Source organism: Heliomicrobium undosum (genome assembly GCF_009877425.1).
Classification (GTDB): Bacteria; Bacillota; Desulfitobacteriia; order Heliobacteriales; family Heliobacteriaceae; genus Heliomicrobium; species Heliomicrobium undosum.
In genome coordinates, this window is sequence record NZ_WXEY01000004.1 from 230,687 (window position 1) to 276,330 (window position 45,644).

Sequence of the window (45,644 nt, forward strand, 5' to 3'; positions counted from 1 at the left end):
TCGATATGATCAAAGCCAACGGCATGGTCGCCGAGGCGCAGTTCATCATGGGCCTGGAAAACGAATCGCCGAAGACGATCGAAGAGACCTTCCAACTGGCCCGCTACTGGGACGCGGACATGGTCAACTGGAACATGTACACGCCCTGGCCCTTCTCGGAACTCTTTGAGGAACTGGGCGACAAGGTCGAGGTTCGTGACTACTCCAAGTACAACTTCGTCACCCCGATCATGCAACCCGACGAGATGGACCGGGAAGATGTCCTCAAAGGCGTGCTTCGCAGCTATGCCCGCTTCTATATGCGCAAGAGCTTCCTCGACTATCCCTTTATCAAGGACCCTTTCAAGCGCAAGTACATGATGGGCTGCCTGAAGGCCTTTTTGAAGATGACAGCCACCCAACGCTTCTACGACATCGGACGGGTAAAGCGGAAAGGTTTCCACACCGAGGTTGACCTGGGCTTCGATCAGTCCAAGATCGTCAGCAAGGAAGAACTGGCCCGCATCAAGGCGGCCAAGCAGGTACAGGTGGACGAGGACTTCGGCACCATCACCGCTTGCGGTGCGCCGAAGGACCTGGAGATCTCCGCCTGCGGCGCGCCCCGCGATCTGCCTTCCATTGAGACGACGCCCGATGGCAACACGGCCGTGAGGGGCATGAAGATATGATTATCGCCGTATACGGTAAAGGCGGCGTCGGCAAGTCGACCACCACGTCCAACCTGGCCGTGGCCATCGCTAAGACAGGTCGCCGTGTGTTGCAGATCGGTTGCGACCCTAAGAGCGATTCCACCTTCACCATCGCCGGGAGAATGATCCCGACGGTGGTGGAGGTCCTCGATAAGTTCAACTACCACTACGAATCAATCGAACCCGATGATCTGGTCGTCAAGGGTTACGCCGGCGTCTGTGTCGTTGAGACAGGCGGCCCGCCCGCCGGCAGCGGCTGTGGCGGTTATGTTGTCGGCGAGACGGTCAAGCTCCTCGAAAAGCTTGACATCATGAGCAAATATGACGTGATCCTCTTCGACGTCCTAGGGGATGTCGTCTGCGGCGGCTTTGCAGCGCCCCTGCAATACGCCGATCTGGCCTGTATTGTCTCCTCCAACGATTTTGACGCCCTCTTCGCGGCCAACCGCATCTGCGAGAGCATTGTGGAAAAGAACGCCTCCGGTTACGATGTAAAACTTGCTGGCGTTATCGGCAATCGCTGTGACCAGGTGGACCTGCTCGAAACCTTCACCCGGCGGATCGAAGCCCCCTTGATGGGCGTTGTTCCCCGCAACGAAGGGGTGCGCCAGTCTCGTGTCAAGGGGTATACCCTCTTTGAACTGGAAGAGATGGGGGAGCCCGTCAGCGAGATGACGAGCGAGTTTCGCAAGATGGCGGCCTATCTCCTCAGTAAGCCGGAAGGCGTTGTGCCCAACGCCGTCGGCACACGGGAAATGTTTGAACTCTTTCGAGGGGAGGACCTGCCGTGGAAGGGATCGAACGGGAAAACGGCTGCTTCCACACCTTCTGTCCGATAGCCAGTGTCGCCTGGTTGCACCGCAAGATCAAGGACTCCTTTTTTCTGATCGTGGGGACTCACACCTGCGCCCACTTCATCCAGACGGCTCTCGACGTCATGGTCTACGCCCATTCCCGCTTCGGCTTCGCCGTCCTGGAGGAGTCAGACCTTGTGGCGGCCTCGCCGACAGAAGAACTGGCGAAAGTAGTCGAAGACGTCAAGGCGGAATGGCAACCGAAAGTGATCTTTCTGCTAAGCACCTGCAGTTGCGATATCCTCAAGCTCGACCTGGAGAACTCCAGCAAAGACCTGAGCAGCCGATTCGGCTTCCCTGTCGTGCCCGTGCACACCTCGGGCCTGGACCGGACATTCACCCAAGGGGAAGACGCCGTGCTGCATGCGTTGCTTCCCTTTGTTCCCCGGGAGGCGCCAAAGGCGCCAAAGGCGGAAGTCGTGGAAGAGAAGAAGCGCAGTTGGTTTTCCTTCGGCAAGGATGAGGGGAGCAAGGCGAGCGCTCCGGCGTCTCCGCAACGCAATCTGGTCCTTGTCGGCGCGGTCACCGATTCGACGACCCAGCAGTTGCAGTGGGAGTTGAAACAACTCGGCCTGGACAAGGTTGATGTTTTCCCGAGCGGAGACATCAAGAACATGCCGGTGATCAATGAAAACACCGTCATCGCCCCATTGCAACCCTACCTGAGCGACACCTTGGCCACTTTGCGCCGTGAACGGGGCGCTAAGGTGCTGACGACACTCCTGCCCATCGGGCCCGACGGTACGGCGCGCTTTCTGGAGGCCATCTGCGCCGAATTCGGCCTGGACGCCTCCCGGGTTGCGGAAAGGGAGGCCCAGACCTGGAGTGGGTTGGAGAGCCAACTGGCCCTCCTGCGCGGCAAGCGGATCATGTTCCTCGGCGATAACCTGCTGGAGATCCCTTTGGCCCGCTTCCTCGCCGCCTGCGGCGCCGAAGTGGTTGAAGCCGGCACCCCCTATGTCCACGCCAAGGACTTATCAGAGGAGATTGCCAGACTCCGAGAAAAAGCGGTGCCCGTCATCGAAAGTCCCAACTTCGCCGCCCAGGTGGAGCGCATCGACCGTCTCCGGCCTGACCTGATTGTGGCCGGCCTCGGCATCTGCAACCCCCTCGAAGCGGCCGGCTACACGACGGCCTGGTCGATTGAATTCACCTTTGCCCAGATCCACGGCTTCGTCAATGCCATCGATCTGATCAAACTCTTCATCAAGCCGCTCTTGAAGCGGCAGGCTCTGCTCGATCAGGGCTGGGCGGAAGCGGGGTGGATCTCGTGAAACTCGCCTACTGGATGTATGAAGGAACCGCCCTCTCCGGGATCGCTCGGGTCGCCGGCAGCATGCCCAAGGTACATACAGTGATACACGGACCCCAGGGCGACGGCTATATCAACGTCATGTTCTCCATGCTGGAGCGCTTCGACAAGCTCCCGCCCTTTACGCTTTCGCCCATCGGACGGCGGGAGATGGCCCAGGGTTCGAGAGCGCGCCTTGTCGATACGGTGCGGCGCGTCGAAGCGTTACACCGGCCCGATGTGATCGTCATCACCCCGACCTGCTCGTCGACGCTGCTGCAGGAAGACCTGCTGGCCGTCGCGCGCAGCCTTGGCCGCCAGACGAAGGCAAAGTTGATCGTGCCCCGGGTGAACGCCTTCCGCGACCTGGAGCACTTTGCCATGGATGATTTCCTGGCCCAGTTGGTCGCTGAGTTCGCCGTCGAACAGCCGAAGACAGAGCGGTTCAGCGTCAACCTGATTGGTCCCTCTTATCTTGGCTTTCACCAGATCCACGACCTGAACGAGATCCGGACCATGCTGGAGGAAATCGGCATCGGCGTCAACGCCGTCATCCCCTACGGGGCGACAGTGGAGACGTTGCGCAGCCTGACCGGCGCCCACCTGAACATCTGCCTCTACCGCGAATACGGCCGTGAGGCCTGTGAATACCTGCGCAAGCGCTTCGGCATTGATTACATAACCGTCACCCCCATGGGGATCCGCCAGACAGGCCGATTCCTGCGCGCCCTCGGAGAACAGGCTGGCATCGATGTGACGCCCTACATCCGCCGCCATCTGGCGCCTTCCGGCGCCTTGGCCCGCTTCACCAAGTCGGTCGACGCCCTGTCATCCCTCTTTGGCAAAAGGGCCGTTGTCTTTGGCGATTTCAGCCATGCTGTCGGGGCAACCCACCTGTTGCGTGAGATCGGCGTGCAAGTGGTCTGGGCCGGCACCTACATGACCGCATGGAAAGACGAATTCACCGAGGCTGTCGCTGGTTTGACTGATGAAGCCTTTGTCTGCGACGACTTCCAGGCCGTGAGCCGGAAGATCCGCGACACCCAGCCGGACATCGTCTTCGGCACCCAGATGGAACGGCACAGCGCCGCCCGCTATGAACTGCCCTGCATCGTCATCAGCAGTCCTGCCCATATCCTCAACTTCCCCCTCTTCCCGGCGCCGGTCCTCGGCTACCGGGGGATGACCCGCCTGCTCGACACGATCAACCAGACGATCAAACTCGGTCTGGAAGAACACCTGGTCAACATGTTCGGAGAAGACACCGCTTCAGATAGCCAGATGGAAGCGGCGGCCGTCGCTGAGGGATCCGCCGGCGCCACGGCGACGACGCCCGGACGTGTTCCGGCGACCGTCACGGCAACGGCGGGTTCGGCAGCCCCGTCCGGCGCGACAGGAGCTGTCGCAAACGGCGATGAATTGCATTGGGACGCCGAGGCCTTGAAGGCCTTGAAGCAGGTTCCCTTTTTTGTACGAGGAAAAGTGCAGCGCAATACCGAGAACTATGCCCGCGAACGCGGTTACAGCGAGGTCACCCTGGAAGTGATCTACGCCGCCAAGGCCTATTTCGAGAGCAAGGGAAATCAGGGCAACCGGTAATTGCCGACGGGAGGAAATAACCGATGACACAAGCGCAACCATCGAACCATAGCGAACGGCGGCAGCCGGCGCAGATCAAAGTGCCGACCTATCCCTTTACGGCGATCATCGGCCAGGAAGAGATGAAACTGGCCCTCATTCTGAACGTGATCGACCCGCGCATCGGCGGCGTCATGATCATGGGCGACCGGGGGACGGGCAAGTCGACGACGGTCCGCGCCCTGGCTGAACTGCTGCCGGAAGTGCCTTCGGTGGCCGATTGTCCTTTCGGATGCCACCCGGAAAAGACGAGCGAGATGTGCCCCAACTGCCGTGAACGGACGGCAGAAGGGGAAGTTCTTCCCATGACCTACCGCAAGACCCGCGTCGTCGACCTCCCGTTGGGCGCGACGGAAGACCGCGTCTGCGGCACCATCGATATCCAGAAGGCCTTGGCCGAAGGGGTTAAAGCCTTTGAACCAGGTCTCTTGGCCCAGGCTAACCGCGGCTTCCTCTATGTGGACGAGGTCAACCTCCTCGACGACCACCTCGTCGACGTCCTCCTGGACAGCGCCGCCTCCGGCGTCAACGTGGTGGAACGGGAAGGGATCAGCATCCGCCACCCGGCCCGCTTCGTCCTCGTCGGTTCGGGCAACCCGGAAGAAGGGGAACTGCGTCCCCAGTTGCTCGACCGCTTCGGCCTTCACGCCCAGATCCGAACATTGCGCGACGCCCACAAGCGCGTCGCCATCATCCGCAGCCGCAGCGATTTCGATAACGACCCCGAGTCTTTCATCGAAAAATTCGACGCGCCCCAGGCAGAACTGCAAGCCAAGGTTACCCGAGCCAAGGAGATCCTGAGCGATGTAACCGTCGGCGACGATGTGCTCCTGAAGATCGCCCAACTCTGCATCGACCTGGAGATCGACGGCCACCGCGGTGAACTGGTTCTCGCTCGGACAGCCAAAGCCCTCGCCGCTTTTGAAGGCCGGACCGAGGTCTGTGACGACGATGTGGCCCGCATCGCCGTCCTCGGCCTGCGCCATCGCCTGCGCAAGGATCCGCTGGCGACGATGGACAACGGCCGCCGCGTTCAAGAAAAGGTAGCTCAGATTTTTGGAGTTGAGAAGGCGGGAGCATGAAGACAAACAGCCTGCCCTTGGCGGCCATCACCGGACAGGAAGGCATCAAACGGGCGCTGCTCCTCGTTGCCGTCGATCCAGGCTTAAAAGGGGTGGCCATCGCCGGGCCGCGGGGGACCGGTAAGACGGTTCTGGCGCGCGGGCTCCGGCAACTGCTGCCGTACATAGAACAGATCCAGGGTTGTCCCTGCCACTGCCGCCCGGATAAACCGGCCAGTTGGTGTAGCCGCTGCCGGGAGCAATACAGCGACAGGCTAAACGGTCTAAGCGGCAATGAAGATAGCATTCCTGTCCTGCGCCGGGAAGCCCCCTTCATGGAGGTTCCCCTCGGCGCCACGGAAGACCGCCTGCTCGGTGCCATCGATGTGGAGCAGTCCCTCGCCGGCGGCGCGCGGGCCTGGCAGCCGGGTCTCATCGGCGAAGCCAACCGCGGCGTGCTCTATGTGGACCAGTTGAACCTGCTTGACGACGGGCTCGTCAATTCCCTCTTCGACGCCATGTCGGGGATCTGCCGTCTCGAACGGGAAGGCATCTCCGTTCAATACCCCTCCGATTTTGTCCTCGTCGGAACCTATGACCCGGACGAGGGCGCCTTGCGGGGCCACCTGGCCGACCGCATCGCCATCCATGTGAGCAGCGGCCTCATCAACGACCTGGAACAGCGCATCGAGATCATGCGCCGCCAGGAACTGTTCGTCGATGAGCCCGACGCCTTTGAAAAACTGTACGCCGACGAGCAGGACGATCTGCTGCGCAAAATCGATGGCGCTCGCGAACGCCTGCCTGCCGTCACCATCTCGGAGAGCCAGGTGCTCTACCTGATCGGCCAGTCCCTGAAACGGGGCGTTCCCGGTCACCGGGGCGACCTCTTCGCCGTCCGTCTCGCCAAAGCCCATGCGGCTCTGGAGGGCCGTTCGGCCGTAGAGCCCATCGACCTCGCCTTGGCCGTTGAGTTTGTGATCAAGCCGCGCCAGACCGTCGACCTTCCCGATGAGGAAGAGCAACAACCGCCGCCTCCTCCGCCGCCGCCGCCTCCGCCACCGCCGGAGCCGGATAAAGACGACAAAGATGACCCGCCGCCTGACGCGCCCAAAGATGAACAGACGATGACCCTGCCCGAGGAGTTTTTCTTCGACGCTGAGGAAGTCCCCGTCGAAGATGAGTTGCTCTCCTTGCAGAACAAGGCCCAGCGGCAGGCCCGCGGCGGCGCTCACGGCAAGCAAAAGAGCATGGAGCGGGGACGCTACGCCCGCGCGCTCCTGCCCCCGCCGGGCAAGCCCTCGCGGATCGCCGTCGACGCCACCTTGCGGGCGGCAGCGCCTTACCAGCAGGAACGGCGACGTTCTGGCAAGTTCGGCAACCGCGAGGTCATCGTCACCGATTCGGACCTGCGGGCCAAGCAGTTCGTCCGCAAATCTGGCGCCTTGATCATCTTCGTCGTCGACGCCAGCGGCAGCATGGCCTTCAACCGGATGAGCAGCGCCAAAGGCGCCGTTTCGGTGCTGTTGAACGAGGCCTATGTCAACCGCGACAAGGTGGGCATGATCATCTTCCGCGGCCAGAAGGCCGAGGTCATCGTGCCGCCCACCCGCAGCGTCGAACTGGCCAAGAAGCGTTTCGATCAGGTGCCTGTCGGCGGCGGCTCGCCTCTGGCTGACGCCATCGCCCAGGCCCTCGAATTGGGCGTCAAGAGCATCGGCAGCGATGTGGGTCAGGTGATCATCACCCTGATCACTGACGGTCGCGGCAACATCCCTCTCAACCCCGAGGAGGGTCCCAAAAACCGGGATCAGTTGAACGAAGAGATCCTGGCCATCAGCCGCAAGATTCCTGAGCAGGGTTTTTCCATGCTCGTCATCGATACGGCCAACAAGTTCACTTCGACCGGATTTGCCGAAAAGATCGCCGGAGCGGCCTTCGGCCAGTACTACTACCTGCCCAAGATGTCGGCGACAACACTTGCCGAGACGGTCAAGAGCGGCGTGCACGCGCTGCGGAAATAAGGGGGGATAGCCAATGTCGAAAAAGGTCATGCGGTTTGTCCAAGTCTATCTGGAGCGACAGATCAGCAGCGCCTTCAGCCGGGCCATCGAGGCGAGCAATCGCACCCAACCCATCGAGATCAGCGTCACCTCCTTCTGCGTGCACGAGTTGAAAGAGAAGACCAAGATCGAAGAGTTCCGCCAGGCCGTGCTCAACGCCGACCTGCTCTTCGTCGGCCACGTCTTTGTCGACGACATCGCTCGCACCATCGCCGACGTGATCCGCAAGGAAGGCCAGCAAGTCCCGACGGTTGTAGTCGTCAACGCCATGCCGGAACTGATGAAGCTGACCCGCATGGGCGGCTTCAAAATGGGCAGCGAACAGTCGAACGAATACATGAACATCATCAAGCGGTTCAAGAAGAACACGGACACAGAAGAGGCGCAAGGCAAAAAGTCCGGTCCGCCTATGAACACAGACGTAATGATGACCCTCGTTCGCACCGTGCCCAAGCTGTTAAAATACATACCGGGCAAAATGCAGGACCTGCGTTCCTACATGCTCTGCTACCTCTATTGGCTCAATGGCTCGCCGAAGAACCTGGGCAACATGGTGCTCATGCTGGCCAAGCAGTACTTTGCGCCGGAAGCGGACATCTCTTTTGACGCGCCTGTCGAGTACGCGGAAGAGGGGATCTACCATCCTGATTCGGACCGCTGGTTTACCAGCCGCGCCGAGTATGAGGAGTGGTACCGCCGCCACGCGCCGTCGGAACTGCGTGTCGGCTTGATCGTCCTGCGCACGAGCCTGCTCGCTGACAACCATGACCACTATGACGCCGTCATCCGCGCCCTTGAAGCGAAAGGCCTCGGCGTCGTCCCCGGCATTGCCAAAGGCCTCGACTACCGTCATGTAGTCGAGCACATGTTCATGGGCAAAGGCGACGTGCGCAAGGTCGACGGGGTGATTTCCCTCACCTCCTTCAGCCTCGTCGGCGGTCCCGCCTCCAACGACGCCGAAAGCGCTGTCAAGGTCCTCTCCGCCCTCAGCGTGCCCTACCTGTCGGCCATCCCCCTCGAATTCCAGACCATCGACGAGTGGAAGTCCGACCTGTCGGGCCTCAACCCGGTCCAGGTGGCCTTGAACGTGGCCATCCCCGAACTGGACGGCCTCGTGGCCCCCACCGTCTACAGCGGCTATGCCGTCCACGGCGCCTCCAAGGCCATCCCCATTCCGGAACGGATCGAATTGCTGACCGAGCGGATGCGGCGCATGATCCGGCTCCGCACCACAGCGAAGGCCGATAAAAAGCTGGGCATCGTCATCTTCAGCTTTCCGCCGGACAAGGGGAACGTGGGGACGGCGGCCTATCTCGATGTCTTCAAGTCCCTCTACAACCTGCTCCGCCGCCTCGATGAAGAAGGGTACACGGTGGAGCTTCCCGAGAGCCCGGAAGCGCTGATCAAGATGATCGTCGACGACGAGACGTCCATGCTGCCCTCGGCCAACCTGCATGTGGGCGGCCGCGTCACCGTCGAAGAATACGAGAAGATCAACCCCTACTGGAAACAGATCGCCGAGACCTGGGGACCGGCGCCGGGTGAACTGAATACGGACGGCCAAGACCTGCTCGTCTTCGGTCGCCGCCTCGGCAACGTCTTCATCGGCGTGCAACCCTCCTTCGGCTATGAGAGCGACCCCATCAAACTGCTCTTCACCCGCAACGCCTGTCCCCACCACGGCTTCGCCACCTTCTACCGCTGGCTCGACAAGGTCTACCAGGCCGACGCGCTGCTCCACTTCGGCACCCACGGCGCCCTGGAGTTCATGCCCGGCCACCAGGTGGGGATGACCGAGTACTGCTGGCCTGACCGCCTGCTGGGTCCGGTGCCCAACTTCTATCTCTACAGCGTCAACAACCCCTCTGAGGCGACCATCGCCAAGCGGCGGAGCGCCGCCACCCTCGTCTCCTACCTGACGCCGCCGGCTGAGAATGCCGGCCTCTACAAGGACCTGCGGGACCTGAAAGACCTGATCAGCATGTGGGGTGAAAACCGCCACAACGCCCGCGGCGAGTCCATCCTGGAGACGATCATCGAAAAAGTCCTGGCCCTGCACCTCGACAAGGATGTGCCGCTGACGAAGGAACCGGGCCAGGAGTTCATCGGCAAGCTCTACGTCTACCTGACCGACCTGGAAAACCGCCTCATCCCGACGGGCTTACATATCCTCGGCGAAGCGCCCCATGCCCAGACGCTGGGCGACTACCTGTCGGCCATCAGCTACTTCGACCGTCCGGAAAAGGGGATCCGCTCCCTGGCCGGTCTCGCCTCTGAGGCCATGGGCATCCCCTTCAGCGATCTGGAACGGCGCGCCGAACTCGGCGAACAGGCAGCGATTGAGAAGCTGGAAGTGGTGCGCCAAGCGGTGCAACATGGCGTCCAGAAGATGATCGCCGAGTTCCTCCAGAAAGATGAGCGCGGTCGCTTCAGCTTCCTGCGCGGCAAGGCGGAGACGCTCGCCGCCAAAGCGATGCAGGAATTCCTCCTCGACCGGACGCAGACCGGGTTGGAGGTCGACATCCCTGTGGCGGCCCGCACCTTCGTCTACCTGCAGGATGTGCTCAAGGACATCGTCCTGGCCGAAGAGGTCAACGGCCTGATCAAGGCCCTCGACGGCGAGTACATCAAGCCGGGACCGGGCGGAGACCCTGTGCGCAACCCGAAGACGCTGCCGACGGGGCACAACATCCATGCCCTCGATCCCCAGGCGATCCCCACCTCCGTCGCCGTCCGCGCCGGCCAGCGGGTCGCCGAGATGATGCTGCAAAAACTGTACGACGCCAATGGTGTCTACCCCGAGTCGATCGCCGTCGTCCTCTGGGGCACCGACAACATCAAGACCTACGGCGAAGGCATCGCCCAAGCCATGGCCTTGATGGGCATCAAACCGGTGCCGGACGATCTGGGCCGCATGACCCGCCTGCGCCTCATCCCCCTCGAAGAACTGGGCCGGCCCCGCATCGACGTGGTCGTCACCGTCTCGGGCATCTTCCGCGACCTCTTCCAGAACCAGATGGAACTCCTCGACGAGGCCGTCAAGACGGCTGCAGCCGCCGACGAGCCCCTTGAGATGAACTATATCCGCAAACACGCCCTAGCCCAGGCCAAGGAAATGAACATCCCCATCGAACAGGCCGCGACGCGCGTCTTCTCCAACGCGCCGGGCAGCTACGGCGGTAACGTCAACCAGATGGTCGAGAACAGCGCCTGGGAGGAAGCCGGCGAACTGGCCGACACCTTCATCAAGCGCAAGGGCTTTGCCTACGGCAAACAGGTGCGCGGCGAGGTGGCCGACGAGATTTACCGCTCCGCCCTCTCTAATGTGGACACGAGCTTCCAGAACGTGGACTCCTCCGAGGTGGGCATCGTCGACATCGACCACTACTACGAGTACCTGGGCGGTGTCTCAGCGGCCGTCAAGAGCATCCGCGGCGAGAAGCCCAATGTGCTCGTCGCCGATACAACGACACCGAAGGTGCAGATCCGCTACCTGGAAGAGATGGTTCGCTTCGAGACGCGGACGAAGACCCTCAACCCCAAGTGGTATGAAGGCATGCTCAAGCACGGCTACGAAGGCGTTCGCGAGATTCAGTCCCGCGTCGACAACACCTTCGGCTGGAGCGCCACGACCGACGCCGTCGACAACTGGGTCTATGACGAGATCACTGACGTCTACATCACTGATGAGACGATGCGCAACCGCCTGAAGGAACTGAACGCCCACGCCCTGCGCGGAATCGTCCGCCGGCTCCTCGAGGCCAACCGCCGCGGCTTCTGGGAGGCAGACGATGAGAAGCTTGATAAATTGATGGAGATCTACCAAGACATCGAGGATGAGATCGAAGGGGTCAGCGTTCCGGCTTAAAGCTCTCCTTCGTAATCGCGACAAAAAACGTTTGTTACAGGATAGGGGAGAATTTGGCGTGACACAAAAGACAAGGAACCACGGTAAAGTTGTCGTGGTCGGCGCCGGCGCCGGCGGCCTGAGCGCCGCTGTCCGCCTGGCCGCCCAAGGCTGGGATGTGACGGTGCTGGAAAAAGAACCGGCGCTCGGTGGACGTTTGAGCGCTGTTGAGGCGGACGGGTACACCATCGACATCGGGCCGACCATCCTGATGATGAACGATGTCTTTGAACAGTTCTTCCAGGACCACGGGCGGGATATCCGCGATTACCTGGAACTCGTCCGCGTCGATCCGTGCTACCACCTGCATTTTACCGACGGGACCCGCCTGACCCCCTCCATCGATATGAAAGAACTCCTCGACGAGATCCGTTCCCTGAACCCTGATGATGTCGATGGCTACCTGCGCTTTCTCGCCCAGATCCACCGGCGCTACATGTACGCCCGCGAGCATTTCATCGAAAAGGCATTCGTCAAGCCCTCCGACTTCTTCAATCCGGAAACCCTGTCGGCCATGCTGCAGTTGAAGACCCTCAACAACATGTATGACGACATCGCCCGGTTCATCAAGGACGAGCGCCTGCGCATCGCCCTGACCTTCCAAGCCATCTACCTGGGCATCTCGCCCTTTGACGCCCCCTCGATCTACACGCTGATCGCCTATGTGGAGCATGGCCTAAGCGGTGTCTGGTACCCGAAGGGCGGCATGAACGCCATTGCCAAGGCGATGGCCCGTCTCCTCGGCGAGTTCGGCGGCGTCGTCCGCTGTAACGCCGAGGTCGCCCAGATCCGCATCGAAAACGGCCGCGCGCGCGGCGTCCGCCTCACCAGCGGCGAGGAGATCGCCGCCGACGTGGTCATCTCTAACGCCGACTTTCCCTACACCATGGAGAAGCTCGTCGAACCGGCCTACAGGGGCAAATACACGCCGGAGAAGCTCTCGCGCATGGAGAACACGGTCGGCACCTTCATGCTCTACCTGGGTGTCAACAAGCGCTACGAAGACCTGCATGTCCACAACATCTACTTTACGCCCGACTATAAAAAGAGCATGGACGAACTGTTCTCCGCGCGCATCCTGCCGGAGGATCCGGCCATGTACGTCTATTCGCCGACAAAATACGATGCAACGGTGGCCCCGCCGGGGAAAGAGGTCATCTATGTCCTCGTCCCGGTGCCGAACCTGGACAGCGGCATCGACTGGAAAAAAGAGACCGGTCGCTACCGCGAACTGGTCCTCAAAAAGCTGGAACGGTGGGGACTGACTGACCTGAGTCAGCATATCGAGTTTGAGCGCGTCTACACGCCGGAGACCTTCCAGAAGCGATTCAACGTCTACCGTGGCGCCTCCTTCGGCCTGGCGCCGACGCTCTTCCAGTCCGGTTACTTCCGCCCGAGCATCAAGTCGGAGAAGGTGAGCAACCTCTACTTCTCCGGCGCCAGCGTCCACCCCGGCGGCGGCGTCCCCGTCGTCCTCGTCTGCGGCAAGCTGGTCTCCGATCAGGTGATGAAAGACAGTGGCCTGGTCATGAAAAGCGGCCGCAATGCGGCCGCGGGGGTAGCGGCGACCTTTTAGAAGTCCCAATCAGACGAGGAACCACAGACAAGGAAACCACAAACGAATCATAATCATCAAAGGCTGCGATTGTTGTCGCGGCCTTTTTCCATTGAGGGAGAAGGATTGCAATACGACCGTTGCAAAGCATCCCATACTTCTGCCCTGTCTTGTAAAATTAACACGAAAATTTTGCGCTGCAACCTTGTCCTCCCCGACAATTTTCTCTTGCGTCGATAGGTATAATGGAAAAAGATACCAAATGGCGAAGGCGAAACGGGGGATCAAGATTGTGGGATGAGCCGAAAGTTTATCCTTTTCGTCGGGAACGGATCCCAGCGCGTGATGAAGGCAAAGGGAAAAAAAGCGGATGGTTCTCCTGGTTCGGCAAGATTGCCGCTTTAGCGGCCCCAGGCGCATGGTTGACGCCAGGACGACTGCGAAGAGAGACCCGGCCGGCAGCGGCTGGTCCCAAAGTCCTTGACGGGTTTAGCGAAAAAAGGGGGGACACTGCCCGCCCGAAGGTTACGGCTGGCCTTTCGTCATCTCTCAAGGCCGTAACGGGCAAGATGACCCAATCGGCCGGAGTGGCGCTGCACAACGTCAATTCCCTGTCAGCCGCGCTCGGCAAAGCATGGCGGGAAGGGATGTCTTTCAGCCGGGACATCCGCGTCTGGCTCTGGTGGATCGGCATCTTCCTGCTGGCGCGAGGAACCCTGCTAGGCGGCCTGGCGGCAGCCGCCCCGGCGGCGCTGGCGGTGACAGCGGCGCGCCGGCCCGGGATGTTGCTTTGGAGTGTCACTGCAGCGGCGGCAGGATGGTATACGGGGCGGTTTTCCCCGGAAATGGCGGCCCTTTCCCAAGACCCTCTCGGCGTGCGCCCGATCATACAACTGGCGGCATGGCTGTCCGTCGCCGCCGTCACAACGATTGTCGCCCGTCGGCGCAATCCATCGGCTACCATGCTCGCTGTTATGACCGCCTTGACGATCTGGGCGGTGGAAGGCGCAGCGGTGGCATGGATGACCCCCTCCCTTTACAGCGGTGTGCTGGTCACCTTTGAGGGGCTTTTTGCCGCTGTTGCCGTCGTCATCATGGCCACAGCAGAAAACACGCTGGAAGCGCCGACGGGGCGGACCTGGAACCGGGACGAACAGGCATGCCTGGTGGTCCTTGGCCTGCTCTTCTTGCTGGGCTTTCCCCAGGAACCGCTGTTCGGCCTTACCCTGCCGGGGATCGTCGCCAAATTCTGCGTGCTCCTTGCGGCATACGCGATCGGACCTGGCGCAGGCGCCGCCGGCGGCGTCGCGATCGGACTGCTCCCGCCGCTGGCAATCTTCGGCGCGCCGTCATCGTTGGCCCTCCTGGCCCTCTCCGGGCTGTTGGCCGGCTTGTTTCGCCCCTGGGCGAAACCGGGTGTGATCGGCGGTTTCCTATCGGGTCACCTGCTGCTTTCCATTTATATGTCCAATTCCCAGGATGTGCGGTCACTGCTGTTGGAAGCGGCGATCGCCGGCCTGCTCCTCATCGTCTGGCCGTCCGGTTGGGTGCAGCGTCTGCGCCAGCGCCTGTCTGCCCGAAAAAAGGAGTTTGTCCTACCGGAACCGGCCGTTCCGGTCAGCGCAAAGATCGACGAAATGGGCCGCATGATCGGGCAGATGGCCGTCACCTTCGATGAGATGGCAGAGCCGGCGCCTGCGCCGGGAGACAAGCCCTGGGAGCCGATCCTGCTAGCGATCGCTGAACGGGTGTGCAAGCCCTGTCCGAGTTATGGGCTATGTTGGGAACGGGATGCCGAGCGGACGCGGCAATACCTGAACGAAATCCTCCAACAGGTGGAGGAGAAAGGCCAGGTGACGGCCAAATCGTTGACGCCTCAACTGGCTCGCCGCTGCGCCCGCCTGGCTGAACTGTCAGCCACCATCGGATGCCTGTTGGAGACGGTGGAAGTGGATCGTTACTGGCGGCGCAGGCTCAGCGAAGGAAGGCATCTCGTCAGCGCCCACTTCCGGGGACTGGCGGGATGGATGACATCGCTCGCCCACGACCTGGAGCATGCATCGCCGCCGGAAAAAAGAGGGGAACGGCTGGCCAAGGCGCTGGAGGAGCGCGGCTTCCGCCTCAAGGCGCTCAAAGAGCACGGCGAGGGCGAACATTGGCGGATATATGTGGAAGGCGGCGGCTGCTCCGGCACATGGCCTTGCGCGGAACATGCCGCAGCAACTGCCGCAGAGGTGCTCGGTCAAACCTTTATCGTCGGCAAGTCCGACTGCCGCAGCGGCGCCCCCGGCCGGTGCGCCTTCAGCCTGATCCCTGTCCGGCCCTATGGCATTCAGATCGGCGTGGCCCAGGCCGCCCGCCACGGCAGCGCCGTCAGTGGCGACACGGTCGGCCGATGGGAAGCGCCGGCATCGCGGATGGTCGTCTCCCTCAGCGACGGTTCAGGCGTTGGGCCGCGGGCCGCCCGTGAAAGCAGCGCCACCCTGTCATTGCTCGAACACCTTTGCCGTATGGGCATTCATCCGGGGGAGGCCTTGCGGTCTGTGAACGCCCTGGTCGCATTGGCCACAGAAGAGGAGTCTTTCGCCACAGTCGACATGGCCGTCATCGACCTGGCGTCGGCCGAGGCGGAGATCTTCAAACTCGGCGCAGCGGCCAGTTACCTCAAGCGAGGGCGGCGCGTGCAGGTTCTCCGGCAGTCCTCGCTGCCGCTGGGGATTCTAAAAAACGTGGAAGTGGAATCGCTCAGTGTGGCCATGCTGCCGGGCGACCGCCTGATCCTCGTCAGCGACGGCATCGTCGAGGCAAATCGTCCGGGCGCCGACGGGGGAGCAAAGGCCCGCCGCGGCCGCAGCAACGGCGAAAGCCTGGCGGGCGAAGGTTCTGACTGGCTGGCCAACTGGCTGGAGCGCGATGCCACCGCTGATCCGCAGGCCCTGGCCGACCTGATCCTCCTGGAGGCGATCCGCCTGGGCGGAGGCAAGGCGCGGGATGACTGCAGTGTTGTCGTCGCCGCCCTATCGGGAAGAGAGGAAAGGGGATAAGGGGTTTGTAGGGCTGATTTTTCGGAGAAGATAAGGACTAGGCGAATTTCGCCGGAGCGGGCAGGGAAACGTGAATCCATGTAGAAAGTAACCACATACGATACACATACGATAACCGGTAAAGATAGCCGGTAATAAAACCAACGCCAGCAGGGTGACCCGATTGCTTGATCGATTTCTCCAAACGCTCCACCGGCGCCAACTGATCGAACCGCAACAGCGCGTGCTTATCGCCGTATCCGGCGGCATCGACTCGATCAGTCTGTTGTTGTTGTTTCATCAAGCGGCGCCGCAACTGGACCTGAAACTATCGGTGGCCCATTACCACCACGGGCTGCGCGGGGAAGCTGCCGATGGTGACGAAGCTTTTGCGGCTGCGCTGGCCGGAAGGCTGGGGCTTCCCTTTTACCGGGAGCGGGCGCCGGAAGAATGGTGGACGCGGGAGCCGGGGACAAAAATGGAGGCCGCGCGGCGTCTGCGCTATGATTTTTTGGGGCGCGTCGCGAAAGCCGCCGACGCTGACCGGATTGCCCTGGGCCATCATGCCGACGACCAGGTGGAAACGGTTTTGTTCCATTTCTTGCGCGGCAGCGGTCTGCGCGGATTGGCGGGCATGCCGATCCGGCGCGGCCCTTACATCCGGCCGCTGCTTACCTTTCGACGGGCCGAATTGGAGGCCTTTCTCCAGGCGGAGCGACAGGAATGGCGTCACGACGCCAGCAATGACTCCACCCTCTACACGCGCAACCGGATCCGCCATGGTCTGATCCCGTTGTTGCATGACTATAATCCACGTTTTGCCGAGGCCATCGGACGCACAAGCCGCCTCTGCGTCGATGACGCCGACTACCTGGACGAGGTGACCAGCCGGGAATTGGCCCGGCTGACGAACGAAGAGGGACTCGATGCCAAAGGTCTGGAAGCGTTGCCCATGGCCATCCGCCGACGTGTTCTGCGCCGCTATATCGAAGCAGGGACGGGGATTCCCGACCTGACGCCCGGCTTTGAAAAAACAGAGGCGATGCTGCAACGACTGACCGAGCGGGGCGGCAAAAGCGGGCCTGTCGACCAGGCCGGCGGACACACCCTTGTCAGTGAAGCCGGCCGGCTTCGCCTCTACAAGGACCTCCCTTGGAAGGCAGACGACGGCTTTTGCCGTCCCTTGCCGGAGCCTGGCGAGCCGGGGCGTTGGCAGTCGGTCGCGGTGCCCGAGGGCGGCGGGAGGATGCGCATCGCCAGATGGAATCGCATCGATGATAGGGACCCACTGGAACCGGGTGAACGTGAAATCTGCCTCAAACCATCCATATCGGCCCTCGGTCCCCTGGTCATCCGCAGTCGGAGACCGGGCGATTGGTTTTACCCCGCTGGAGGGGCGGGGAGAAAGAAAGTCAAAGACTACCTCATCGACCAAAAGGTGCCCCGGAGTATCAGACAGAAGATCCCCTTATTGACAGCAGGAGAGGAGGTACTCTGGATCATCGGATATCGACCCGACCGCCGTTTTCTCTCAACCGCAGCGACAACCCCCATCATCGTGCTTCGTTGGCAAGGCAAAAGTATTTGATTAGGCAGTTCTTCCTGTGCTACAATAGCGGGGAATGGCCGAATTTTTCCAAAAACTCGCTGGCTGATCCAGAACGGGAACGATCATTATCCCGAGCAGGATCGAGACAGTGGGAGGAGGTTACACGTGAGCCGGATCGTCAAAAACCTGGCAATCTACATCCTCATCGTCCTCTTGGCCATATCCGTGTTACGGGTGACCAAGACGCCGGAACCGGCAAAGGAACAGATCAGTTATACGCAGTTTTACCAGTTGCTCGTCAGGGATCAGGTCAAGGAGTTGACCGCCGTTTCCGAGCGGGATCGCACGGAGATCAGCGGCGTGAAGGCCGATGGCACGAAGTTTGCCGCTGTCGGACCGGTGGATATCAAACGCGTCACCGACATCGCCCTTGACAAGCAGATTCCCTTCAACCAGGAACGAGCGCCCGAACCTCCCTGGTGGACGGGGCTCTTCTCGACATTGCTTCCCATCCTGGTCCTGGTCGGTCTCTTCTTCTTCATGATGCAGCAAACCCAGGGCGGCGGCTCTCGGGTGATGCAGTTCGGCAAAAGCCGCGCCAAGTTGCACACCGATGACAAGAAGAAAGTCACCTTTGAGGATGTGGCAGGCGCCGACGAGGTCAAGGAAGAACTCCAGGAAGTCGTCGAGTTCCTGAAGCACCCGAAAAAGTTTGTCGAGTTGGGCGCCAAGATCCCCAAAGGCGTCTTGCTCTTCGGACCTCCCGGAACCGGCAAGACGCTGTTGGCCCGGGCCGTCGCCGGCGAAGCCGGTGTGCCCTTCTTCAGCATCTCCGGCTCGGACTTTGTCGAGATGTTCGTCGGCGTCGGCGCGTCGCGTGTGCGCGACCTCTTCGAACAGGCCAAGAAGAACTCTCCCTGCATCGTCTTCATCGACGAAATCGACGCTGTCGGACGCCAACGCGGCGCCGGCCTGGGCGGCGGTCACGATGAACGCGAACAGACGTTGAACCAGTTGCTCGTCGAGATGGACGGCTTTGCCGCCAACGAAGGCATCATCATCATCGCCGCCACGAACCGTCCTGATATCCTGGACCCGGCGCTCCTCCGCCCCGGCCGTTTCGACCGCCAGATCGTGGTGGATCGGCCCGACATCCGCGGTCGCAAGGAGATCCTCGGCGTCCATGCCAAAGGCAAGCCCCTTGATGAGACGATCGACCTCGATGTGTTGGCCCGCCGGACCCCCGGTTTCACCGGCGCCGATCTGGCCAACATGATCAACGAAGCGGCATTGCTCGCCGCCCGTCGCGGCGTCAGACGGATCAGCATGCATGAGTTGGAAGACGCCATCGAACGGGTTATCGCCGGACCAGAGAAGAAGGCCCGCGTGATCAGCGACTTCGAGAAAAAGCTGGTCAGCTATCATGAGGCAGGCCACGCGCTTGTCGGGGGACTGTTGGAACATACCGACCCCGTCCACAAGATCTCCATCATCCCGCGGGGGCGGGCCGGCGGCTATACCCTGTTGTTGCCGGAAGAGGACCGTCACTACATGACCAAGTCCCACCTGCTCGACCAGGTGACCATGCTCTTGGCCGGACGCGTCGCCGAAGCCTTGGTCCTCAAAGAGATCTCCACCGGTGCGTCGAATGACCTGGAGCGGGCGACCGATCTGGTGCGCAAGATGATCACCGAGTTCGGCATGTCCGACGAATTGGGCCCCCTCACCTTCGGCCACAAGCAGGAAGCTGTATTCCTCGGCCGTGATCTGGCCCGCGACCGCAATTACTCGGAAGCGGTGGCCTTCTCTATCGACAAGGAGGCGCGCCGGATCATCGAGGAATCCTACGAGAAGGCCAAGAAGCTCCTGGAAGAGAACATGAGCAAGCTCCACCTGATCGCCCAGACGCTCATGGACAAGGAGACTATCGAGGCCTCTGAGTTCACCGAACTGCTGGAAAAAGTCTCTTAGTTTCCTTACCGGTTCCTTAATTGAAGGGTTTCCTGGCCCGTACACCGGGGGCCGGGGCGTTGCCTCAGCTCCCGGTTTTATTATGACGGGAAGATCAAGAATCTTGTGAAAAAGGGGTACAAGCAGAAATGGAACGCACCTATCTCATGATCAAACCTGACGGCGTTCAGCGCGGTCTCGTCGGGGAAATCATCAGCCGCTTTGAGAAAAAAGGCTTCAAGCTTGTCGGCATGAAGTTTCTCCGCCTGACCAGGGAGATGGCCGAAAAGCACTATGCCGAGCATGTGGGCAAGCCCTTTTTCGCGGGTCTTGTCGACTACATCATCTCCGGTCCTGTTGTGGCCATGTGCTGGGAAGGGAAAGAAGTTGTCTCCGTTTCGCGGGAGATGATGGGCGCCACCAATCCTGCCAAGGCTGCGCCGGGGACCATCCGCGGCGCCTATGCCGTCGATATCGGCCGCAACATCATCCACGGATCGGACTCTCCCGCCTCTGCCGAGCGGGAACTGTCCATCTACTTCGAGAGCGCTGAACTGGTCGAGTGGGACCGGACGGTGCAAGGCTGGATTACAGAGTAATAAAGACTGCCAACCGAGAAACCGAGGACCGGCGCGACGCGCCGGTTTTTATCTTTGTGCCGCATCTCTTGTGCAACCAGAGCGCGGTCATGAAAGCACCATCGTTCTACAAGCCCTCCGAGCAATGGATGGCCTTGGTTAGTGTTTATGGAACAAGCAGGAATCTGCGAGGGACGGGCCGAATAACATATAGATATCCCGGAATCATAATTTGTTAAGCCATAAGAAAAACCTTTACAAATCCCGCACGTTCCTTATACTTTTAAATACCATGATATTTATCACAAAACGACATACGATGTCACGAATCCGCTCCGTTCTCAGCATCCTTCGAGCACGCAAAAAAGTATAAAGAAGCAAAATCGAGGAGCGACTTCATGAATCGATACTATCGCATCTGGCGGATCACCAGCATGTTTGTTCTCTTTTTCATCCAGTTCTGGTGGCTCAAGCGCCGGGAAGGCCGCTTGGACAGGGAAGAAAGGGAAAAGCGGTGGTCATCCCTTTACCATCGGATGGGAACCCGCTTCTGCAAAACGGCGACCGAACTGGGAGGACTGCTGATCAAGGCGGGCCAGTTCTTCGCCACCCGTGTGGACGTACTCCCCGTCGAGGTGACGAGCGAACTCTCCCAACTGCAGGATGCCGTTCCCCCAGCGCCCTATGAGCACATCGAAAAGACCATCCGCGAGGACCTGGGGCAACCGGCGGAGGCGCTCTTTTCTCAAATTGATTCGGCGCCTTTGGCGGCGGCGTCCCTAGGACAGGTTCACCGGGCCGTACTCCCGACGGGTGAACAAGTGGCCGTCAAGGTGTTGCGGCCCCGGATCCATGAGATCATCCAGGCTGACTTTGAAGCCATCCAGTTGACCATGCTTCTGGCCAAGGTCTTTACGGACATAAACAGCCAGATGGATATGGATGCCATCTACCGGGAGATGCAGCAAACCTTCTCCGACGAACTCGATTATCGGTTGGAGGCCTCTCACGCGGAACGATTCCGCAAAAATCTTTCCGTCTTTGAGAACGTGTACATACCGAAGATCCATAGCAAGTACTCCACCCGCCGCATCTTGACCATGGAATTCATCGATGGGCGCAAGGTGGACGATTATGCCTTTCTCGAAGCGAACGGCATCGACCGCAAGGAGATGGGCCATCGCCTCATCCGCCTCTTTTTGCACATGATCGTCAATGACGGCTTCTTCCACGCCGACCCGCACCAGGGCAACCTCTATGTGAAAGCCGACGGCACCCTGGTTGTACTTGACTTCGGCATGGTCGGGGAAATCACCCCGCTGACCAAAGAAAATCTGAAGAACCTGCTCTTTTCCGTTGTCGAGCGAGACAGCGAAAAGATGGTGGAAGCCATGGGCAACCTGGGCTTCCTGCGTCCCACGGCCAACCGCAACCTGGTGCGGCGAGCGATGGAGTTCTTCCTAGAGCACCACTCGCCGGAACAGATGAAGGAGATGGAACGGACCAAGAACCTCGGTCCCCTTGGTTCGGAGATCCGCGAGTTCATCTATGACCAGCCGATGCAGATCCCAGCCCACATGATCTTCTTGGGTCGAGCCGTGCTCACCGTCACCGGTGTCGCCTTCGGTCTTGATCGGGAGATGGACGCCGAAGTGGCGGCGCCCTACATCAAAAAGCTGATGGACGACACTGATGGCGGCCTCGCCAAGATGCTGCTGAACCGGGTGAAGGGATACGGCGCTACGCTGATCGGCCTGCCGACGCTGATGCACCGGACGTTAAAAAAAGCCGATCTGGGCGACCTGCATGTGAAGGTCAGCAATCTGGGCGACATTCAGCGGGGCGTCATGTTCCAGAGCCGCCTGGCCAACCGCATTGTCCTTGCTATCCTGACCTCGACTTCCTTGATCTGCGCCACCATCTTCTATACACAGCACTTTTTTGTCGAGGCGGAGGCAGCAGCCCTGATCGGCGCGTTGTTCGGGTCGATCCTGCTCTGGTCCTCTCGCCAGAAACCCCGCGATTCCAGCCAGCCCTTGAACCGCTACGGTCCTTTCTAAGCGGTGAATTTCATTTTATATATCCGCGCGATTACCGCAGCGGCAGTACCACACAATGTCCTCTAGCAACCCTGACAGAAGTGAAGGAGGTGAGCGCTACAATGGTGGAGGCGCAAAACCTGAGCGGTTGTGAACAGAAAAAAACCCTCGGCGCCTGGGAATTCTCCATCAAAGAGACGGAAGACGGATTCACGATCAACATCAAGGGCGACAAGGAACGACTGCGGGCGAAGCGGGAGGCCATAGAAGCCTTCAAAGAGTTTCAACGCAAAGCAAAGAAAGCCGGTTTTCATCATCCTATTTTTCATTTTTTCAGCCATCTTGACCGGGAATAAGCCCGGCTGATACCAATCATTCTTGCTATCATACCGATAAGGAGCCGCGCCTTGTGCGATGCTCCTTATTTCATTTCCTGCCGAAGGAGGTCGTAGGGTGAACATCTTGGTGACGGGAGGAACCGGTTTTGTCGGCGGCGCCCTCGTGGAGCACCTGATCAAGAGCGGCCATCAAGTGTCTCTGTTGTCACGGAGGAAGGGAAAAGACCGGCGAATCCGCTGGTTTCCGCTGCAGGATGGCCGATTTCCGGCAGAATCCTTGGAGGGTGTGGAAATAGTCGTCAACCTGGCTGGGGAAAATATTGGCGGCAGCCGCTGGACGGAAGCGGCGAAAAGGCGCATCCTCGATAGCCGGGTGAGCCTGACGAGCCAGCTCGTGTCCGCTTGCCGGAAACGGCGCGAACAGTGTGACAACATGCCCAGACTGTTGATCAACGCCTCCGCGGTGGGCTATTATGGAACCGGCGAAGAGACCATCTTCACGGAAGAGGATGGACCGGGCTGCGGTTTTTTGGCTGATGTCTGTCGCCGGTGGGAAGCCGCAGCGGAGGAAGCTTCCCCGTTCGGGATCCGCGTGATCCGGTTGCGCCTGGGCGTCGTTTTAGGTCCTGACGGGGGGATGCTGGCGAAAATGGACAGACCCTTTCGCTTCGGCCTGGGCGGTGTGGTCGGATCGGGACGCCAGTGGATCTCCTGGGTCCATCGCGACGATGTGCTCGGCGTGATCGATCAGGCGATCGAGGATGAAGCCATGACCGGCGCTTACAACCTCTGCAGCTTCAACCCAGTGACGATGGCGGAACTCTGCCATGCCCTGGCGGGGCGTTTGGGGGGACGAGCCTGGGCGACCGTGCCCGCTTTTGCGCTCCGGCTGGCCTTCGGTGATATGGCCGATGAGATGCTTTTAAGCGGCCAGCGCGTATTGCCGAAGCGGCTCAGCGAAGCGGGCTATCGTTTCCGGCATTCGCGCCTTGAGGAGGCGTTGACGGCGATTTACCGGTAGGCGCTTGTCCATCAGGCATACCTGTCGATTCATGTGTACAGACTCTCAAAATTTGCCTTTCCGTCGAATCTTAGTGGTAAACCGGGGTGTATTGGCTCCGCTCGCTAAGGGCTCCGCGGCTGTTCGCTTGGTTGCTGCGCGGGCGCGCCAAACCTCTGGGCTTTTCAGCATGTCTATGGCGCGCTTTTCCGCTTCGCAACCTGCGCTCTCGACGCCGCTCCGCCCAAACCGCTCGCTCCGCCAATACACCCAGGGTTTACCGTTTGCGTTGCATTGCTAACGGAGCTTATCTTGAGCATGCGTAATGCTTCCGGAGAGTACCTTTATCGCTGACACTCCATAAGCGTGCGAGCAATGTAAATCATCTTCACAGAAGGACACTACAGTAAGGAGGCATCATTATGGATAACATTACAGTCGGACTCAAAGGCTTCAAAGAGGAAAAGGTCACAGCCGACAATACGGCGATCAAGTACGGCTCCGGCGGTGTCGAAGTGTACGCCACGCCAGCCATGATCGGTCTGATGGAAGGAGCGGCTCTGGCTGCTGTCGACCCGCTTCTGCCGGAAGGGATGGCGACGGTGGGCACCTATATCGCGGCCAGCCATCTGGCGGCGACGCCGGTGGGGATGACGGTGCGCTGTGAGGCGGAATTGACCGAGGTGGACGGAAAAAAGCTGGTTTTCAAGGTCGTCGCCTTTGATGAAGCGGAAAAGATCGGCGAAGGCGTTCACCACCGGTTTGTCATCCAGACGGAACGCTTCCTGGCCAAACAGGCTGCAAAGAAAAAAGGTTGAGCGTTGCCGACGACCTGACAAAGCCGCAATCACCGTCGCATGGAAGGAAAACCAGCCCTGTTGCCGAAAATAAATGGGACGATCAACAGTGTAGGAGGGGCCTCCCTTGAAGACAGACATTGAAATCGCGCAGGAGGCGACGCTGCAGCCGATCATGGATGTGGCGCGCAGCCTCGGCATCCCGGAAAACGAAGTGGAACTGTACGGCAATTACAAGGCCAAGATCTCCCTGAAAGCCTTCGACCGGCTGAAAGAACGCCGGGAGGGGAAACTGATCCTCGTCACCGCCATCAACCCGACACCTGCCGGTGAAGGGAAGACGACGACGACGGTCGGCCTTGGCGACGCCTTGCACCGAATCGGGAAAAAGGTGGTCATCGCCCTGCGGGAGCCCTCCCTGGGACCCAGTTTCGGCGTCAAGGGCGGCGCTGCTGGCGGTGGTTACGCCCAGATCGTGCCCATGGAAGACATTAACCTTCACTTCACCGGTGATTTCCATGCCATCACATCGGCCCACAACCTGCTGGCGGCCATGCTGGACAACAGCCTTCAGCAGGGCAATCCCTTGAACATCGATCCGCGGCAGGTCGTCTTCCGCCGTGTGCTCGACCTGAACGACCGGGCGCTGCGCAAGGTGATCGTCGGTCTGGGCGGGCGCACCGACGGCATCCCTCGCGAATCCGGCTTTGACATCACCGTCGCTTCGGAGATCATGGCCATCCTCTGCCTGTCCAAGGACCTGATGGACCTGAAGGCGCGTTGCGCCAAGATCGTCGTCGCCTACACCTATGACGGCAAGCCGGTCACCGCCGCCGATCTGGAGGCCCAGGGATCGATGGCCGTCCTGCTCAAAGACGCCATCAAGCCGAACCTCGTCCAGACCCTGGAGCATACGCCGGCCTTCGTCCACGGCGGTCCTTTCGCGAACATCGCCCACGGCTGCAACTCCGTGACGGCGACCCAACTGGCCCTCAAACTGGGCGACTACTGTGTCACCGAAGCCGGTTTCGGCGCCGACCTGGGGGCGGAGAAGTTTTTCAACCTCAAGTGCCGCTTCGCCGGTCTGAAGCCGGACTGCACCGTCATCGTCGCCACCGTCCGGGCGCTCAAGTCCCACGGCGGCGTCGCCAAAGCCGACTTGAACCGGGAGAACCTGGAGGCCCTCGCCAAGGGCTTCGGCAACCTGGAGAAACATATCGAAAACGTCGCCAAATTCGGCGTGCCGGCTGTTGTGGCCATCAACGCCTTCCCGACCGACACCAAGGCGGAATTGGATTATGTCTACGAACGCTGCCGCGAGATGGGCATCGATGTGGCCTTGTCTGAGGTGTGGGCCAAGGGCGGTGAGGGCGGCCGCGAACTAGCCGAAAAAGTCGTCGCGGCCATCGAGACGAAACCCTCCCACTTCAGCGTCCTCTACGACAGCGGCCTGCCGATCAAGGAAAAGATCGCCGCTATCGTCCGCGAGGTCTACGGCGGCGACGCCGTGGCCTACACGGCGGAGGCGGAGAAACACATCAAAACCTTTACCGACCTGGGCTATGGCGCTCTGCCGGTCTGCATGGCAAAGACCCAGTACTCCCTTTCCGACGACATGACCAAGATCGGCCGGCCGGAAGGCTTCACGGTCACCGTCCGCGAGGTGCGCCTCTCGGCAGGGGCCGGCTTCCTCGTCGTCATCACCGGCGCGATCATGACCATGCCGGGGCTTCCGAAGCGTCCAGCGGCCTGTTCCATCGACATCGACGAAAACGGGCGGATCGTGGGCCTCTTCTAAGCCTGTGAGGTTATTTCCAAAAAAGCGTACGATTTTCCGATGCGCACACCGCTCATCCCCGGGGAACATCCGGGGATGCTTGCTTTCCGCCGGTTCACGTTCACCGGATAAAACGTTCTGGAGGGAACTCTGCTGGAACGCGTGCAACAAATCCTCGATCATCCACGCTTCATCGACTGCCTTTCTCGCAATGAGGAAAAAGAAGCGAGCCGGCGCTTCTGCCGCCATGACATGACCCACCTGCTGGATGTGGCCCGCATCGCCTATATCCTCGCCCTGGAGAAACCAGCGGCCTTTGACGCCTTTGCCCGCGCTATCGGCCATCCCGAACGGGGGCAAGCGGCCAAGGAGGTCGTCTACGGGGCCGCGCTCCTGCACGACATGGGCAAGTGGAAACAGTATGAAGACGGCGAGGACCACGCCGAAGTGGGGGCGCGCCTCTGCCTGGGTGTGCTCGGCGAATGCGGCTACAGCCAGAGCGAGATCGACGTCATCGCCGAGGCCATCGTCAACCACCGCAAAAAAGGGAAAAACCGCAGTGACAGCTTCCTGGGCAGCATTTTGGCCCAGGCCGATGTCCATTCGCGACTCTGCTGCCGCTGTGGCGGCAAGTCGGACTGCCGCTGGCGGCTCAAGCAGGAGCGTCTAGAATACTAGGGGGAGGAGTCGCCATCAAGACGGTACAGATCATTGAAGTCCACGACAGGGAAGACCTGTGGCGGCTGATCGACAGCATCGGCTGCGATCCCGCCGGCACGGCCATCATGGCCGAAAAAGGGGTTCATCGCATCCTCCGTGTCAACGGCGTTCCGGCCAAGGCAGCCAACCTGCTCAAGCAGGAGTTGCTCGCCCGTGGCGGCGACTGCGCCGTCCGGCGGCAAACCTGTGTCCTGACCGTCGAGGAGACAGACTGCATCCTCATGGGCACGGAACGGCAATACCGCGACCTCTGTCGCAAGCTGCGCATGCAGCCCTTCGGACTAAAGGGGCTCGCTGACCGGATCGAGGGCGCCCTTCGGCGATACGACAGACAGGATCCCCATCGCCTCGACTGCCGGGGAAAAAGGCTAGTCGTCGGTGAAAGGACCCTGGTCATGGGCATCCTCAACCTGACGCCCGATAGCTTTTCCGACGGCGGTTCCTACCCGGAGATTCGCGACGCCCTGCGGCGGATGGAGGCGATGGTGGCGGAAGGAGCCGATATCATCGATGTGGGCGCTGAATCGACGCGACCCGGCGCCATGGCGCTGACAGCGGAAGAAGAGATGGAACGGCTGATGCCCTTTTTGCGCGAGATCATCCCGAACTGCCCTGTGCCCGTCTCCGTCGACACCTACAAAGCGGCGACGGCGCGGCAGGCGCTGGAAGCGGGCGCCCACATCATCAACGACATCTGGGGTTTGCAGTTTGACCCGGACATGGCCGCCGTCGCCGCCGAATACGGTGCGCCCGTTGTGGTGATGCACAACCGCCGCGATACAGACTATGTCGATTTGATGGGCGAGATCGTCGCCTTCTTGGAAGAGAGCGTTCATATTGCCGAAACAGCGGGGATCCCGCCGGAGGCGATCATCGTCGATCCAGGCATCGGCTTCGGCAAAACCTACGATCAGAACCTCGATGTGATGAACCGGCTCGGGGAACTGCGGGTGCTCGGCAAAAGGATCCTGCTCGGCACGTCGCGCAAGTCCCTCATCGCCCGCACCCTTGATCTGCCGCCCCATGACCGAGTCGAGGGGACCTTAGCCACGACTGCTCTCGGCATCGCTAAGGGGGTTGACATCATCCGGGTCCATGACGTGCGGGCCAACGTGCGGGCAGCCCGCATGGCCGACGCCATGGTCCGTCGATGACAGATACGTCATCGAAAGGTCGATAGATCAATGAAAGGGTAGGTGAACGACGATGGGTCGGATAGGTCGGATGGGTCAGATGGACCGCATCCTGCTTAAGGGCATGTCCTTTTACGGCTACCATGGCGCCTTGCCGGAGGAGCAGGTGTTGGGGCAGCCCTTTACGGTGGATCTGGAACTGGAGGTCGACCTGCGCCAGGCCGGCAAGAGCGACGCCGTGGAAGACTCAGTCCACTACGGCGAGGTCTACAACCGGGTGCGCGCGATCCTGGAGGGAACGCCCAAGGCGACGATCGAGGCGGTCGCCGAGGCCGTCGTCGTCGCCGTCTACCGAGATTTTCCCGCCGTCCAGGGCCTGAAGGTTCGTGTCGAGAAACCGAAAGCGCCGGTGCCGGGCCTCTTTCAGTCCATGGCGGTTGAGTTGAACCGGCCGGCGCCGGCCCGCTGTTTCATCGGATTGGGCAGCAACATGGGCGACCGGACGGCGAACCTGACCGAGGCCTTGCGCCGGCTCCAGCGAACGCCCGGCGTGGCTGTCATCGACCACTCCTCCTGGTACGCCACAAAACCGGTTGGTGTCGTCGACCAGGATGATTTTCTCAACGGCGTTGCCGCTCTGCTCTCCTGGTTGTCGCCACAGGAACTCCTGGCGCTGTTGTTAGAGACAGAACAGGCCATGGGGCGGGTGCGCCTCATGAAATGGGGACCTCGACTGATCGACCTCGACCTGCTCCTCTATGACGACGCCGTGATTGAAGAGGAGAATTTGACGGTTCCCCATCCTTTTATGGCCGAACGGGGCTTCGTGCTTGTCCCATTGGCCGAGATCGCCCCTGAACACCGCCATCCCGGCGGAGAGATGACAAGGCAACTTTTGGAACAACTGCCCTGCAGTGCAGATGTGGTATTGCATGTCCCGAAGGGCTCCATTACAATATAAGTTGTCCACCTCCGGGTTTGTCCGGAGGGACTGTATTCCCCCTGAGGGAAGCGGTACCCTTCCGCACTGATCGCGCGCCCGGGAACGGTTGACTGACAATGAACGAAAACACCGCTTGAAACCGCTTGGAGCCCCCGGGGACCGAGACGGCGCTGGGTAAACGGAATAGGTCTGGATTGTTTTGGATAAACCAGGACCTTCTTCCCGCACCGTGTCCGGACGGGCATTCGTGGCGGGGAGGAGGTATTTATTTTTTTATGCGTCTGATCGAGAGCATCCGCGAGATGACCGCCTGGTCAAAAGAACAGGTCCGGGAGGGCCGCACCGTCGGTTTTGTGCCCACCATGGGCTACCTGCACGAAGGACACCTTACCTTGATGCGGCGGGCGCGCGAGGCCTGTGACCGCGTCGTCGTCAGCATCTTCGTCAACCCCTTGCAGTTCGGCGCCGGGGAAGACTATGAGGAGTACCCTCGCGATCTGACACGGGACAGCCGGCTGGCCGAGTCGGCAGGCGTTGACGTGCTCTTCGCCCCCGCTGTGCGGGAGATGTATCCCAAGGGCTACCACACCTTCGTCGACGTGGAGCGCCTGACCGAAGGCCTCTGCGGCGCCTCCCGGCCGGGTCATTTCCGGGGTGTTACCACCGTTGTCTGCAAACTCTTCAACATCGTCCGCCCTGACGTGGCCTACTTCGGTCAGAAGGATGCCCAGCAGTTGGCCATCATCCGCCGGATGACAGAAGACCTGAACCTTCCTGTCTCCGTCGTCGGCGTTCCCATCGTCCGCGAGGCGGACGGCCTGGCCATGTCCTCCCGCAACGTCTACCTGTCGCCGGAGGAGCGACAGGCCGCCCTGGTCCTCTCGAAGGCGCTGGCGCGCGCCCGGGACCTCGTCGAAAGCGGTGAGCGGGACGCAGCGCGGCTGCGCCAGACCATCACCGAGACGATCACAGCGGAGCCGCTGGCCGCGATCGACTATGTCTCTATCGTGGACAACCGGTTTATCCAGCCTGTCGATACCCTGGCGGGCGATTGTCTCATCGCCCTGGCTGTGCGCATCGGCAAAACGCGGCTCATCGACAACATGGTTGTGGAGGTGTAACAAATGAACCGGATCATGCATAAATCGAAAATCCACCGGGCCACTGTCACGGAGGCCAACCTCAACTATGTGGGGTCCATCACCATCGATGAGGACCTGATGGACGCCGCCGATGTCTTGGAGAATGAAAAGATCCAGGTCGTGAATAATAACAACGGCGCCCGTTTCGAGACCTATGTGATCCCCGGCCCGCGCGGTTCCGGCGTGATCTGCCTCAACGGCGCCGCCGCCCGCCTCGTCCAGCCGGGCGACAAGGTCATCCTGATCACCTACGGCATCTACTCCGACGAGGAAGCGCGCAAGCACCGCCCGACGGTGATCTTTTTAGACGACCAGAACCGTATCATCGCCGACGCCCGCCGGGAGAAGGCCGGAGAGACGGCGCCGACCAAGGAAGCGTAGGCGAACGGTTTGTCTGAACCTGAACCCTAGCGATTGTATACATGTCACTTGGTTGACAATGAAAAGTCCTCTGGGCTAGAATAAAGCATACCTTTGCCTGTCTGGTTGACAGACCGGAGAACCGAAAGGGGTAGTCCCTTGAGTCCTCGCGCGATGGATCCGGAGACGGTCGCGGCGATGTCCGACACCGTCGCGAAACTGAAAAAAGAGCGGAATGCCGTTATTCTCGCCCACGTCTACCAGCGCCCCGAGGTGCAGGATGTGGCCGATTTTGTCGGCGACTCCTTGCAGTTGGCCCAGCAGGCCGCCAAGACCGACGCCGACGTGATCGTCTTCTGCGGCGTTCACTTTATGGCCGAAAGCGCCGCCATCCTCTCGCCGGACAAGATCGTCCTGTTGCCGGAGGAGAACGCCGGCTGCCCCATGGCCGATATGGTCACCGCTGACGCGCTGCGCAAGCGCAAGGCCGAGATCCCCGGCGTCCAGGTGGTCGCCTATGTGAACACATCGGCCGCCGTCAAGGCGGAATGCGATATCTGTTGCACCTCGGCCAACGCCCTTAAGGTGGTCTCCGCCCTGCCTGAAGACCGGCCGATCCTCTTCGTGCCGGACCGCAACCTCGGCGACTGGATCACGAAGCAGACAGGGCGCGAGATGCACCTCTGGGAAGGCTACTGCAACACCCATGATCGCCTTAGCGTCGACGATATCGAGCGGGCCAAGGCCGCCCATCCCGACGCCGAGGTGCTCGTACATCCCGAATGCCAGCCTGAAGTGGTGGCCAAAGCCGATTTTGTGGCCTCCACGACCGGGTTGATCCGCTACGCCCTCGAATCGTCGCGAAAATCCTTCATCATCGCCACCGAAGAGGGTGTACTGCACCCGCTGCGCAAACAAGCGCCCGAGAAGGACTTTCACCTGGCCGCCCGGACCCTGATCTGCCCCAACATGAAGTCGACCAGCCTGGAAAAAGTGGTCTGGTCGCTCCAAGAGATGCGGCCGCGCATCACCGTCGATCCCGTCATCCGGGAGAAGGCGTTGCAGAGCCTGGAGCGCATGCTGGCCATCGTCTGACGCAATAGGAAAAGACATGCAAAAGGCAGCTGCCGGCGCGATGCCGGCGGCTGTTTTTCCATCGTAAGGGGGCCTGTGTAGTGTTCCGGCGTTACCTTGTGCCTTTCGAGCCAGACCAACTGCCTGAACGGGAAACGGACTTTTTGATCGTCGGCAGCGGCATCGCCGGCCTGTATACGGCGCTGCAAGCGGTGGCCTACGGGCGGGTGTCCCTGCTGACCAAACGCAAGGTGGAGGACTCCAACACAGGACAAGCCCAGGGTGGGATCGCCGCCGCCCTGGACCGTGGCGATTCGCCGTCGCTGCACCTGCAGGACACCCTCAAGGCCGGCGCCGGCCTCAATGACGTGACGGCTGTCGAGGTGCTCGTCAGCGAGGGACCGACCCGCGTCGAAGAACTGATCCGGATGGGCACCCAGTTCGATACGATCGAAGGCGAACTGGCCTTGACCCGGGAGGGCGCCCACTCGCGCCGCCGCATCCTCCATGCCAGCGGCGACGCCACCGGCGAGGAGATCCGCCGCAGCCTCTGGGAACAGTGCCGGCAACATGAGCAGATCGAACTCTTCGAAAACACCCAAGTGATCGATGTGCTGCGCGACAAGGCGGGCCACTGCGCCGGGTTGCTCGTTTGGAACGCCGACCTGGGCTTACATATCCACCGGGCCAAGCTCACCGTCCTGGCCACAGGCGGCAACGGGCAGTTGTACAAGCTCTCGACGAACCCCGAGGTGACGACCGGCGACGGTATCGCCGCCGCCTTCCGGGCAGGCGCATCGGTCATGGATCTGGAATTCGTCCAGTTTCACCCCACCGCCCTCACCTTGGAAGGCCGACCGCCCTTTTTGATCTCCGAAGCGGTACGCGGAGAAGGGGGAAAGCTGCGCAACAGCCAGGGCGAGCGGTTTATGCCCCGCTACCACGAGTTGGCTGAACTGGCGCCGCGCGATGTGGTCGCTCTCGCCATCTGGAAGGAGATGGCCGAAACGGGCGCTCCCTCGGTCTTTCTCGATGTGTCCCACATGAGCGAGGAGGAGTTTTCCGGCCGCTTTCCTTGGATCTTCCGCACCTGCCGCAGCTATGGCATCGCTGTTCCCGAAGCGCCGATCCCCGTCGCGCCGGCGGCCCATTACCTGATGGGCGGCGTGCGCACCGATCTCTGGGGGGGGACGGACATCCCCCGCCTCTATGTCTGTGGAGAGGCCGCCTGCAACGGCGTCCACGGCGCTAACCGACTCGCTTCGAACTCTTTGCTGGAAGGCTTGGTCTTCGGCGCGCGTATCATCGAGGGCGGTCTGCGCTGGCTCGAATCATCGCCCCAGCGGGAAATCGATCACGGGCCTTGGGGGAAACAGTCCCTCTTTGACCGGCTGCCCGATGGGGAGAACCCTCGGGCCGCTGACAGGGTGGCCTACTCGGTGCAGCAGATCATGTGGGAAAAAGTCGGACTCTGGCGTTCGGCAGAGAGTCTGACCGAGGCTTTGGCCGATCTCGGCAGCATCGATGAGCGGGAGGCGGTTCGGGGGACGGTGACGCGGGCCATGGAAGCGGCCAACATGCATCTGTTGGGCCGTCTGACCGCCCGGGCGGCATTGCTGCGCAATGAGAGCCGCGGCGGCCACTACCGCGTCGATTACCCTGAACGCTGTGACACCTGGCTGCGCCACATCCTGCTGTCCTGCTAGAGAGAGGTTTGGCGCCGGTCCCAAATGGAGAGAGTGGTAAGAGAACGGTAGAACGGCCCAAATGAACGACGACGACCATGAATGACGACTATGAACGATGACTATGAACGATGACTATGAACGATGAATTAAAGCGTGAAAGCGTTGAGGGAGGCGCCACTGTGGAACTCTTTGAACCCGAAGTCAGGGATACAGTCCTTCGGGCTTTGCGGGAGGACATCGGCCAAGGCGATCTGACAACGATGAGTTTGGTGCCCGCCGATGCCCAGACCCGGGGCATCATCCACGCCAAGGAGGCCGGCGTCATTGCCGGCATGCCGGTGGCCCGGATCGTCTTCGAGACGGTCGATCCCGGCCTTAGCTTTGAAGCCAAAGTAAAAGACGGGGAGCGCGTCGAAAGGGGGACCGTGCTTGCCGAAGTTCAGGGTAGCGCCCGGTCGATCCTGATCGGCGAGCGTCTGGCCCTTAACTTCCTCCAGCGCCTTTCCGGGATCGCCACCAAGACGGCCCGTTGCGTCGAACTGGTGACCTACTACCAGGCGCGCATCGTCGACACGCGCAAGACGACGCCGGGCCTGCGGATGCTGGAAAAATACGCCGTCCGCATGGGCGGCGGCAAGAACCACCGCTTCGGGCTCTTTGACGGCGTGTTGATCAAGGACAACCACATCCGCGTCGCTGGGGGCATCCACCAAGCTGTCAGCCAGGCGCGCCAGGCCGTCCCCCACACCGTCAAGATCGAGGTGGAGGTGGAAGACCTGGCCGGCGTCGCCGAGGCGCTGGAGGCAAACGCCGATATCATCATGCTCGACAACATGGTCCCGGAGTTGATGAAAGAGGCGGTGCGCATGATCGGCGGCCGCGCCCTCGTCGAGGCCTCGGGCGGCGTCTCGGAAGAGACGCTGGTGGAGATCGCCAAGACAGGCGTGCACCTCATCTCCATGGGCGCCCTGACCCACAGTGTGAAAGCGCTTGACATCAGCCTTGATGTGGAAGCGATCAAGCGGGGGAGAGACGATGTCTCGTAAAGCGATCCTGGAGGCCCTTTCGACGGCCGAAGGCTTCCTCTCCGGTGAAGACTTGAGCCGGCGCCTCGGCATCAGCCGGTCGGCCATCTGGAAACATATCGTAGCCCTCCGGCAGGAGGGCTACGCCATTGACGCCCATACACGCCTCGGCTATAAGCTGCGCAGCCGGAGCGCCTACCTGCTGCCGGAAGAGGTGGAGCCGCTCCTGGAGACGAAGCGCTTCGGCCGCGACTACCACTTTTATGCGAGCCTGCCGTCGACCAACCGCACCGCCAAGGAACTGGCCCGCCAGGGTGCGCCCGAAGGGACCGTCGTCCTTGCCGAGGAACAGACAGAGGGGCGGGGACGCCTCGGCCGCGGGTGGTACTCCCCGCCCGGGCTCGGTGTCTACTTTACGGTGATCCTGCGGCCGGCCGTCCCACTCAGCCTGGCGCCCCAGGTGACCCTGCTGGCCTCCGTGGCTGTTTGCAAAGCCCTGGAAACAGTGGCCGGCGTGCAGCCGCAGATCAAGTGGCCCAACGACGTCTTGTTAAATGGGAAAAAGTTTTGCGGCACCCTGACGGAATTGAACGCTGAGATGGAAGCCGTCAACTATCTCGTTGTCGGCACCGGCATCAATGTCAACCAAGGCCCTGACGATTTTCCCGGCGAAGTGGCGAATGTGGCTACCTCTGTCCATGCGACGACTGGTGAGAAAGTGGACCGGGCGCGTCTCCTGGCTGCGCTGCTCCGCTCCTTTGAGGCAGACTATGACCACTGGCTGACATCCGGTTTTGACCGTTTGCGCGTTGAGTGGTTGGAGCGGGCCGCCGGCATGGGGAAGACAGTGCGCGTCATCGCCGGCCAGCAGGAATGGGTCGGCAAGGCCGAAGGCATTGACAGCGACGGCGCATTGCTCGTGCGGGAGAGCGGCGGCGAACTGCGGCGGCTGATCAGCGGCGAAGTCAGCCTGCGGCCGGAAGGGGGACAGGGTTATGATTTTGGCCGTTGATGTGGGCAACACCCATATCATCCTCGGCGTCTATGAACTGGAACCCCAGCCGGAACTGCGCATCCACTGGAAGCTGTCGACAGACCGCAACCGCACCGCCGATGAATACGCCATTCTGATCCGCAACCTCTTCCGCTTCGACAACATCGATCCGGGGCGCATCGAGGCCATCGTCATCGCCTCCGTCGTTCCGCCCTTGATGCCGACGCTGGAGCGGATGAGCCGCAGCTACTTCGGCCTCCAACCGATCATCGTGGGGCCGGGCCTCCGCACGGGATTGCCCATCGCCATGGAAAATCCGAAGGAACTGGGCGCCGACCGGGTGGTTAACGCCGTCGCCGCCTTTGAGCGCTACGGCGGCCCGGTCATCGTCGTCGATTTCGGCACGGCCACCACCTTTGACGTCATCTCTGAAAAAGGGGAGTACCTGGGCGGGGCCATCGCCCCCGGCGTAGCCGTCTCGACAGAGGCGCTTTTCGCCCGAGCGGCCAAGCTCCCCCGCATCGAACTGGTCAAGCCGCAGCGGGTGGTCGCTAAAAACACCATCACCGGCATGCAGTCGGGCATCATCTTTGGCTTTGCCGGCCAGGTGGACGGCATCGTCACCAGGATGAAGGCGGAACTGGGCGACCATACCCGCATCATCGCCACGGGAGAGACAGCCGATCTGATCGCCCCGGAGACGGCCACGGTGGACATGATCGACCCGCTGCTGACCCTGGAGGGTCTACGGATCATCTACCAGCGCTCACGGACGGCGCTGAAATCGTAGAGAACCGTCCAAGGCGGTCAAGCCCCGCCGAGTGGTTCATTCACCTGCTGAAGACAGGCAATCCCCTGACGGAACTGCAATCCACCGCCGGGAACGGCGCATCCATGTGGCATGAACACGACTGGGCAAAATGGAACGCAACCGGCGCTCAGTCAATCGGAGGAACTGCGTTGCCGAACCATCCTGTCATTGATATAACCCCTGGCGCGACCCATCCGGATCAGGCGGCAGCCCTCCGGGAGGCCGTGAAAACGAAGGGTCTTGCGCCGCTGCGCATCGGCCCCTGGTCTGTTTTCCCGCCTTTTGTGGCGGCGCCCATGGCCGGTGTCACCGACAAACCCTTCCGGGCGGTTTTAAAGGATCATCGCTGTCCCCTCGTCTATACGGAGATGATCTCCGACAAGGCCCTCACCTACGCCAACCGCAACACGATGGAACTGTTGGATATCACCGGCGAGCCACGCCCGATCGCCGTTCAAATCTTCGGCTCCGAGCCGGCGGTGATGGCCGAGGCGGCCCGCATCGTCGAGGCCGCCGGCGCCTCGCTCATCGACATCAACATGGGCTGCCCAGCGCCCAAGATCGTCCGCAACGGGGAAGGCTCCTGCCTGCTGAAGACGCCCGATCTGGCCGTCGAAATCGCCGAGTCCGTCGTCCGGGCCGTCCAGGTCCCCGTCACCGTAAAGATGCGGATCGGCTGGTCGTCTGGGCGCATCGTCGCTCCGGAACTGGCCCCCCGCCTCGAAGCCGTTGGCGTCCAGGCATTGACGGTCCACGGACGGACGCGGGAGATGTTCTACTCGGGCCAGGCTGACTGGTCCGTCATCGCCGAAACGGTCGGCCGTGTGTCCATCCCGGTCATTGGCAACGGCGATGTCTGGGAACCGGACGACGCCTTGCGCATGCTCGTCGAAACAGGCTGCGCCGCCGTCATGATCGGCCGCGGCTGCATGGGCAACCCCTGGATTTTCTCCCGGCTGGTCCGCTGGGCCGAGACGGGCGAGATGCCGCCGCCCCCGTCGCCGGAAGAACGGATCAACCAGGCCCTCCTTCATCTGGAACACATCGTCGCCCTCAAAGGCGAGGACCGGGGCGTCCGGGAGATGCGGGGCCATCTCAGTTGGTACCTGAAAGGGATCCGCGGCGCTTCCCGCCTGCGAGCCGAGATCAACCAGGCGCCCGACAGGGAGAGCGTTGTCCGGCTGCTGACCGACTACCGTGAACAGGCTAGGCCCACACCGGATATGCCCTGAGCAATAACAGGAACACAAAAAGACAGGCAGATCGCCATCCGGCGGCTCCGCCTGTCTTTGTTTATTTCCCCCTGCGCCCGTTTGATTAAAATGAAAAGCGATTTTTACGCTTTGGGGGCGGATTCAGTGGACTTCGGGTTCTGCCCCCGCCCGATATCCTCCGGGGTGGCGGCGGCGTTCAGCGCCCAGTCCTCGCTGCCGGGGATAACAGTCGGGAAGACCTCGTTGTTTGTGCGGCCTTTCGGTTGCTTGTCCGTCATGAGTGATTTCCCCCTTTCATTAAAACAGTCATCGCTAGTATGCCTGTCCGAACAGGGGTTCACCCGCGCGGCAAAGAACAACTCGTTGTACAGGATGTAACAGGGCGATCATCAGGATGGTCGCCTTACCCGTCCCCTTCGTCGAGAGAGAGGCGGGTGACCGGGGTGGTGTCTCCTCGCCGGATTTCATCCGGTTTCGCCGCTGCATCAAGCGCCCCGTCCTCATCGCCGGGGGCGATGGAGGGGGAGGCGTCAGCCCGGCGCATGTTGCCTTTGAGCGCCGCTGTTGCCGGATTCTCAGCCATGGGATCCCTCCTTTTTCCAAGAAAATGATCACCCTAGGCGTTGCCTGCGACTTGTCCGGCAATGGCCGGTACGCTTAGCATAAAGAATAGGGGGCAAAAAAATGCGCCGCAAAACATTGTTCCATCGAAATAGAGAGCGAAAAGAGAGTTAAACAGCGAGGAAAAGGAGTGGAGAGGGTGAGCCACTGGACGGAAAAATACCGCCTCGATGCTGCTGAGGCGGTGCTGATGGTGATCGACATTCAGGAGCGTCTCGTCCCCGCCATGGCCCTGGGGGAACAGGTGATTAGGAAGACGGGAACCTTGATCGCCATCGCCCAGCGCCTCGGGATCCCAGTCATCGCCATCGAGATGTACCCGAAAGGTTTGGGGAAAACAGCCTCTCCGCTGGACGAACGACTCCAGGGGACGTATCGTTTCGAGAAGGTCACCTTTTCCGCCCTCACGAAAGAGGTGGGGGAATGCCTCAAAGATCTGGGGCGGCGCAAGGTTATTGTGGCGGGGATGGAGACCCACGTCTGTGTCTTCCAATCGGTGCGGGATCTCCTGCAAAAGGGCTATCTCGTTTTCGTCGCGCAAGACGCCATCTGCTCCCGTTCCAGCGCCAACTACGCCAACGGGCTCGACCTGATGCGGGAGATGGGGGCCACGATCACCAATGTGGAGACGATCTTCTTCGATCTGATGAAGCAGGCGGCGACGCCCCTGTTCCGGGAACTGTCGCCGTTGATCAAATAGCCGGAGCGCTAAGACCCCTCCGGCCGGGCCGTTTTTCCCTGCATTGCTGTCGCTTCGAACCATTCCGTTGCGCTCGCCCCGGCCACGTTTTCGTTCAAATGGGCTTCGAGCCGGCGCAGCATCATCTCCGCCGGCAACAGGCGATGGCGCTGCACGGCAGTCAGCAACCGGGCGTAATCCAATCCCTTGCGGGGCGTATCGCCGACAGGAGGACATGGCTTAACCGGGGGCAACGGCGAATCAACTCGTACAGCCCCTCCTCAAACGAAGCGGCTCAAAAAGAACAGGCGTCCCCAGTCTTACGACGGGACGCCTGTTTTTGTATGAGAAACCAAGGGGTCACTTTTCCAGTGGAAGGTTCCCTTCGGCGATGAGGCCATCGATCAGGCATTCCATGGACGCGATGAGCGGCCGGTAGTCGCGAGGCGGCGGCGCCGACAGGAGGAGGTTCCAGGCTTTCGTTTGCCAGCGGAGGGCCTCGGCGAAACGGCCTATGGCGGACAGGGTTTTGACGATGACGGCCAGTCCCCTTGGTTGCAGGAGCCCCTGTTCCTCCAGCACCTTTTCCAGGGGGGCAGGGAGATCATCGAGCAGTTGCGCCATGCCCTCCATGGCTGTTTCCAAGGCCGGCGGGATGCGAGCGAGCCGCAAATAGGCATCCAGGGCTTCCGCCGTTTCACCTTTCTGGGCGTATAGGGCGGCCAGGGAACAGGCCGCCTTGTAGCTTCCCTCGCCAGGCAGGACCAGATAGTCCCGCCAGTGGGCTTCCCCCATGTCCAGGCACCGGTCAAAGAGTTGCTCCGCTTCCGCCATCTCGCCGAGCATGAAGCAGGCGACAGCCTGCAGGTAGACCAGATTGGTGTAACGGGGAAAGACATGGCTGGCCTGCGCCAGCAGGGAAGCGGCTGCGGCGCAATCGCCCGAATGCATCAGCGACAGCCCGTAAAGGTAGCATAGGCGCGCCCGGTCAACGGGTTCACCTCCCGCAGCGCTGCCTTCCGCCCTGTGGCCTGTAACCGCGCTATCTTGTTCGACGGCGTCCAGATGCTCCACACAGCGCTGAAACCGGCGGGCCGCCTCGGCATATTCCCCGGCAAAACAGAAGGCTTCGCCAAGGGCAAAGTGGCGCCGGAGGGGGTCGTCGCCCAACCTGGCCTCGATGGCCGCCACCTTCCGGCGGTGCTTTTCCTCGATAAGGGCTGCATCGGCCAGACCGTGCAGGTGATGGATCTCTGCAGCGCAGACGCCGACACGCTTCCCCGCCGTCTGGAGCGAAGGGAGCAGATCCTCCCCCACATGGCCCGTCAAGCGGTAACCCTGCTTGCGAAACAGCCGGCACTGCCCGTCGATCCGGCAGGTTTCCACGGACAGGCTCCCGTCGGGGAAGGTGCAGACCTTCAGGATGTAAGCCTCATGGTCCGCCGAACGGAGTTGTTCGATGATACCGAGCCGGCTGCCGTCGGGGAGGAACTCATCGGCATCGAGCAGGAGAATCCACTCGCCAGTCGCCGCCGCGATAGCTGCGTTCTTGGCGTCAGCGTAGCTGTCGTTCCAGGAAAAGGGGTGGACAGCGGCACCCAACTGTTCGGCGACGGTCATGGAATCATCGTCCGAACCGGTATCGACGTAGATGATCTCGTCGGCGATCTCAGCAGCGCTGCGGAGACAGCGGCCCAGGGCCGCCGCTTCGTTCCTGCCGATGACACAGAGACTGAGCGACCGCTTTGCCGCCGAACTGTCCCCGGTCTGCCCGGTCTGCCCGATGCCCGCAGCGCTTGCCACAACGGTTTCGGCGGCGCGCAGGGCCTTCGCCTCCGCCGTCCGGCACAGCGCCTCCAAGGTGGATTCGTCATAAGAGCCTTCTGCGGCAAACCAACCGGGCGAGGCAGGGCGCTGCCGGTAACGCCGCAGGCATTCCACCGCCCTGGAATAACGGCCGCAGTTGAGATGGCAGAGGCCTTCAAAAAAATCAAGGTCGCGGAAATCGCCATACAGGCGCTGAAAGCGGGCAATGTGGTCGAGGGCGTCCTTGTACCGGCGCAAGGACATCAACAGGGTGGCGATTTTTTTGACCAGCATGGGGGCGTAGCCCTGGCCGGGGTGGGTCGATTTGAGGGCCTCCAACAGACAGTCGAGGCCTTTTTGCCACTCCCCTTGCCGGATATGCTCCGTCCCCAGGTTGTAAAGGAAAAAGGCGTCCCGCTCCCCCACGGGGCAGGACTGGAGGATCTCCATGTTCCGCCGCACCTTGGCCTGTTGATTCAGCGTATGATCGCTGTAGCCGTGATGGATGACGCGCACCGTCGAACGCCCGATCGACGCCAGGCCGCTGCGGGAAGCGATGGAAGGAACGACCTGCTCGTGGAGCCGGCCGCAGAAGCGGTACTCCTCCCGGTTCCGAAACAGGCGCAGGGCCGGGGCGTTCATCCGGATGCCTTCGGCCAGGCGGTTGACAAGGATGATCAAATAGGCTTCCTTATCTCCCTTTTCGATGAGCCCCGATAACTCCGCCAGGCTTTCCCGGTCCAGTTCCTCGTCACAGTCGAGGATCAGGATCCAGTCGCCGGTGGCGTTCTCCAGGCTGACATTGCGGGCGGCGCTGAAATCCTGTCGCCAGGGAAACTCGATGACACGGGCGCCAAAACGGCTTGCGATGCCCATCGTATCATCGGTAGAGCCGGTGTCGATGACGATGATCTCATCGACCACATCGTCGACACTGCGCAGGCAGCGGCCGATGTTCTCCGCCTCGTTCCTGGCGATCATGCAGAGGCTAAGCGTTTTCGTCCCCATGGACCGGGGCCTCCCTCAAGCGACGAATCTGACATTGGGTCGAGAGGAGTTGTATCGCCGTATGGCGCAGAACGGCGCTTTCACCCTCTTCAGCCAGGGCGGCGGCGACGAGCGTCCGGCACTGGGGCAGCGCCTGCTCGACAGCCGCCTTCGCGCAGGCGCTGTTCTCCGGGGCCAGCCGCATCGCTGCCAGGCTGTGGGTAAAGGCTGCTTCAGCGTCACCCCGGGCAGCCTTGACCCGGCAAAGGCAGGCATGGGCGGCAGCCGCAGCCGGCGCGTCAGCCCCTTCCTCCAGGACGGAACGGAGCAGTTCCTTGGCGACCATGAGATGCCCCCGGTCGGCGGCATACTCCCCGAGCAGTTTGGTGATGGCGAGAGGATGGACGGCGGCGCTGCGCCAGAGGCAGATCAGCCGCCCGATCAGGGCCTCCATGCCTGACGGCGAATCGAGGGGGATCCATTGAAAGGCCTTTTCGGCCTCCTCATGCCGGCCCAAGGCCAGCAGGCAAAACCCTTTCAACAGCAACGTCGGCCTATCCGCCGCCTGCTCAACCCTGGCCAGCGCCGCTGCAACCTCGCCCATCCGGTAGAGCATCCGGGCGACAGCCATATCATCAAGGGGGAGGCGTTCCTGGAGCAGCGCGGCGATCGCCGCAGGTTCGAGGCCGCGTTTGTGGAGCAAGCGGGCGAAACGGTCCAAATCGTCGAACCGCGACGCCAGGTCCTTTCCTTCGGCCCAGGCCTGCTGCAGGAATTCGGCAGCCGCTTCCACGGCGCCAATCCGGGCGCTGATCTCGGCCAAAGGGAACAAAGAGGGATAGCCGGTGATCCCCTCCCAGGAATCGTAGCCGGCAGGGATCTGCCGGAAGCGGGTGCAGCGGGAGAAACAGGCCGCCGCCTGCGGCAGCAGGGACAGTTCCTGCAGCATCAACCCTTTGAGGAAATACAGATCGGGATAATCGTCATAGCGGGCCAGCCCCTGGTCGACAAGTTCCAGGGCCAGCGCACAGTCGCCCTTTTCGTATGCGTCAAGGCACCGGTCGCGGCAGGCGACAGCGGAATGCTCCATGGGCACCACCCTGATCCAGCAAAATAACGGGGCAAACCAATCTATGAAGGGAAAGAGACCGGCGACACAGGCCGCCCTTTTATAAAGTTAAAAAAGGAAGACATCGCGCGGCTTTAGGCCATGCATTCGACAGCGCAGCACCGGACCGTGTAGTTTAACGTCGACATGGACGACTCGGGGATGGGGATCATCACGGTGGTGGGGGCGGTCATGGCGGTGCAGTCGACAAACTTGAAGCAGACGGGAGTGGTGGAGCCTTCCCGGAAGGCTTGATTCATCAACCGGGATGTAAAAAATAGCCAAATGAGTGATCCTCTACCTGGCCAAGTCCTACGCCCTTCACCTGATGCTCCTGATCAATCGGCGACGCATGGGATCTGATCTGCACTACGGCGTCATGTCCTACAGCGAGAAACCTATACGCGCATGCTTTGCCGAAACGTCGCGTCGCTTTTCGAAAAAAAAGGAAACATGGAGCAAGAACCGCAGTCCTGCTCCATGTTTCCTTTTTTCCGAAACCATCACCGATGCAGTCATTCCATCGACCGCCGCCGGCAGCGCCGCCTCGAATCATACCGTGGCGACGCTGCCCTTCCGGTGTGACGCGCTTTTTACGAGGCCTTCTCGTTGATCATGCGGTAGAGACCTTCGGCCATGGTCGAAAATGCAGGCGACTTGGCCGTGGCCTCTGCGATCACCTGCCGCGCCTCCTCGTCCCGATCATGCTCGATCAGGGTCACCGCCAGATCATGGTAGGGATGCAGGTTGGCGGGCGTGGTCAGGCGAGTCGCGTTTCTCAGGTACTCGATGCCCTCGTCCAACTGGCCCAGTTTGACCAGCGTCAGGCCCATGCCCTTGTTGGCGTACACATCATCGGGATGGGCCGCCAGGACCTGTTCGTTCGCCATCAGGGCGTCATCGTAGTTGCCGAGCATGTAACTGACAAAGCCGTAGTACTTCAGGATCTCGGCATTGCCCGGAGCGAGTTCCAGGGCGCGGGCCATGGTCATCTCGGCGAGCTGCAGGCTGCCTTTTTCCGCAAAATCGCGGCCCAACCGGAAGAGCTTCTCCGGATCGCCCATGGCCGACACCTTTTTGAGCGACTTTGTCATCGCCACATGGTAGGAGCAGTAGATGTTCTCGGCGTAGATGCTCTTGCTCATCGTCAGCCGCGTGTTGGGGCAGCCGCCGAGGCAACGGTCGCCGTAGGCGCACTTGCGGCAGAGACCGCCCAACTTCGACTTGGCCATGGTCCGGCTCCATAGGAAGCTGGTTTCGCCGTTCCAAATCTCCTTCAAGGGTGTCTGGCGGATGTTGCCTTCGATGAACTGCCTGTCCCGGACAGAGGCGCAGCCGACGATGTCGCCGTTATGCAGGATGCCGATATTGCTCTTGCCGGCGCTGCAACCCTGCCACTGCACGTTGTAGGCGTCGAAGGTCCGGTCGCGGACGGCGATCTCCTTCACGTTGTAATAGCCGATGCAGTCGGCCAAAAAGAGGCGAATCCGTTTCTCATCGAGCATGCCGTAGGCAAAGTCGATGATGTCATCCATCTGTTCCGGCGCCAGGAGCAGTTCGTCAAAGTCGGCGAAGTTGCCCATGGGCAGCCCGATCTGGATCTGCCAGAGATTGATGCCCTTTTCGATCAGGATGTCGCGGATTTTGCCCAACTCGCCGATGTTTTTGTTGTTGACCGTCGTGATGGCAGCGGTGGTCAGGTTGGTCTTCTTCAGCAGATCGAAGGCCGCCATGATCCGGTCGAAGGAACCGGGCATGCGCATGTAGTCGTGCATCTCTCGGGTCCCGTCGAGGCTGATGGCGAAAGTCCCGATGCCGATGGAAGCCACCTTGTCGATGAGTTCCTCTGTGAGCAGCCAGCCGTTGGTGATGATGTGGGGGATGACGCCGTTTTCCTTCAGGCGCTTGGCGATCAGGTGAAAGTCGCCTCGGGTCAGCGGTTCACCGCCGGAGATGGTCACATACTTGAGCCCCAGTTCGGCCAGGTCGTCGCAGAGGCGCAACGCCTCTTCCGTCGTCAGTTCGTCGGGCAAGGCCGACCGGCAGGCAGAACCGCAGTGTTTGCAGCGCATGTTGCAGCCCATGGTGATTTCCCAAACAGCGGCGTAGGGTTTATACTGCAATGTTGCTACCTCCGGTTATTCTTCCGTTTTCTCTGCTTCCGTCTCCTCGCAGCAGGGGGCGGTGGGGGCCATGTACTCCGCTACGGGCGCGGCGTACTTTACGCCGGTGGGGGCGGCGTATTTCACAACCCCGTTGACTTCCTCACAGGGGGCGGCATACTTGAGAATTCCGGTGTCAACGAAGGGCGCCTCATAGGGCCGAACGGCCGTCGTCACATCAGCGGGCGCGGCGTATTTCGCGATTTGCGGGGCGGCGTACTTGAGCGCGTTGGCAGGATCCTGCGGCGCCGCGTATTTCAGCACCTGCGGAGCGGCGTACTTCAGGACCGGCGCAAAGTACATGGGCGTAAAGGGCGGCGCGTACTTGACCCCAAGGGGAGGCATGTACATCGGCTGGATGGGGCCGAGGCAGGAGGAAGCCGCGCAGTCCGCTGCGTTGGAAGCGTCCGGGTCCATCGAATAGCGGAAGGGCGCCATATAGAGCATGACATTGGACGACGCATCCGCGCCGGATCCAACTGCTGGGGCGCCGGCAAACCTGCCAGCGATGCTTTCTTCCAGTTCTTCGCTTTCGGATTTCTTCGGTTCCGTGATGATCAGCGCGTAGGTCCGCGATTGGGCGGCCTCCAACGGCTGCCAGGGGCGGATCAGATTGAACTTGAGGAAACTCTGGCAGGCGTTGACGGCAACAAAGGAATAGATCTGCCGCTCGCTGTTGCCGAACTTCAGCGATTGGGAATGCTCCTGGGTGATGTCGATCAGGTTCACACAGTCGGGCATGTGGGCCAGCGCCCAGGAGTACCCCGTTCCACCCATGACTTCAAGCACCACATGGAAGACTTCACCGACCGTTGCCGTGATGTTGCCGAGGGAGGCCTGTTGTTCACTCACCGTTTTTACCCCTTTCTTCTTCATTATTGTGACATGCGATACTTGGATCATAGCAAGCACTGGAAATTGAGTCAATTATGCTTTATTCAATAAACGGTAAACGGCGGGAAATGAATACGGAAAAGCAGGAGGGCCTCACTCCGGCAATGCAATGGAGGAAAGACGGTGGTAGAAGAGCGCCTCCATTCAGATTAAGTGAAATAAATTATCTTAACT

At 61.1% G+C, this 45,644-nt stretch carries 38 protein-coding genes (1 of these 38 cut by a window edge); 29 read left to right on the forward strand and 9 right to left on the reverse strand.

All coding sequences use genetic code 11. The annotated features are described in order from the left end of the window. The 18 genes from bchE to GTO91_RS06415 form a co-directional block, all read left to right on the forward strand. Positions 1–668 carry the final stretch of a magnesium-protoporphyrin IX monomethyl ester anaerobic oxidative cyclase gene (bchE, locus tag GTO91_RS06330; RefSeq protein ID WP_161256525.1) on the forward strand. The gene continues 985 nt to the left of window position 1, outside the view, so 668 of the gene's 1,653 nt are visible here — the last part of the coding sequence; its start codon lies beyond the left edge, outside the window; it ends in the stop codon at positions 666–668. After that, positions 665–1,528 carry a ferredoxin:protochlorophyllide reductase (ATP-dependent) iron-sulfur ATP-binding protein gene (gene bchL, locus GTO91_RS06335; protein ID WP_161256528.1) on the forward strand — a complete coding sequence of 288 codons (864 nt, stop codon included), beginning with the start codon at positions 665–667 and terminating at the stop codon, positions 1,526–1,528. Before bchE ends, bchL begins: the two co-directional genes overlap by 4 nt. After that, positions 1,477–2,817: a ferredoxin:protochlorophyllide reductase (ATP-dependent) subunit N gene (bchN, locus tag GTO91_RS06340; RefSeq protein ID WP_161256530.1), complete on the forward strand. Its 1,341-nt coding sequence runs from the start codon at positions 1,477–1,479 to the stop codon at positions 2,815–2,817. Before bchL ends, bchN begins: the two co-directional genes overlap by 52 nt. Continuing rightward, positions 2,805–4,433: a ferredoxin:protochlorophyllide reductase (ATP-dependent) subunit B gene (locus GTO91_RS06345; RefSeq protein WP_161256533.1), complete on the forward strand. Its 1,629-nt coding sequence runs from the start codon at positions 2,805–2,807 to the stop codon at positions 4,431–4,433. The genes bchN and GTO91_RS06345 overlap by 13 nt, the downstream gene beginning before the upstream one ends. A 23-nt stretch (positions 4,434–4,456) precedes the next feature. Beyond that, positions 4,457–5,554 (forward strand): magnesium chelatase ATPase subunit I, encoded by a 1,098-nt coding sequence (bchI, locus tag GTO91_RS06350; protein WP_170294123.1) that lies wholly within the window; start codon positions 4,457–4,459, stop codon positions 5,552–5,554. Continuing rightward, positions 5,551–7,557, forward strand: coding sequence for a magnesium chelatase ATPase subunit D (bchD, locus tag GTO91_RS06355; protein WP_161256536.1), 2,007 nt, complete (start codon positions 5,551–5,553; stop codon positions 7,555–7,557). Before bchI ends, bchD begins: the two co-directional genes overlap by 4 nt. Before the next feature lie 13 nt (positions 7,558–7,570). After that, positions 7,571–11,464 carry a magnesium chelatase subunit H gene (bchH, locus tag GTO91_RS06360; RefSeq protein WP_161256540.1) on the forward strand — a complete coding sequence of 1,298 codons (3,894 nt, stop codon included), beginning with the start codon at positions 7,571–7,573 and terminating at the stop codon, positions 11,462–11,464. 58 nt (positions 11,465–11,522) lie between these two features. Further along, positions 11,523–13,079, forward strand: a complete 1,557-nt coding sequence (locus GTO91_RS06365; protein WP_161256543.1) for a phytoene desaturase family protein — start codon at positions 11,523–11,525, stop codon at positions 13,077–13,079. Positions 13,080–13,348: 269 nt separating this feature from the next. Further along, on the forward strand, positions 13,349–16,102 hold the full coding sequence (locus GTO91_RS06370) for a SpoIIE family protein phosphatase (RefSeq protein ID WP_161256546.1): 2,754 nt from the start codon (positions 13,349–13,351) through the stop codon (positions 16,100–16,102). 163 nt (positions 16,103–16,265) lie between these two features. Further along, on the forward strand, positions 16,266–17,669 hold the full coding sequence (gene tilS / locus GTO91_RS06375; protein ID WP_161256549.1) for a tRNA lysidine(34) synthetase TilS: 1,404 nt from the start codon (positions 16,266–16,268) through the stop codon (positions 17,667–17,669). Between the two features lie 126 nt (positions 17,670–17,795). Beyond that, positions 17,796–19,601: an ATP-dependent zinc metalloprotease FtsH gene (gene ftsH / locus GTO91_RS06380; protein WP_161256552.1), complete on the forward strand. Its 1,806-nt coding sequence runs from the start codon at positions 17,796–17,798 to the stop codon at positions 19,599–19,601. A gap of 128 nt (positions 19,602–19,729) precedes the next feature. Then, on the forward strand, positions 19,730–20,179 hold the full coding sequence (gene ndk, locus GTO91_RS06385) for a nucleoside-diphosphate kinase (protein WP_161256555.1): 450 nt from the start codon (positions 19,730–19,732) through the stop codon (positions 20,177–20,179). Between the two features lie 377 nt (positions 20,180–20,556). Beyond that, positions 20,557–22,218, forward strand: coding sequence for an ABC1 kinase family protein (locus GTO91_RS06390; protein ID WP_161256558.1), 1,662 nt, complete (start codon positions 20,557–20,559; stop codon positions 22,216–22,218). Between the two features lie 101 nt (positions 22,219–22,319). Next, positions 22,320–22,553, forward strand: a complete 234-nt coding sequence (locus GTO91_RS06395; protein WP_012282395.1) for a hypothetical protein — start codon at positions 22,320–22,322, stop codon at positions 22,551–22,553. Between the two features lie 97 nt (positions 22,554–22,650). Continuing rightward, positions 22,651–23,556, forward strand: coding sequence for a TIGR01777 family oxidoreductase (locus GTO91_RS06400; protein ID WP_207708978.1), 906 nt, complete (start codon positions 22,651–22,653; stop codon positions 23,554–23,556). A gap of 401 nt (positions 23,557–23,957) precedes the next feature. Further along, positions 23,958–24,353 (forward strand): thioesterase family protein, encoded by a 396-nt coding sequence (locus tag GTO91_RS06405; protein WP_161256563.1) that lies wholly within the window; start codon positions 23,958–23,960, stop codon positions 24,351–24,353. Positions 24,354–24,459: 106 nt separating this feature from the next. Then, positions 24,460–26,130, forward strand: a complete 1,671-nt coding sequence (locus GTO91_RS06410; RefSeq protein WP_161256566.1) for a formate--tetrahydrofolate ligase — start codon at positions 24,460–24,462, stop codon at positions 26,128–26,130. A 141-nt stretch (positions 26,131–26,271) separates the two neighbouring features. After that, the gene (locus GTO91_RS06415; RefSeq protein ID WP_161256568.1) at positions 26,272–26,787 is read left to right on the forward strand and encodes an HD domain-containing protein; all 516 of its coding nucleotides are present in this window, start codon (positions 26,272–26,274) and stop codon (positions 26,785–26,787) included. On the opposite strand, the gene GTO91_RS18360 is transcribed toward GTO91_RS06415, so the two are convergent. Beyond that, entirely contained in the window at positions 26,784–26,915 is a 132-nt protein-coding gene (locus tag GTO91_RS18360) for a hypothetical protein (protein WP_268894819.1), read from the reverse strand. The two genes, GTO91_RS06415 and GTO91_RS18360, sit on opposite strands and share 4 nt — an antisense overlap. Here GTO91_RS18360 and folP point away from each other — a divergent pair. From folP to dusB, 10 genes are all read left to right on the forward strand, one after another. Further along, entirely contained in the window at positions 26,895–27,983 is a 1,089-nt protein-coding gene (gene folP, locus GTO91_RS06420) for a dihydropteroate synthase (protein ID WP_161256571.1), read from the forward strand. The two genes, GTO91_RS18360 and folP, sit on opposite strands and share 21 nt — an antisense overlap. A gap of 52 nt (positions 27,984–28,035) precedes the next feature. Further along, complete coding sequence (gene folK / locus GTO91_RS06425; RefSeq protein ID WP_161256574.1) at positions 28,036–28,923, forward strand: 2-amino-4-hydroxy-6-hydroxymethyldihydropteridine diphosphokinase; 888 nt, start codon at positions 28,036–28,038, stop codon at positions 28,921–28,923. A gap of 257 nt (positions 28,924–29,180) precedes the next feature. Beyond that, positions 29,181–30,026: a pantoate--beta-alanine ligase gene (gene panC / locus GTO91_RS06430; protein WP_161256577.1), complete on the forward strand. Its 846-nt coding sequence runs from the start codon at positions 29,181–29,183 to the stop codon at positions 30,024–30,026. Between the two features lie 3 nt (positions 30,027–30,029). Next, on the forward strand, positions 30,030–30,428 hold the full coding sequence (panD, locus tag GTO91_RS06435; RefSeq protein ID WP_161256580.1) for an aspartate 1-decarboxylase: 399 nt from the start codon (positions 30,030–30,032) through the stop codon (positions 30,426–30,428). 177 nt (positions 30,429–30,605) lie between these two features. Beyond that, on the forward strand, positions 30,606–31,502 hold the full coding sequence (gene nadA, locus GTO91_RS06440) for a quinolinate synthase NadA (RefSeq protein WP_207708979.1): 897 nt from the start codon (positions 30,606–30,608) through the stop codon (positions 31,500–31,502). An 80-nt stretch (positions 31,503–31,582) separates the two neighbouring features. After that, a complete protein-coding gene (gene nadB / locus GTO91_RS06445) occupies positions 31,583–33,187 on the forward strand; it encodes an L-aspartate oxidase (RefSeq protein ID WP_161256583.1) in 1,605 nt (534 codons plus the stop codon). Positions 33,188–33,348: 161 nt separating this feature from the next. Beyond that, on the forward strand, positions 33,349–34,215 hold the full coding sequence (gene nadC / locus GTO91_RS06450; protein ID WP_161256586.1) for a carboxylating nicotinate-nucleotide diphosphorylase: 867 nt from the start codon (positions 33,349–33,351) through the stop codon (positions 34,213–34,215). After that, entirely contained in the window at positions 34,205–35,206 is a 1,002-nt protein-coding gene (locus GTO91_RS06455) for a biotin--[acetyl-CoA-carboxylase] ligase (protein WP_161256590.1), read from the forward strand. The genes nadC and GTO91_RS06455 overlap by 11 nt, the downstream gene beginning before the upstream one ends. Further along, positions 35,190–35,978, forward strand: a complete 789-nt coding sequence (locus GTO91_RS06460) for a type III pantothenate kinase (protein WP_161256593.1) — start codon at positions 35,190–35,192, stop codon at positions 35,976–35,978. The genes GTO91_RS06455 and GTO91_RS06460 overlap by 17 nt, the downstream gene beginning before the upstream one ends. Before the next feature lie 245 nt (positions 35,979–36,223). Next, on the forward strand, positions 36,224–37,231 hold the full coding sequence (gene dusB / locus GTO91_RS06465) for a tRNA dihydrouridine synthase DusB (RefSeq protein ID WP_161256663.1): 1,008 nt from the start codon (positions 36,224–36,226) through the stop codon (positions 37,229–37,231). A 104-nt stretch (positions 37,232–37,335) separates the two neighbouring features. On the opposite strand, the gene GTO91_RS06470 is transcribed toward dusB, so the two are convergent. Both GTO91_RS06470 and GTO91_RS06475 read right to left on the reverse strand, forming a co-directional pair. After that, complete coding sequence (locus tag GTO91_RS06470) at positions 37,336–37,491, reverse strand: hypothetical protein (protein WP_161256595.1); 156 nt, start codon at positions 37,489–37,491, stop codon at positions 37,336–37,338. A gap of 125 nt (positions 37,492–37,616) precedes the next feature. Next, positions 37,617–37,796, reverse strand: coding sequence for a hypothetical protein (locus tag GTO91_RS06475; RefSeq protein ID WP_161256598.1), 180 nt, complete (start codon positions 37,794–37,796; stop codon positions 37,617–37,619). A 177-nt stretch (positions 37,797–37,973) separates the two neighbouring features. Here GTO91_RS06475 and GTO91_RS06480 point away from each other — a divergent pair, with 177 nt between their 5' ends. Further along, positions 37,974–38,534 (forward strand): isochorismatase family protein, encoded by a 561-nt coding sequence (locus GTO91_RS06480; RefSeq protein ID WP_328793739.1) that lies wholly within the window; start codon positions 37,974–37,976, stop codon positions 38,532–38,534. 8 nt (positions 38,535–38,542) lie between these two features. Here GTO91_RS06480 and GTO91_RS06485 read toward each other — a convergent pair whose 3' ends face one another. The 6 genes from GTO91_RS06485 to GTO91_RS06510 form a co-directional block, all read right to left on the reverse strand. Next, the gene (locus GTO91_RS06485) at positions 38,543–38,767 is read right to left on the reverse strand and encodes a hypothetical protein (protein WP_161256601.1); all 225 of its coding nucleotides are present in this window, start codon (positions 38,765–38,767) and stop codon (positions 38,543–38,545) included. 106 nt (positions 38,768–38,873) lie between these two features. Beyond that, complete coding sequence (locus GTO91_RS06490; RefSeq protein ID WP_161256604.1) at positions 38,874–41,327, reverse strand: glycosyltransferase family 2 protein; 2,454 nt, start codon at positions 41,325–41,327, stop codon at positions 38,874–38,876. After that, positions 41,308–42,396: a hypothetical protein gene (locus GTO91_RS06495; protein WP_161256607.1), complete on the reverse strand. Its 1,089-nt coding sequence runs from the start codon at positions 42,394–42,396 to the stop codon at positions 41,308–41,310. The genes GTO91_RS06490 and GTO91_RS06495 overlap by 20 nt, the downstream gene beginning before the upstream one ends. 113 nt (positions 42,397–42,509) lie before the next feature. After that, positions 42,510–42,674: a hypothetical protein gene (locus GTO91_RS06500; protein ID WP_161256612.1), complete on the reverse strand. Its 165-nt coding sequence runs from the start codon at positions 42,672–42,674 to the stop codon at positions 42,510–42,512. Between the two features lie 333 nt (positions 42,675–43,007). Continuing rightward, positions 43,008–44,537, reverse strand: coding sequence for a radical SAM/SPASM domain-containing protein (locus tag GTO91_RS06505; RefSeq protein WP_161256615.1), 1,530 nt, complete (start codon positions 44,535–44,537; stop codon positions 43,008–43,010). 15 nt (positions 44,538–44,552) lie between these two features. Further along, on the reverse strand, positions 44,553–45,428 hold the full coding sequence (locus GTO91_RS06510; protein WP_161256618.1) for a protease inhibitor I42 family protein: 876 nt from the start codon (positions 45,426–45,428) through the stop codon (positions 44,553–44,555). Positions 45,429–45,644: the final 216 nt, after the last annotated feature.

Coding starts and splice junctions, on each gene's coding strand:
- bchL (WP_161256528.1), top strand. CDS start 665: ATGATTATCGCCGTATACGGTAAAGGCGGCGTCGGCAAGTCGACCACC.
- bchI (WP_170294123.1), top strand. CDS start 4,457: ATGACACAAGCGCAACCATCGAACCATAGCGAACGGCGGCAGCCGGCG.
- bchD (WP_161256536.1), top strand. CDS start 5,551: ATGAAGACAAACAGCCTGCCCTTGGCGGCCATCACCGGACAGGAAGGC.
- bchH (WP_161256540.1), top strand. CDS start 7,571: ATGTCGAAAAAGGTCATGCGGTTTGTCCAAGTCTATCTGGAGCGACAG.
- ndk (WP_161256555.1), top strand. CDS start 19,730: ATGGAACGCACCTATCTCATGATCAAACCTGACGGCGTTCAGCGCGGT.
- GTO91_RS06390 (WP_161256558.1), top strand. CDS start 20,557: ATGAATCGATACTATCGCATCTGGCGGATCACCAGCATGTTTGTTCTC.
- GTO91_RS06395 (WP_012282395.1), top strand. CDS start 22,320: ATGGTGGAGGCGCAAAACCTGAGCGGTTGTGAACAGAAAAAAACCCTC.
- GTO91_RS06405 (WP_161256563.1), top strand. CDS start 23,958: ATGGATAACATTACAGTCGGACTCAAAGGCTTCAAAGAGGAAAAGGTC.
- folP (WP_161256571.1), top strand. CDS start 26,895: ATGGCCGAAAAAGGGGTTCATCGCATCCTCCGTGTCAACGGCGTTCCG.
- GTO91_RS18360 (WP_268894819.1), bottom strand. CDS start 26,915: ATGAACCCCTTTTTCGGCCATGATGGCCGTGCCGGCGGGATCGCAGCC.
- folK (WP_161256574.1), top strand. CDS start 28,036: ATGGGTCGGATAGGTCGGATGGGTCAGATGGACCGCATCCTGCTTAAG.
- panC (WP_161256577.1), top strand. CDS start 29,181: ATGCGTCTGATCGAGAGCATCCGCGAGATGACCGCCTGGTCAAAAGAA.
- panD (WP_161256580.1), top strand. CDS start 30,030: ATGAACCGGATCATGCATAAATCGAAAATCCACCGGGCCACTGTCACG.
- nadA (WP_207708979.1), top strand. CDS start 30,606: ATGTCCGACACCGTCGCGAAACTGAAAAAAGAGCGGAATGCCGTTATT.
- GTO91_RS06455 (WP_161256590.1), top strand. CDS start 34,205: ATGTCTCGTAAAGCGATCCTGGAGGCCCTTTCGACGGCCGAAGGCTTC.
- GTO91_RS06460 (WP_161256593.1), top strand. CDS start 35,190: ATGATTTTGGCCGTTGATGTGGGCAACACCCATATCATCCTCGGCGTC.
- GTO91_RS06470 (WP_161256595.1), bottom strand. CDS start 37,491: ATGACGGACAAGCAACCGAAAGGCCGCACAAACAACGAGGTCTTCCCG.
- GTO91_RS06475 (WP_161256598.1), bottom strand. CDS start 37,796: ATGGCTGAGAATCCGGCAACAGCGGCGCTCAAAGGCAACATGCGCCGG.
- GTO91_RS06490 (WP_161256604.1), bottom strand. CDS start 41,327: ATGGGGACGAAAACGCTTAGCCTCTGCATGATCGCCAGGAACGAGGCG.
- GTO91_RS06495 (WP_161256607.1), bottom strand. CDS start 42,396: ATGGAGCATTCCGCTGTCGCCTGCCGCGACCGGTGCCTTGACGCATAC.
- GTO91_RS06500 (WP_161256612.1), bottom strand. CDS start 42,674: ATGAATCAAGCCTTCCGGGAAGGCTCCACCACTCCCGTCTGCTTCAAG.